The sequence below is a fragment of the Algoriphagus persicinus genome, from assembly GCF_035156415.1.
GTDB classification, from domain to species: domain Bacteria; phylum Bacteroidota; class Bacteroidia; order Cytophagales; family Cyclobacteriaceae; genus Algoriphagus; species Algoriphagus persicinus.
This window is the reverse complement of the sequence record NZ_JAYEEY010000001.1, coordinates 173,014-230,684: the sequence shown is the minus strand read 5'-3', so window position 1 is coordinate 230,684 and position 57,671 is coordinate 173,014. Positions and strand designations below refer to the sequence as shown.

57 protein-coding genes, 1 pseudogene and 1 riboswitch (2 of these 59 only partly in view) are annotated in these 57,671 nt (G+C 40.9%); of the genes and pseudogenes, 23 read left to right on the top strand and 35 right to left on the bottom strand.

Features of this window, described 5'->3' with window-relative positions; genetic code table 11:
* Both U3A58_RS01025 and U3A58_RS01020 read right to left on the bottom strand, forming a co-directional pair.
* Positions 1–1,789, bottom strand: the 5' portion of a protein-coding gene (locus U3A58_RS01025; protein WP_323821509.1) for a DUF3857 domain-containing protein. 140 nt of this gene lie to the left of the window's left edge; 1,789 of the gene's 1,929 nt are visible here — the first part of the coding sequence; the start codon lies at positions 1,787–1,789; its stop codon lies off the left edge, out of view.
* Entirely contained in the window at positions 1,782–3,671 is a 1,890-nt protein-coding gene (locus tag U3A58_RS01020; RefSeq protein WP_323821508.1) for a transglutaminase-like domain-containing protein, read from the bottom strand. The genes U3A58_RS01025 and U3A58_RS01020 overlap by 8 nt, the downstream gene beginning before the upstream one ends.
* Positions 3,672–3,830: 159 nt before the next feature.
* On the opposite strand from U3A58_RS01020, the gene U3A58_RS01015 reads away from it, so the two are divergent.
* On the top strand, positions 3,831–4,295 hold the full coding sequence (locus tag U3A58_RS01015; RefSeq protein WP_323821507.1) for a MaoC family dehydratase: 465 nt from the start codon (positions 3,831–3,833) through the stop codon (positions 4,293–4,295).
* Positions 4,296–4,344: 49 nt separating this feature from the next.
* Here the strand turns inward: U3A58_RS01015 and U3A58_RS01010 are convergent, their stop codons facing one another.
* The 4 genes from U3A58_RS01010 to U3A58_RS00995 form a co-directional block, all read right to left on the bottom strand.
* On the bottom strand, positions 4,345–6,777 hold the full coding sequence (locus tag U3A58_RS01010) for a TonB-dependent receptor domain-containing protein (RefSeq protein ID WP_323821506.1): 2,433 nt from the start codon (positions 6,775–6,777) through the stop codon (positions 4,345–4,347).
* A 205-nt stretch (positions 6,778–6,982) separates the two neighbouring features.
* Complete coding sequence (locus tag U3A58_RS01005; RefSeq protein ID WP_323821505.1) at positions 6,983–7,594, bottom strand: superoxide dismutase; 612 nt, start codon at positions 7,592–7,594, stop codon at positions 6,983–6,985.
* Positions 7,595–7,698: 104 nt separating this feature from the next.
* Positions 7,699–8,142 (bottom strand): nucleoside deaminase, encoded by a 444-nt coding sequence (locus U3A58_RS01000; RefSeq protein ID WP_323821640.1) that lies wholly within the window; start codon positions 8,140–8,142, stop codon positions 7,699–7,701.
* 12 nt (positions 8,143–8,154) lie between these two features.
* On the bottom strand, positions 8,155–9,285 hold the full coding sequence (locus tag U3A58_RS00995) for a hypothetical protein (RefSeq protein WP_323821639.1): 1,131 nt from the start codon (positions 9,283–9,285) through the stop codon (positions 8,155–8,157).
* A gap of 232 nt (positions 9,286–9,517) precedes the next feature.
* Between U3A58_RS00995 and U3A58_RS00990 the strand changes: the two genes are divergently transcribed.
* Complete coding sequence (locus U3A58_RS00990; protein ID WP_323821504.1) at positions 9,518–10,627, top strand: Na/Pi symporter; 1,110 nt, start codon at positions 9,518–9,520, stop codon at positions 10,625–10,627.
* Here the strand turns inward: U3A58_RS00990 and deoC are convergent.
* Together deoC and U3A58_RS00980 are read right to left on the bottom strand one after the other, a co-directional pair.
* Positions 10,609–11,283, bottom strand: coding sequence for a deoxyribose-phosphate aldolase (gene deoC, locus U3A58_RS00985; protein WP_323821503.1), 675 nt, complete (start codon positions 11,281–11,283; stop codon positions 10,609–10,611). The genes U3A58_RS00990 and deoC overlap by 19 nt on opposite strands.
* Entirely contained in the window at positions 11,276–12,484 is a 1,209-nt protein-coding gene (locus U3A58_RS00980) for an NAD(P)-dependent oxidoreductase (RefSeq protein ID WP_323821502.1), read from the bottom strand. The genes deoC and U3A58_RS00980 overlap by 8 nt, the downstream gene beginning before the upstream one ends.
* A 36-nt stretch (positions 12,485–12,520) precedes the next feature.
* Here U3A58_RS00980 and U3A58_RS00975 point away from each other — a divergent pair, with 36 nt between their 5' ends.
* Entirely contained in the window at positions 12,521–13,102 is a 582-nt protein-coding gene (locus U3A58_RS00975; RefSeq protein WP_323821501.1) for a methyltransferase family protein, read from the top strand.
* A 65-nt stretch (positions 13,103–13,167) separates the two neighbouring features.
* Here the strand turns inward: U3A58_RS00975 and U3A58_RS00970 are convergent, their stop codons facing one another.
* The 3 genes from U3A58_RS00970 to U3A58_RS00960 form a co-directional block, all read right to left on the bottom strand.
* Positions 13,168–13,770, bottom strand: coding sequence for a trimeric intracellular cation channel family protein (locus tag U3A58_RS00970; RefSeq protein WP_323821500.1), 603 nt, complete (start codon positions 13,768–13,770; stop codon positions 13,168–13,170).
* A gap of 130 nt (positions 13,771–13,900) precedes the next feature.
* A complete protein-coding gene (locus tag U3A58_RS00965) occupies positions 13,901–14,515 on the bottom strand; it encodes a class I SAM-dependent methyltransferase (RefSeq protein ID WP_323821499.1) in 615 nt (204 codons plus the stop codon).
* A complete protein-coding gene (locus tag U3A58_RS00960) occupies positions 14,502–15,404 on the bottom strand; it encodes a patatin-like phospholipase family protein (protein ID WP_323821498.1) in 903 nt (300 codons plus the stop codon). The genes U3A58_RS00965 and U3A58_RS00960 overlap by 14 nt, the downstream gene beginning before the upstream one ends.
* A 60-nt stretch (positions 15,405–15,464) precedes the next feature.
* On the opposite strand from U3A58_RS00960, the pseudogene U3A58_RS00955 reads away from it, so the two are divergent.
* From U3A58_RS00955 to U3A58_RS00925, 7 genes and pseudogenes are all read left to right on the top strand, one after another.
* Positions 15,465–15,887: pseudogene (locus U3A58_RS00955) on the top strand (VOC family protein).
* A complete protein-coding gene (locus U3A58_RS00950) occupies positions 15,862–16,953 on the top strand; it encodes an aminotransferase class I/II-fold pyridoxal phosphate-dependent enzyme (protein ID WP_323821497.1) in 1,092 nt (363 codons plus the stop codon). The pseudogene U3A58_RS00955 and the gene U3A58_RS00950 overlap by 26 nt, the downstream one beginning before the upstream one ends.
* The gene (locus U3A58_RS00945) at positions 16,953–18,227 is read left to right on the top strand and encodes a serine hydrolase (protein WP_323821496.1); all 1,275 of its coding nucleotides are present in this window, start codon (positions 16,953–16,955) and stop codon (positions 18,225–18,227) included. The genes U3A58_RS00950 and U3A58_RS00945 overlap by 1 nt, the downstream gene beginning before the upstream one ends.
* A gap of 2 nt (positions 18,228–18,229) precedes the next feature.
* The gene (locus U3A58_RS00940; protein WP_323821495.1) at positions 18,230–18,475 is read left to right on the top strand and encodes a hypothetical protein; all 246 of its coding nucleotides are present in this window, start codon (positions 18,230–18,232) and stop codon (positions 18,473–18,475) included.
* A gap of 343 nt (positions 18,476–18,818) precedes the next feature.
* Entirely contained in the window at positions 18,819–18,944 is a 126-nt protein-coding gene (locus tag U3A58_RS00935; protein WP_323821494.1) for a hypothetical protein, read from the top strand.
* A complete protein-coding gene (locus U3A58_RS00930; RefSeq protein ID WP_323821493.1) occupies positions 18,941–19,873 on the top strand; it encodes a polysaccharide deacetylase family protein in 933 nt (310 codons plus the stop codon). The genes U3A58_RS00935 and U3A58_RS00930 overlap by 4 nt, the downstream gene beginning before the upstream one ends.
* 23 nt (positions 19,874–19,896) lie before the next feature.
* Positions 19,897–21,294, top strand: coding sequence for a hypothetical protein (locus U3A58_RS00925; protein WP_323821492.1), 1,398 nt, complete (start codon positions 19,897–19,899; stop codon positions 21,292–21,294).
* Here the strand turns inward: U3A58_RS00925 and U3A58_RS00920 are convergent.
* The 5 genes from U3A58_RS00920 to U3A58_RS00900 all read right to left on the bottom strand — a co-directional run bounded on the left by U3A58_RS00920 (position 21,291) and on the right by U3A58_RS00900 (position 26,266).
* A complete protein-coding gene (locus tag U3A58_RS00920) occupies positions 21,291–23,501 on the bottom strand; it encodes a DUF5916 domain-containing protein (RefSeq protein WP_323821491.1) in 2,211 nt (736 codons plus the stop codon). The two genes, U3A58_RS00925 and U3A58_RS00920, sit on opposite strands and share 4 nt — an antisense overlap.
* Before the next feature lie 97 nt (positions 23,502–23,598).
* Complete coding sequence (locus U3A58_RS00915; RefSeq protein WP_323821490.1) at positions 23,599–24,030, bottom strand: secondary thiamine-phosphate synthase enzyme YjbQ; 432 nt, start codon at positions 24,028–24,030, stop codon at positions 23,599–23,601.
* 45 nt (positions 24,031–24,075) lie between these two features.
* Positions 24,076–24,486: a hypothetical protein gene (locus U3A58_RS00910; RefSeq protein WP_323821489.1), complete on the bottom strand. Its 411-nt coding sequence runs from the start codon at positions 24,484–24,486 to the stop codon at positions 24,076–24,078.
* Positions 24,487–24,929: 443 nt separating this feature from the next.
* Positions 24,930–25,352 (bottom strand): hypothetical protein, encoded by a 423-nt coding sequence (locus U3A58_RS00905; protein WP_323821488.1) that lies wholly within the window; start codon positions 25,350–25,352, stop codon positions 24,930–24,932.
* Positions 25,353–25,420: 68 nt separating this feature from the next.
* Positions 25,421–26,266: a fumarylacetoacetate hydrolase family protein gene (locus U3A58_RS00900; protein WP_323821487.1), complete on the bottom strand. Its 846-nt coding sequence runs from the start codon at positions 26,264–26,266 to the stop codon at positions 25,421–25,423.
* Between the two features lie 159 nt (positions 26,267–26,425).
* Positions 26,426–26,522, top strand: a riboswitch (TPP riboswitch).
* A 136-nt stretch (positions 26,523–26,658) separates the two neighbouring features.
* On the opposite strand from U3A58_RS00900, the gene U3A58_RS00895 reads away from it, so the two are divergent.
* From U3A58_RS00895 to U3A58_RS00875, 5 genes are read left to right on the top strand one after another with little or no spacing between them, the layout of a single operon-like run.
* Positions 26,659–29,046, top strand: a complete 2,388-nt coding sequence (locus U3A58_RS00895) for a TonB-dependent receptor (RefSeq protein WP_323821486.1) — start codon at positions 26,659–26,661, stop codon at positions 29,044–29,046.
* A gap of 38 nt (positions 29,047–29,084) precedes the next feature.
* Positions 29,085–29,807, top strand: coding sequence for a class I SAM-dependent methyltransferase (locus tag U3A58_RS00890; RefSeq protein WP_323821485.1), 723 nt, complete (start codon positions 29,085–29,087; stop codon positions 29,805–29,807).
* On the top strand, positions 29,807–30,859 hold the full coding sequence (locus U3A58_RS00885; RefSeq protein ID WP_323821484.1) for an AIR synthase family protein: 1,053 nt from the start codon (positions 29,807–29,809) through the stop codon (positions 30,857–30,859). The genes U3A58_RS00890 and U3A58_RS00885 overlap by 1 nt, the downstream gene beginning before the upstream one ends.
* Positions 30,856–31,500 carry a thiamine phosphate synthase gene (locus U3A58_RS00880; RefSeq protein ID WP_323821483.1) on the top strand — a complete coding sequence of 215 codons (645 nt, stop codon included), beginning with the start codon at positions 30,856–30,858 and terminating at the stop codon, positions 31,498–31,500. The genes U3A58_RS00885 and U3A58_RS00880 overlap by 4 nt, the downstream gene beginning before the upstream one ends.
* Positions 31,497–31,781, top strand: coding sequence for a Trm112 family protein (locus U3A58_RS00875; RefSeq protein WP_323821482.1), 285 nt, complete (start codon positions 31,497–31,499; stop codon positions 31,779–31,781). The genes U3A58_RS00880 and U3A58_RS00875 overlap by 4 nt, the downstream gene beginning before the upstream one ends.
* On the opposite strand, the gene U3A58_RS00870 is transcribed toward U3A58_RS00875, so the two are convergent.
* The 8 genes from U3A58_RS00870 to U3A58_RS00835 all read right to left on the bottom strand — a co-directional run bounded on the left by U3A58_RS00870 (position 31,767) and on the right by U3A58_RS00835 (position 39,987).
* Entirely contained in the window at positions 31,767–32,252 is a 486-nt protein-coding gene (locus U3A58_RS00870; protein WP_323821481.1) for a hypothetical protein, read from the bottom strand. The two genes, U3A58_RS00875 and U3A58_RS00870, sit on opposite strands and share 15 nt — an antisense overlap.
* A gap of 44 nt (positions 32,253–32,296) precedes the next feature.
* The gene (locus tag U3A58_RS00865; protein ID WP_323821480.1) at positions 32,297–32,914 is read right to left on the bottom strand and encodes a YceI family protein; all 618 of its coding nucleotides are present in this window, start codon (positions 32,912–32,914) and stop codon (positions 32,297–32,299) included.
* Positions 32,907–33,527, bottom strand: a complete 621-nt coding sequence (locus U3A58_RS00860) for a dioxygenase family protein (protein WP_323821479.1) — start codon at positions 33,525–33,527, stop codon at positions 32,907–32,909. The genes U3A58_RS00865 and U3A58_RS00860 overlap by 8 nt, the downstream gene beginning before the upstream one ends.
* 77 nt (positions 33,528–33,604) lie before the next feature.
* The gene (locus U3A58_RS00855) at positions 33,605–34,426 is read right to left on the bottom strand and encodes a LytR/AlgR family response regulator transcription factor (protein WP_323821478.1); all 822 of its coding nucleotides are present in this window, start codon (positions 34,424–34,426) and stop codon (positions 33,605–33,607) included.
* Positions 34,427–34,488: 62 nt separating this feature from the next.
* Entirely contained in the window at positions 34,489–35,556 is a 1,068-nt protein-coding gene (locus U3A58_RS00850) for a Fic family protein (protein WP_323821477.1), read from the bottom strand.
* Positions 35,557–35,736: 180 nt separating this feature from the next.
* The gene (locus U3A58_RS00845) at positions 35,737–36,150 is read right to left on the bottom strand and encodes a 3-hydroxyacyl-ACP dehydratase FabZ family protein (protein WP_323821476.1); all 414 of its coding nucleotides are present in this window, start codon (positions 36,148–36,150) and stop codon (positions 35,737–35,739) included.
* 50 nt (positions 36,151–36,200) lie between these two features.
* Positions 36,201–37,319 carry an amidohydrolase family protein gene (locus U3A58_RS00840; protein ID WP_323821475.1) on the bottom strand — a complete coding sequence of 373 codons (1,119 nt, stop codon included), beginning with the start codon at positions 37,317–37,319 and terminating at the stop codon, positions 36,201–36,203.
* Positions 37,320–37,431: 112 nt separating this feature from the next.
* Positions 37,432–39,987 carry a M14 family zinc carboxypeptidase gene (locus U3A58_RS00835; protein ID WP_323821474.1) on the bottom strand — a complete coding sequence of 852 codons (2,556 nt, stop codon included), beginning with the start codon at positions 39,985–39,987 and terminating at the stop codon, positions 37,432–37,434.
* A 94-nt stretch (positions 39,988–40,081) separates the two neighbouring features.
* On the opposite strand from U3A58_RS00835, the gene U3A58_RS00830 reads away from it, so the two are divergent.
* Genes U3A58_RS00830 through U3A58_RS00820 form a run of 3 tightly spaced genes read left to right on the top strand, consistent with a single transcriptional unit; the run spans position 40,082 to position 40,765 of the window.
* Positions 40,082–40,360 carry a PLD nuclease N-terminal domain-containing protein gene (locus tag U3A58_RS00830; RefSeq protein WP_323821473.1) on the top strand — a complete coding sequence of 93 codons (279 nt, stop codon included), beginning with the start codon at positions 40,082–40,084 and terminating at the stop codon, positions 40,358–40,360.
* Positions 40,357–40,590: a PLD nuclease N-terminal domain-containing protein gene (locus tag U3A58_RS00825; RefSeq protein WP_323821472.1), complete on the top strand. Its 234-nt coding sequence runs from the start codon at positions 40,357–40,359 to the stop codon at positions 40,588–40,590. The genes U3A58_RS00830 and U3A58_RS00825 overlap by 4 nt, the downstream gene beginning before the upstream one ends.
* 1 nt (position 40,591) lies before the next feature.
* Entirely contained in the window at positions 40,592–40,765 is a 174-nt protein-coding gene (locus U3A58_RS00820) for a PLDc N-terminal domain-containing protein (protein ID WP_323821471.1), read from the top strand.
* 28 nt (positions 40,766–40,793) lie between these two features.
* Here U3A58_RS00820 and U3A58_RS00815 read toward each other — a convergent pair whose 3' ends face one another.
* Positions 40,794–41,681: a TIGR01777 family oxidoreductase gene (locus tag U3A58_RS00815; RefSeq protein WP_323821470.1), complete on the bottom strand. Its 888-nt coding sequence runs from the start codon at positions 41,679–41,681 to the stop codon at positions 40,794–40,796.
* A gap of 256 nt (positions 41,682–41,937) precedes the next feature.
* Here U3A58_RS00815 and U3A58_RS00810 point away from each other — a divergent pair, with 256 nt between their 5' ends.
* The 3 genes from U3A58_RS00810 (at position 41,938) to U3A58_RS00800 (ending at position 45,935) form a co-directional block, all read left to right on the top strand.
* Positions 41,938–43,203 carry a voltage-gated chloride channel family protein gene (locus U3A58_RS00810; RefSeq protein WP_323821469.1) on the top strand — a complete coding sequence of 422 codons (1,266 nt, stop codon included), beginning with the start codon at positions 41,938–41,940 and terminating at the stop codon, positions 43,201–43,203.
* Between the two features lie 27 nt (positions 43,204–43,230).
* Positions 43,231–45,045: a TrkH family potassium uptake protein gene (locus U3A58_RS00805; protein ID WP_323821468.1), complete on the top strand. Its 1,815-nt coding sequence runs from the start codon at positions 43,231–43,233 to the stop codon at positions 45,043–45,045.
* A gap of 200 nt (positions 45,046–45,245) precedes the next feature.
* Positions 45,246–45,935, top strand: coding sequence for a potassium channel family protein (locus U3A58_RS00800; protein ID WP_323821467.1), 690 nt, complete (start codon positions 45,246–45,248; stop codon positions 45,933–45,935).
* Here U3A58_RS00800 and U3A58_RS00795 read toward each other — a convergent pair.
* From U3A58_RS00795 to U3A58_RS00780, 4 genes are all read right to left on the bottom strand, one after another.
* Positions 45,932–46,741: an ion transporter gene (locus U3A58_RS00795; RefSeq protein WP_323821466.1), complete on the bottom strand. Its 810-nt coding sequence runs from the start codon at positions 46,739–46,741 to the stop codon at positions 45,932–45,934. The genes U3A58_RS00800 and U3A58_RS00795 overlap by 4 nt on opposite strands.
* A 155-nt stretch (positions 46,742–46,896) precedes the next feature.
* A complete protein-coding gene (locus U3A58_RS00790) occupies positions 46,897–49,359 on the bottom strand; it encodes a bifunctional UDP-N-acetylmuramoyl-tripeptide:D-alanyl-D-alanine ligase/alanine racemase (protein WP_323821465.1) in 2,463 nt (820 codons plus the stop codon).
* The gene (locus tag U3A58_RS00785) at positions 49,343–50,425 is read right to left on the bottom strand and encodes a lysylphosphatidylglycerol synthase transmembrane domain-containing protein (RefSeq protein WP_323821464.1); all 1,083 of its coding nucleotides are present in this window, start codon (positions 50,423–50,425) and stop codon (positions 49,343–49,345) included. The genes U3A58_RS00790 and U3A58_RS00785 overlap by 17 nt, the downstream gene beginning before the upstream one ends.
* A gap of 3 nt (positions 50,426–50,428) precedes the next feature.
* Positions 50,429–51,178 (bottom strand): segregation and condensation protein A, encoded by a 750-nt coding sequence (locus tag U3A58_RS00780; RefSeq protein ID WP_323821463.1) that lies wholly within the window; start codon positions 51,176–51,178, stop codon positions 50,429–50,431.
* A gap of 177 nt (positions 51,179–51,355) precedes the next feature.
* Here U3A58_RS00780 and dxs point away from each other — a divergent pair, with 177 nt between their 5' ends.
* Positions 51,356–53,275, top strand: a complete 1,920-nt coding sequence (dxs, locus tag U3A58_RS00775; protein ID WP_323821462.1) for a 1-deoxy-D-xylulose-5-phosphate synthase — start codon at positions 51,356–51,358, stop codon at positions 53,273–53,275.
* A gap of 1 nt (position 53,276) precedes the next feature.
* Positions 53,277–54,047: an alpha/beta fold hydrolase gene (locus U3A58_RS00770; RefSeq protein ID WP_323821461.1), complete on the top strand. Its 771-nt coding sequence runs from the start codon at positions 53,277–53,279 to the stop codon at positions 54,045–54,047.
* Positions 54,048–54,174: 127 nt separating this feature from the next.
* On the opposite strand, the gene U3A58_RS00765 is transcribed toward U3A58_RS00770, so the two are convergent.
* The 6 genes from U3A58_RS00765 to U3A58_RS00740 all read right to left on the bottom strand — a co-directional run.
* Positions 54,175–54,423: a HEPN domain-containing protein gene (locus U3A58_RS00765; protein ID WP_323821460.1), complete on the bottom strand. Its 249-nt coding sequence runs from the start codon at positions 54,421–54,423 to the stop codon at positions 54,175–54,177.
* Complete coding sequence (locus U3A58_RS00760) at positions 54,420–54,740, bottom strand: nucleotidyltransferase domain-containing protein (RefSeq protein WP_323821459.1); 321 nt, start codon at positions 54,738–54,740, stop codon at positions 54,420–54,422. Before U3A58_RS00760 ends, U3A58_RS00765 begins: the two co-directional genes overlap by 4 nt.
* A 39-nt stretch (positions 54,741–54,779) precedes the next feature.
* Complete coding sequence (locus U3A58_RS00755) at positions 54,780–55,262, bottom strand: GAF domain-containing protein (RefSeq protein WP_323821458.1); 483 nt, start codon at positions 55,260–55,262, stop codon at positions 54,780–54,782.
* A complete protein-coding gene (gene ribD, locus U3A58_RS00750; RefSeq protein WP_323821457.1) occupies positions 55,255–56,259 on the bottom strand; it encodes a bifunctional diaminohydroxyphosphoribosylaminopyrimidine deaminase/5-amino-6-(5-phosphoribosylamino)uracil reductase RibD in 1,005 nt (334 codons plus the stop codon). The genes U3A58_RS00755 and ribD overlap by 8 nt, the downstream gene beginning before the upstream one ends.
* A 20-nt stretch (positions 56,260–56,279) precedes the next feature.
* A complete protein-coding gene (locus tag U3A58_RS00745) occupies positions 56,280–57,077 on the bottom strand; it encodes a DUF4382 domain-containing protein (protein ID WP_323821456.1) in 798 nt (265 codons plus the stop codon).
* Between the two features lie 165 nt (positions 57,078–57,242).
* Positions 57,243–57,671, bottom strand: the 3' portion of a protein-coding gene (locus U3A58_RS00740; RefSeq protein WP_323821455.1) for a DUF4382 domain-containing protein. It continues 396 nt past the right edge of the window; the window shows 429 of its 825 coding nt (coding positions 397–825); its start codon lies off the right edge, out of view — the gene reads right to left on this strand; its stop codon occupies positions 57,243–57,245.

The following is a 57,671-nucleotide window of genomic DNA, read 5'->3' as shown; positions in this document are numbered from 1 at the left end:
TATTATCCATCATGGTCGGTGAGTACATAAAAGTTACATAACCGCCATCAATGGTAAAACTTTCCTGAAGTGGATAATCATCGATTTCATATCCCTCTGGGATTAGAACATTGGTATTGTAGGTCTCCGAAAAAGCATATTCAAAATCAACTGGAAACATGCGAAATTCCTCTGAAAATGGGTTTTCTGAAAACGAAGAGAACCTCATCGGCCTAAATAAAATCATATCACTATTCGCCGACTCAGGATAAGTTACCTCGTAATTTACTGTGTAGAAGTTTTTCTCTTGCAGCGCATCATCGATTTTGAAGTTACTGATTTCAGTGTGATCTTCTTCTTTGAATAATTTATCCAATGATTCACTTTTCCTCCTTTTGGTATCCACCACATGTGCCATTTCTAGCCCTTTGTAAAAATAATTCCTGTAGGAGCTTTGCCTCCATAGCTCGCCTGAATCATTCACACTCACCTGACTAAAATAGACGGTATTGGAATTGTGTCGGATATCAATTGGGATAAGCTTGCTCTTTTCCTTTTGCAAAAAAAGTCCACCGGCAACGTGCTTGTCGAGATCGACATATCCAAAGGGAGCCATCAAGTCTGTGAGGTCTAAGAATTGTAGAGACCCATCAAGCTCAGTCAGCAGAAGAACTTCGTCAAATTGGTTAAGGAAAGGATACTGAACTAACTCACTTCTTCCATAGCCTTTGCTCCCTATCAGCACTGGATCGCATTTTATTCCCATGGACTTGAGGATTCCCATAAGTGTCAGCATCAATTCCACCGGTGTCCCTACTTTGCTTTTTAGCAGCTGATTTAGGGTTTGCTTTGGATAAATCCAGTCTTCCCCTTTTATCACATAATTATCCCTAAGGAAATAATATGCCTTTTCTGCTTTCTCTTTTTGGGAAGCTCCAGACAAATCAATGGTTAAGGCTTCCTTTTCTATTGGATTACTCCGGTAAAATCCTTTCTCTGTATAATAGGAGATCATATCATCCCCCAGCTCCTCCCAGGTGTTCATAACTTTTTCCCACTCTACACCCGCAGTAGATGAACGAACTTGGTATTGGGTTAGCTGAAACTCTATCCGATCCACATAATCGCGGTAGTTTTTCATGAAAGGCTCCTCTTTGAGAGAATACTGATTTCTCAACGTCCAACTATAGGTTCCATTGGAATCCGCCTTTTCTACCTTAGCCGCATAGTTAATTCCCTGGCCTATTGTCCGGTATTGCAAATAGGGCGTCATAGTAATCTGATATTTGCTAAAAAGTGTAGGAATGTTGTTTTGAAACGTCCAACCATCGATGAATGTGATATTCTTATCGGTCTTCTTGTATGTGTATTCTATAATTGATCCCACCTGTATGCTGGGAAATGAAATACGAACTTCTTGATAGCCATCACGCACTGCGACATCAAAAATGCCTTCTTTCTCTACTTTTACCTCTTCCGCTTTCCCATCTTGGTAGTTTACTGTTTGGGCTTTCAACCCGCTGATTTCTTCATATCGCTTATCACCAACGTAATACCGAATACGAACATCTCCATATTGCTTTCCTGCTTCAGCCAATATTTTCATCCGAACGAAATAAGTGGTCTCAAAAACATTCCCAAAAAACTTTGATTCTCCCTGAGTCATCAACAGCACTGCTGGTGCATCTGGCTCGAAAGGAACCTCACTGAGATTAATTTCCATTTGATTCGCTTGCCCCAGCTTAGCTGTTTGGGAAAACACCGAAAAGGAAAGAAACAAAAGGGCGAGCATAAGGAAAGTACTATTCATAGGTACTTGCGGTGGTTGATTTAGTGAAATAGTAAGTCTTGGTACACGAAGCGTTAATGCGTTTCAGAAGTTCTGATCTCTCATTCTTACTCATTTCTTCGTCCAACTTGATTTGGATCTCTCTAGTGACCATGAGGTTTCTACCATCCAGTACTGTTTTTAAAGAAATCTCCACTCCCTGTTCTGTGAAAATCATTTCCTCACTAGCATTTTCAAGCTGAAGGGCCACTGGGAATTCTATTTGGTACTCATCACGTTGATTTAACGAATTGTTCTCCAACATTTCTAAAGTTATTTTTCCGAGAAAAGGTTTTAGCAGGGTACGTTTGGCAGTGTTTTGAACAAACTTCTGGAGAAATCCATTGTAGGCAACCTCGGCTTTTAGGAGAGAATCTACATGACCTACCTCCAATTCAAACGCTTTGATGATTAAACCAGAGACTGGAGAGTTGCTATTGAAAAAGTCACGCTGCTGACGCGTGTCCCAATACTTTTTGACATCAAGTAAATCTTCTGCAAAATTGCCCTGTGCATTGATTTTGGTGGCAATAGTCGCATTTCCCTGAGAATCAATTTTAACCTCATTTGTACTATGTATGGTATTCCATTCCGTCGAAGTGTATGCAGGAGTCTTGGTAAGGTAGCCACCCTGTTCATTGGTAACCAACACATATCTATTCTTAGTAAACTCTCCTAGAAAGCCAGGAGGAAGGGAATTGGATGTACATTCCAGCCAAACCGGGCTTTTTCCATCTTCCAAAGGCACCTGCAAGATCACATGGTTAAATTGATTTGATGGCAGGTCTGCCTCTATTTTCCTTGAATTTCTCCCTGCGTGCACCAGCGTATAATTTGAAGCTATCCCCACTGATTCCAGCATGGCCTTCATAAGATTAGTCAATCCTTTGCAATCACCATAAGAATACTTCACCACCTCAGCAGCAGGCATTGTCTGCCATCCCCCTATTCCTAACTGAATACTCACGTAGCGGTAGTTTTTCTGAAGGTACTCGTAGAGAATCACTATTTTTTCATAGTCCGTCTCCGCAGTGGCAACCATGGCTTTAATATCTGCTACAAAGTCTTCCGCAAGCACATTTCTACCACTATTTAGCCGATATTGCCATGAAGCCAAGCCCGACCAATCTTCCATTTTTCCTTCATACTCCCCGACTTGAAATGCAACTGGAGCAAGTAGTAATCTATGATCATCCTCGGCTTTCATGTCTGGTGTTTGAATTGGCAAACCTTCTTCTGTCCAAGTAATCTGCATTTTCCCATCAACCATTTTCTCCTCTCGGGTTCCCTTCAAATTCAACTCCTTGTACCTGAGGCCTAGTTCAATAGGATATATGACCGTGAGTACAGACTTATTTAACTTTTGATTGTATTGCGGCAGAGGTGTCCAAGGCCTATAATAAAAATTGTTTTTCTGCTTAGTCTCAATCTTGATAGTAACTTGGATTGGGAATTTGCCACTTCTTATTTCATAATATTTGTGTCGGTTATCATCGAAAATATTGGAGCTAGAATGGATTGATGCATCTGACATATTACGAATTCTTGCTTTTTCAATGGTCTTCCCGGTAAGGGGGTCTACTATTTCTAGCTCAAAGTTTAAGATCTCATTAAACTTATCGTAGAAAATTGAGGTGTAAGCATGAGAAAGACCTTCCGCTGAGAGTATGAGGATCTTTTGCTCTATTTTACTTATCACTTCATAGGAATCAGTTATCTCTAGCTTCGTGTGTTCTGAAATAATGGAATAAACAGGGGGTAAATCCTTCTTTGAGATAGAGTCTGGTGGAAATTGAAAACCAAAAAATAAATGGGCTGCTAAAAGCAATGCAAGCATATAAATATCAAGAATAAATGGCTGCAAAGTATCTAGTTTTTTGATAAAACTAAAGCCCCATTAAAAAAAATTTTGATCTAAAATGCTCCTGTTTTCAAGTTTAAATTTCTCAGACCTGTGCAACTATTTCCCTTGTAATTTTCGTCAAATCTTCCCTAATTTGGTTTGTTACCAAATAAATAACGAATGCCTCCAGTAATCATCGGTAGTTTTGAAGAGTTTGAGCAGCACCATGGACAGAGCCTAGGTACATCCGAATATTTCCAGATCACTCAGGAACAGATTAATATTTTCGCCGAGGCTACCCATGATCATCAGTGGATTCACACAGATCCTACACGTGCAAAAGCAGAAGGAGCATTTGGAAATACCATCGCACACGGCTACCTCACGCTGAGTATCGTGCCGCACCTCTGGGAGCAAATAGTGGATGTAAGAAATCTGAAAATGATGATCAACTACGGTATCGAATCGCTGAGATTTGCAAATCCTGTGCTGGTGAATAGTGAAGTACGCTTGGTCGCCAAGCTTAAAAATGTAGCGAATCTCAGAGGAACTGTCAAAGCTGAAGTAGAGGTAACACTAGAAATCAAAGATCAAAAAAAACCGGCCTTCACCGGTGTTCTGATCTTCCTATATCACTTTCAGTAATACAAATCACAAGCACCCCCTCCTAAATAATTAGAGGAGGCGCTTGTGCTTAATCCAATCGATTTCGCTCTTCAGAGCTTCCTGAATTACTTTTTACCCGGAAGCTTTCTCCTTTGGAGAAGTTGTATTTCAGTGTAAACCTTACACCCTGATTGCTACGGTACTGTCGGAAATTGGTATCTATTGCCGCAAAGTCAATGTTCGCCTTTATCACCTGAGTACGGAATAAATCTGTTCCATTCACGGACAACGTGATTTTGTCTTTCATGATAGATTTGGTGACACCGGCATCCACCCAGCCAAATCCGGCTATCTCTCCTTGTCCCCAAATCTGCGGACCGATGTATATCCCCATTACTTCCACCTTAAATCCCAACGGTAAGGTTAAGTTGTGCTGAGACCGAACCATAAAAGAGGTGTTTGAATTATCAAGAAAATCATCCCCAATTAGCGTTTTATTTCGGTTGTAATTCACCTGAACCATATTAGAAGTAGCCCACCACTCTTTGATATCTACTGGGATGATCCCTCTGAAGTTTGCATTACGGGTTTTGTCAAAATTATCCGAATAGGTAGTCGTAGTTCGATCTTCTTCATTTTGTACGAATACTTGCATAAAGGCATCTTCAGTCTCGCTGTAGCCCAATGTGAATTGGTAAACTCCCTTCACGACTTGATTCATCTCGAAATTGTTTGAATACTGAGGCTTCAGGTTCGGATTACCGGTCTCCATAGTCAGTGGATCGATGTAATAAACAAATGGATTCAACAATCGATAATTCGGTCTGGTGATCCTCCGGTTCACATTATAGACAATCTGGTAGTTATCACTGATCTTATGCTGCAAGAAAGCACTTGGAAATAGATTGAAATACTTTTGCTTGTTCACCTGATTAAGCGTTACAGAATTGCCCGTGATGTCTGAATGCTCTCCTCTAAGACCTACCTGATAGGAAAGTTTCTCAGAGAATTTCCCCTTATATGAGAGGTAAGCTGCAAGGACATTTTCATTATAGATAAAACTGTTACTACTAGGGTCTGGTACAAAAGGTCCTTCCTCTTGAGATTTGCTCAGATTAAGATTATTATCCGACTTCACCCAGCTGCCTTTCACTCCCGTCTCAATGGTATTTCCTTTTCCTACTGGTTTTACAAAGTCAACTTTTGCAGTGAAAATATTATAATACATATCGTTCAGCGTTAAGATTTTACTATCCATCCCATCTGAGGTATTTACTCCTACCCACTGCATATTTGTCAGTAAAGACTCACTGTCGGAATTCATCCGAGTGAAGTCTAAGTCTGAGCTGATCTTTGTTCCCAAGGTATCCAGCTTGGCATCGTAATGAAGGTTGGCAAAGATTCGATTTCCTGTTCCTTTTGCATCATTTTTGGAATCCAAATAGCTGACCTCTGATACTCCTGGAGTGATAATATCTGTCAAAGACTTGTTATCATTTTTATCATGAAAGTCCGATGCCTGTACATTTATTGCAATGTTCTGCTTCTCGTTAATCTCGTAATTGGCCGCTCCGTTAAAGAACAAGTTTTTATTTCTCGTAGTGATCCTTGATTCTTGGCTGAAATTTGAAATCCCTTCGAGTAAATCGAAATTTCTGTTAATTTCCAAATCATTGAAATTACCGTAGTGATTATAGTTCAAATTAGCATTGGTACTCCACTTTCCTTTTTTCACATTCAAAGACACCCCTGTGTTGGGCATCCATTGTCCATTATACAAGGCTCCCGCTTGGATATTTCCAAACATCCCATCCACGGTATTTTTCTTAAGCTTAATGTTAATTACGCCGGCAGAACCCTCCGCATCAAATCTCGCTGATGGATTATTGATCACTTCGATGCTTTTGATATTATCTGCTGGCATCGCACGAAGAAAGTTGGCAAGATCTGTGGCACTCATGTAAGTCATTCGATCATTGATCATGACGGTGACCCCAGTGCGCCCATTCAGGTTGATTATTCCATCCTGATCCACATAGATTCCAGGCGATCTACCAATTACGTCAAGGGCTGTGGAGCCTTCTGCCATTACGGTCCCTTCCACGTTTATTGTAGTCTTATCAGGTTCGATGATGATCTCTGGCCGCGATGATTTCACTGTTACCTCATCCAACCCCGTCATTTCGTCTTGGATAGGCACTGCTCCGAAATCTTTCTTCAATCCTGGGGCGAGTTCAAAAACAGCTGATTCAAAAGAAGTGAATCCGATGGAAGAAATGACTAATTTGACTTTGGCAGTCTTAGTGGATTCTACAAGGAAATACCCATTTTCATCAGATACAGCTCCGTCCACTAGATTACCACTAGTGGCATCTATCAATGCCACATTTGCGTAAGGCACCGGCTGCTCATGTTGGTCTGTAATTGTACCGGTAATCTGGCTGACATCCTTGGCCGCTAGATTACTTACCCCCAGTAGGTAGGTCAAAAGTGTTAAAAAAAGCAAGTTGGTAGTTTTCATTTCAATAGTACTTTGTATGTCTGTATGAACCCCCTATTGAAAATGAAATGCCAAGGCTTTAAAATCCGCTCAAATTAGCTTTAAAAACTGTTTTTAGGAACATACAAAAAAATGTCTGTATCGAAACCGTACACTAATATTTCACCTTTGAACAAAAAAAATCCCTGAACAGCTGTCCAGGGATCCTATATTATACTAAAGAAGCTTACTTTTTCAAAGCTGCTATGTAATTCGCATTTGCTTGTTCCCAATTGATCACATTCCAGAAAGCTGCAATGTAGCTAGGACGCATATTCTGATAATTCAAGTAATAGGCATGCTCCCATACATCCAGTCCGATGATTGGCGTTCCTTTGATTTCAGATACATCCATAAGTGGATTGTCCTGATTTGCTGTAGACACAACTTCAAGCTTATCTGCTGCTGTGATAATCAACCAAGCCCATCCTGAACCGAACCTTGTAGCTGCTGCCTTGTTGAAAACTTCTTTGAACGCGTCAAAGTTACCAAACTTAGCATTGATTGCATTAGCCAACTCACCAGTGGGAGCTCCGCCACCAGTGGGAGACATGATCTTCCAGAAAAGGCTGTGGTTATAATGTCCACCACCGTTATTTCTTACTGCTATATTAGATCCTGCTACTTTAAGCAGCTCTTCGAGAGATTTGCTTTCTAGGTCAGTTCCTGCAATTGCGTTGTTAAGGTTAGTTACATATCCGTTGTGGTGCTTGCCATGGTGTATTTCCATAGTTTTAGCATCAATGTGTGGTTCCAAAGCCGTGGTGGCATAGGGTAAAGATGGAAGTTCGAAAGCCATATTGTTTATATTTTAAGGTTAAAAGATTGATTAAAAATCCTATGAATAATATGCTTTAGCAACCAAGGCAAGGTGAAAAAGGTTCTCAAGGAATCAATTTCCTTTCATTTTCTAAGTTTTTTGAAAAATTCCAATAGGAACTGTTCGGATTCTAGCGCAAGATTTCCCGAAAAGACCTTAGTCTTAGGATGCAAAATCCCCGGATTGCTTTGCAAATATCCTCTTTTGGGATCAGATGCTGCATAATGGATTTCGCCGATCTGGGACCAAAAAAGTGCTCCCCCGCACATCACACAGGGCTCCAAAGTCACGTAAAGCCTACATTCATTTAAATATTTTGCCCCCATGTAATTAGCGGCAGAAGTGATTGCAAGCATTTCAGCATGAGCAGTTACATCATTGAGCTTCTCTGTCTGATTATACGCCTTAGCAATGATTCTATTTTTGGATACTATCACAGCACCTACAGGAATCTCCCCCTCTTCAAAAGCAATTTTTGCTTGCTTCAGGGCTTCTTTCATGAAGTACTCGTGGCTGTAAAGTTCTATTTCCAAAACGGCCTAGAAAAAGTCTAAGATTTCGTTTCTCACGCCATCATTGATGATGAATGCAAGAATCAGGGATACCACTAATCCAATGAAAGCTTTCGATACATCGTTTCTGGCCATTTTAAACGCTCTGAAGAGCCAGGCATTTCTCTTTTCCGCCTTCGCATGCTTGCCGAGCGCAATCGCTATTTCTCTTCCTCCTAGTAAGCCTATAAATACCCAAGTAGTACTCATCGGTACATTGCTATAAAGCTTAAAGTAGAACAGGATAATCGCATACACAAAATCAACTATCGTAGCTGCTCTCACATCTGTCACGCTTGTCTTCTCATTGACGATGCCTTGGATTTTGTCTCCTTTCATATAGAAAAGGAAGCCCAGCCCGATAAACACAAAACCCGCATAAACACAGAATTCTACCGCTCCCAACTGTCTGGGAAGAAACACTGCTATATTTGCGGCATCCTGCATGATCCATACTGCCCAAAGTGTCCCTGAAGTAATCCACTGCAAATAGATCCAATAGGGAGCAGGCTTTCCTTTAAGGTAATTCCTGACAAAACGCTCAAGAACAAACCATACTGCAATTGCAATAGAAAAAGCCAATAAGTAGCCCACAAAGCTCTTAAACATGACATCCACGATGGTTCCTGCTTTATATGTGAATACATTGAGTAGGAGAAAAGTAGTAGAGACCGGCATCCTCAGCCTAGTCATAATAAGCAAGACAATAGGAGCAGCAAGCTGAAGGAAAACAAAGCTCGTAGGTGCTTTGTCCAATCCCGGGACGCTCAAGCGTTCATAACTCACATCACCATTATAAGTAAACCAGCTGTAGGTGACTGTACCCACAAAAATCAACCCCATAAAAAGCCATAACCAATACCACTTCTTGTTGTGATTAGATGCGATAAATGTTCCGATGGTCTGGATACTATCATTTGCAATTGCAGAATACGCAGCCAATGCAAACCCAAACCACATTGCGGCGTAGGTGTATGGAGTAATTACTGCAGCGATTGAAATTAGAACACAGATGACTATAAGAAAAGATTTCTCCTTCTTAGTAAAATCGAACAATGAATAGGCTCCCTTGGATAGCTTATCCTGGTTAATGTTTTGGTCTATTTTTTTCTTGGCCATCATTTGGCTTTTGGTCGGTCGCGCAAAATTAAAGAAGATATACTTCTAACCATATTATCAAATTGTTAAGTATGAACAATCCCGCTTCAAAAAGATAGTTTCGCCTTGTTTTTCGCAAAAAAATTTCAACTTTTGCCCAATATTTTATCGAAAATTTGGATACTAGGATCATTATCTCCTACCTAATAAATCCTTAATTCTCAGGTATTATAATAACTTCTCAATCTAGTAGATGGAAAGCCTAGAGCTGGAAAAAGACAACATAAATAAGACTAAAAGCTATCTGATGATGCTTTTGGCACTACTGCTATTCATCTTTGCTATTGATTTACTCACCGTGGCCATGAGTCACCTGAACAGCAATGTAGCAGAAAGTATTTTGATGGCTACAAGAAACCCCTTTGTCAGTCTTTTCATTGGGTTACTAATGACTGCGCTTATTCAGAGTAGTTCCACTGTGACTGCCAGTGTAGTAGCTGTGGTTGCCTCTGGAAATCTTAGCCTAGAACAAGCAGTACCCATGGTAATGGGAGCTAATATCGGAACCACCTTAACCTCTACGCTAGTTTCTCTTTCCTATATTATGAATAAGAAACAATTCAAGCGCGCACTCTCTGCGGGAATGCTACATGATATTTTTAACATCTTTACAGTTATAGTTTTATTACCATTGGAAGTCTATTTTGGCTTTTTATCAAAGATTGCTATCAACATTGCGCACCTGTTCATACCAGACGAGACCTATTCTGGCCATATAGTTTACAATAAAGTCTTTACCAGACCGATCACCGAATGGATCAGTACCACGATAGACATCCCTTTTTTGACAATGATTCTATCGATTTTCCTGGTTTTTGCAGCAATCAAAATTTTGTCAACCTCAGTTTATAAAGCCTTCGTGATCAATAGCTTTCATGATATCAATAAGCTGATATTCAAAAATACCTACATGTCCTTTATTTATGGTGTTTTTTTTACTGCCGCCGTACAATCAAGCACTGTGACCACCTCGCTGGTAGTTCCATTAGTGGCTAATAAAAGAGTGTCAGTAAAGAAGTCCTTTCCTTTCATCATTGGAGCCAATATTGGGACCACGATCACAGCAGCGATTGCTGCGATATACAAAACCGAGGCGGCTATTGCCTTAGCGATTGTCCACTTCCTATTCAACTTTATAGGAGCATTGATTTTCCTGCCTTTTCCTACCTTGAGAAATATCCCCGTGTCATTAGCTTTATATATGGGCAGTAAATCAGTCAAAAGTAAATTCTTGGGTTTTGCCTATATTCTTTTGACCTTCTTTATCATTCCATTTTTACTGATTTATTTCAGTAAGGAATGAGTATTTCTCCAAGAATCCATTAAATATTTAGCTGAGCTCGTACCAATTCTATCAGCTCCCGCCTTGATCAGTTCCAGCGCAAAGTCAAATGTTTTAATCCCTCCACTTGCTTTGATCCCTACAGAAGAAGATAAATTCTCCCGCATCAATTTGATGTCTTCTACTTTGGCACCAGCAGAGGAATAGCCAGTGGACGTTTTCACATAATCCACCCCTGCATCCTGACAAATCAAACATGCTTCAATGATTTGCCCAGCATTCAAATTGGCTGTTTCAATAATGACTTTAAGGATTCGCGCTTCTTCATGACAAATCTTCGCTATCTGAGCGATTTCAATCTTTGGCCAGTTCATTCCAGAATGGTAAGCCGTTTGAGACCAGACTAAGTCCAATTCGTCTGCGCCCTGTCGTATAGCTTCCTTAGTTTCAAACACCTTGGTAGCCGTGTCTGCATAACCAAAGGGAAATCCGATCACCGTCACCACTTGCACATTCTCCTCGCCTAAGTCTCTTCTTACTTTTTTCAGCCAAAACGGTGGGACGCATACGCCGACAAATTGTTCCTCGATAGCATCTCTAACGAGTACATCCACTTCATCGCCAGTCATTGTAGGCCTTAAAAGCGTGGATTCTAAAAATCGATTTAGGTTATTCATGCTCATTTACGAAATCTGCCAGGTATATAAACTCAATAGTCAGGTCACCGTCCCGAGCTATAGTCGCTCGCTCCAGGATTCCTGAGTTTTCTTCCAAAAGGGCTGGAATTACCCATTTTGTCAATTGAATCCCAAATTCAAGACTTGCTTCTCGGGGTAGCTCACAAGGCAAATTATCAATTGCCATCACTGAAATACTAGTCTGGCTGCCGAAAGCCGGTAATATCTCCCCTGTCTGCCTATCCACATCATAAACAGGATCTGTGATCGTGCTCGAAGTAATCGTTGTGGGGATAGATCCACCTACATCGCAACTCACATCAGCAATCACCGAAAGCTGAAAATCCTCCTCCGCAATAGCCTTCAAGTCAAACAAACGAGGGGACCCAGGATCCCAATAAGCTCCAGAAATCAACAGTTCTCCAGCTTCCGCAAACTTCTGAAAGTGACTCTCATACCGATCAGGAAAAGCGTGGAATTCTTCTTTATCAAACCCTCCATCTGATTTCCTTCTATTGTACTCCGCAGAAGTCAACTTCACATAGACAGGCTCATCGAAATAAAGGTGCAAAAAATCATGGACAGAGACTTCGCGAATCTTCAGGGATTTCAAGACCTCCATTGCTCCATTTCCCACACGACCCGAGCCGGTTAAAATTATTTTAACCGGTGGCAACTGAACTTTAGATAGCTCGCTATGGAGCGCATTAAGATCAGCGCATTCTTTCGCACGCTTTATTTCAAAAAGATCCGTCTTCTTCCCGTAGGTCCAAAAGGCATTGTAGGCGCCTATTATTCCTGCCCATCTTCCAAAAGCTACCACCCGATTCCCCTCCTCATCCTTAAGTACTTCATAGTCAATAAGCCGGATGTTTTTCTCCAAAACCGCCTTCAGTAGCTTTCTATTATACTTCTGTTTTTTGATAGTATGAGAAAAGAAAAAATAAGTCTTGTCCTCAATCAGTCGATCCACCGGAACCTCTTTCACTCCGAAAAGCACATCACAATCAGAAACATCATCTATTACTTCGATTCCAGCATCGAGAAATTCTTGGTCAGAATAGGATCGAAATGGGCTGGATTGTACCTGAATTGTCAGCTTCCCTTCATAGTCTGCCTGAATAGCTTTCAGCTGCTCTGGTGTAAAAGGAACTCGTTTGTCAGGAGGGTTTTTTCCTTCGCGGATTATTCCGATTTTCATAAAAATTATAGTTACACCAAAATTTAATATACCCTGATGAATTATGTGCTGCTAGCTCTGAGCTGGGTTATTTTCTATACACTTCATTCTTTTCTTGCTGCATCCAAGTTAAAAAGAATTCTGCAGGGAAAATTGGGAAATGCTTACAAATGGTATCGCATAGGATATACCTTGTTTTCGTCTCTACTTTTCTTAGGCATAATGATCCAGGCATTGTTAATCCCTAAGAGCATTTTGATTCCAAAAGGTGATTTGACGGACTATCTGGGCTATATGTTTGCAGGGTTTGGGACCATCATAGCTACAAAATCAAGCAAAAACTATTCATTAAAGCGATTTCTGGGATTTGATCCTTCAGCAAAAGAGAATGATGATACCTTAGTTACCACTGGCCTGTACTCAAAGATTCGACATCCACTTTACGCTGGATTAATTTTGATTTTCCTTGGATATTTTCTCTTTTCAGGAACAGTCGCCTCAGCCATTCATTTCGGTGGTTTACTGCTTTATTTGCCTTTTGGGATATATTTTGAGGAAAAAAATCTAGTGGAAAAATTTGGCGAAGCTTACCAAAAATATAAGTCAGAAGTTCCGTCAATTATCCCGAAGCTATGGTAAGAATTAACTGAAGTTGGTTTACTTCAATGAGAATTGAGTCTTGAATTAGTCCATTGAAAATCCCGCTAGTCCAACCTTGGTAAGCTCAATTTATACTTCATAGAAAGCATTCGGATCGCAATAATCACCGCGACGGAAATCAATAAATTAACATCGCGTGGGATTTCGAAAGAATTGATAATCAAATAAACTATCGCGCCTGCTAGACAGGCAGAAGCATAGACCTCCTTTCTAAATAGAATAGGAATTTGATTCGTCAAAGTATCCCGAATTACTCCACCCATCACTGCAGAGAACATCCCCATAATTGCCGCAATCTCAGGCCTCATGCCTAAGCTAAGTGCTTTTTCCACTCCAAGTACAGTGAAAAATGCAATCCCAAGCGTGTCAAAGAGGAAGAATGTTTTGCGAAGCTTGCTTAGGTAATTTGGAAAAAAAAATGCTGCAAGAATTCCCGCGAGAATTGTATAAAGAAACATTACATCATCGATCCAAACGAGCGGATAACTATCCAACAAAATATCTCTAAGCGTACCACCGCCAATGGCAGTAATAAAGCCTGTAAACCCAGCACCAAACAAATCATGCTCCAGCTCTCGGATAGCCAATGCCCCCGAGATCGCAAAAACAAAAGTTCCAACCAGTTCTAATCCGTATTGTAAATCCATCTAAGAATTCTTATTGTCCATTTCGATAAACACTTTATCGCCGATCTTGTCTCTCTACAAACATCACAATTTATTTTTGAATCTGATGCAGGATAGTGACTTCGGCTTAGCATCTACCCACTTGGCGCTTTCATTCCTTCTTCATCACAAAAACTCCCATTGCGCGCTGTCCATGCACCAAGACAGACTTAGGAAGCTCAAGAAATTTCAAGCCTATTTCTTCCATTCTATCCAAATGATGCTGAGTGAGTACAAATCTTTCTGATCCGTCAGGAAGCTGAAACCTTCCTCCGCAGAGAACCTGACTTTTTTCTATTATCCCTCCAAAAGCTGTAGCCATACGAAACCATAAAGTTCCTCCGGGTTTTAAGACACGAAGCATCTCATTGACCATCTGCCAGAAATTGGCTTCATCCTTCGCAAAATGAAGTACAGCGGAACAAATAACAGCATCAAATGCCTCTTGATGAAATGGGATTTCTTCCAATCCGGCAACTTGAAACCTATGTGAATCATAACTCTTATCCAGACTTTTTGCTATGAATCTACAGTACTGAATAGCCGTTTCATTCTGATCAACACCGTATAGCTGGAATCCCTCCTTGATGAAATAGACAGCATTTCTTCCTTCCCCACAGCCTGCGTCAAGGATTTTCATTTCTGTCGAAAACCTACCTTTCAGAACCTGATCTAACAGATAGATGTCGATATTGCCAAGAAGTTTATTCAGTTCAGCTATTTTCATCCTCCCATTTATCTAAGGCTTGACATGCTTTTTCCCTACCTATTGCAATTAATTCTTCCGCCCGGTGAAATTCCAGTGTACCAGCTTGATTTCTTGCTATTTGTATAGAAACTTCTACAGGATATTTTTCAATTAATAAGGCTGAAAATCTATCCTGAAGCAAGTCAAATGAGCGTGTCATAAGGCTAATAGAACTAAGTAAAGCAGGCTTTTCCTCCTTTACTTGCTCCGGGAAGTACTGACGCATTTTATTACGGTAGTCTGCTACCCAAGCCGGCATAGACATGAAGCTCTTTCCCGCTGCATCTTTTTTTGGAGGTATCACCAGTTCTGAATCCCCAGCATTTAATCCCACTACTACGATCATATTTTCGCCTGTCTGTTGCAATAGAGAAAGAGGAACAGGATTTAGCACGCCACCATCGATCAACTCATGGCGATGAAAGCGGGCAGGCTGAAAAACAGTGGGAATACTACCAGAAGCCCGAATAGCAGCATACAAGCTGCCTTCCCGAAAAATCACTTCCTTTCCGCTGAGATAATCTACCGCATTGCAATAAAAGGGGATCCCAAGATCTTCAATTTGACAATCCTTAATCACCTTTTTCAACGCGTTATAGACTTTTTCACCCTTAATAAATCCCCGACTCGAAAACGTAAAATCCATTAGGGAAAAAACATCCAGCCTATCCAAATGGCAAATCCAATCCTTGAATTCCTCCATTTTCCCGGCAGCATACATGCCGCCTACCAGTGCTCCCGCCGAACAGCCGGCGATCTCAGCAATATGATAGCCCCTATTTTCAAGCTCTTCGATCACTCCTACGTGCGCTAATCCCCGTGCTCCACCGCTGCTCAAAACCAATGATACCGATTTACTTTTCTTCATAAGAATTAGGGAATAAACAACTAAATTGAAGTCGAAAAACCCTCAACGAAAGTACACATTATGAGCCAATTTAAACCCTTTCATCTGGCTTTCCCCGTAAGCGATACAGCAGAGACCCGGGCATTTTATGGAGATCTTCTTGGATGTGAGATCGGTAGAAGCACAGACAAATGGATTGATTTTAACTTCTTCGATCACCAGCTTTCCGCGCATATCAAGCCGGAGGAATTAGCTTTGGCTCACACCAATACAGTGGATGGAAAAAATGTGCCAGTACGTCATTTCGGAGCTATTTTACCTTGGAAAGAATGGCACGAACTAGCAGATAAACTGAAAGCTCATGAGATAGAATTTGTGATATAACCTTATATCCGCTTCAAAGGAGAAGTAGGGGAGCAGGCAACCATGTTCTTTTTGGATCCTTGCGGCAATGCGCTGGAATTCAAATCGTTTCAGGATGAATCGCAGATTTTCGCCAAATAACTACGCCGCCTTGAAAAATCACTACCTAAATACGGGAATCGGTCGAATGATCGAAATAGAAGGAAAAGAATACCTCTACTTTAGTGGGACATCCTATTTGGGTATCGCTCAGGATATGGATTTTCTGGATATTTTGGCTAATAATCTATTTGAGTTTGGAGCCAATCACGGTCAAAGCCGAATCAATAATATTCGGTTAAATGTATTTGACGATTTTGAGGAATCATTCGCATTATCTGCAGGAGCGCCTGCGGCAGCAGTTCTCAGTTCAGGATATCTGGCCGGAATTGCAGCTTGGCAATCTTTATATTCCAGTTCAGATCAAACCTGGATAGCGCCAGATGCGCACTCCGCCATAATCCCGGATCAACACACAGCTCCAGTTCAATTTAATTTTATACAATGGAAAAAATGGTGCCTTAAACAGTCTGAAGAGCTTCCCCCTCAGAAAATCCTGCTAATAGGTAATGCGGTGGATCCGTTCCTCTGTGATATACATGATTATAGCTGGGTAAAGGAACTAGCACAAAAACACGAAGTGAGTCTATTGATAGATGACAGTCATGCCTTCGGAACTTTTGGAAATAGCATTTATGGCACCTATCAATCCATGGCTGATCCTTCTATCAATTTACTTGTGACAGGATCTCTAGGTAAAGGCCTAGGATTGCCGGCAGGTATAATTTTGGGTGAAGATTCTCAAATCAACAAAATTAAAGCAACGCCCCTTTTCGGAGGTGCATCTCCGAGTTCTCCAGCTCATTTGCAAAGCTTTTTGGAAATGGAAGATTTGTATTTGAACAAAAAAAGCTGGCTGGAGGATGCCTGTGGTATTTTCGCTCAAGAAACTGCATCCATCTCTCAGATTCACGGAAGTAAATACTTTCCGGCATTTGCCTATTCCGATCCCACTTGGTCAAGAGAATTCGAGAAAGCTGGAATAATCACCTCCTCATTCCCTTATCCTATGGAGGATAGTCCCTCTGTCAATAGAATTGTGATTTCATCCTATCATGAGTTAGGAGATCTTATGTATATCAATGAAATAATTCGAGGTTTGGTTTGATGAAGAGGTATTTAGCTCCATTAGTACTGATAACACTTGTAATATCTTGTTCACCGGCAGATAAAGTTCCTTTTAAAGACGGGCTGGAGGATTATCCAGTCCTTAGGAAAGTCCTCGATAATGTGGATAAGTATCAGGTGCAGCTTATCTACACAAAGATCGAACGCAATGAGCACGGGAATCCTCTAATGACGGAATATACAGTCAATCACGAAGATGAGCACTACTTTTATCCAGCTTCAACAGTCAAATTACCGGTTGCTATTCTCGCTTTAGAATGGCTGGATGAGCAAAATATTGAGGGTTTAACTGAGGAAACGACCATGCTGGTTGACTCAGTTCGTCCTTCACAAACCCCTGCTTTCGTGGATCATACAGCGAAAGATTCTCTGCCTAGCATTGCACATTACATCAAAAAAATCCTGCTGGTCTCAGATAATGATGCCTATAATCGCTTGTATGAATTACTTGGACAAGATTACATCAATAAAAAACTAGGAGAAAAAGGACTAGAACATACTATCATCAACCACAGGCTCAGCTATTCCGCTAGTGCAGATGAGAATAGAGTTACCAATCCAATTCGTTTCTTGGATTCAACTGGAAAAGTGATTCTGCAAATTCCCGAGCGCGTCACTAAAACTATCTATTCCAATGTGAATAACCCAATAATTGGAAAAGCCTTTTACGCTGTAGATTCTCTAATTCTGCATGGAATGGATTTTACATATAAAAACAAATTTGCTCTTTCAGATCTGGATGGAGTGGTGAAAAGGATCGTATTTCCCTCTGCATTCCTAGAATCAGAGCGGTTTTCTATCACAGAAGATCAAAGAGAATTTTTCTTGGAATACATGAGCATGGTACCTGCAGAAAGTGATTTTCCCAAATACCATAAATCAGCTTATTGGGACACTTATTCCAAGTTCTATTTAGATGGAAATGACAAAAGTGATTTGCCAGCAAACATCCGCATTTTCAATAAAACTGGACAAGCCTACGGTCACTTGCTCGATGCGAGCTATTATGTGGATTTTGATAAGGGAATCGAGTTTTTTGTTTCAGCCTTGATCTATGTTAACGAGAACGAAACACTAAATGATGATCAATATGAATACGATAAAATAGGCTTTCCCTTCTTTGCCGAATTAGGTAACTATCTCTACCAATTGGAATCTGAGCGCAAAAAGATGATTCCAGCAGATTTGAAAAAGTTTAAATTTGATTATCTGGAAAATTCTAATCGATCAATCCTGCCGAAGCTCAACCAGTAAATATGAATCAAAACAGCACGCCATTTATTTACCGCTCATTATTTAACTTTTGGTTGGTTTTTATACTTCCTGCCGGGATTATTACCATTATTCTAACTCATATAATTGCTGATGGCTCACTTAGCTTGGACATTTTCAAGCTGCCCTCTACCTATGCGAAATTTGTGATATTTCAAGTACTATTTGGTGTCTGGATGTACTTCAGGGAGTATAAACCCAAATCAAATAAATTCAGAAAGGACTCCTGATTGGAGGTAGAAAAAACAAATTCAAGTTTAACTATGAAAAACCACCGAGCCAAGACTCCAGTTGCAAAAAAGAAAATACCATTCATTTACCGCTCATTTTTCAATTTTTGGGTGGCCATTATCCTTCCTATTACTCTATTTGCCTTGCTTATTTCGAAGCTTTATTACAATAACACAATAAACTTTGAACCTCTTAGGGCGCCATCCACCTGGCTTTATTTTGCCATGCTTCAAGTATTTACAATTTTTTTCGGCTACCTCTGGATTTATAGAACCAAATCGAAAGAGTATAAGAGTTGAGAATGCACTGGATTTTTTACCTTAGACCAAACAACAACCCAAGATGAAATCGAGCATATCGTCGGCGACACACAGAGGAATGATTATCAACTTTGCGAGATTCTCCCGATCCGCCGCGGCGGACGGGACAGGCTATGTGGCCTACAAAAATCAAATTATAATTATATGAAAACCTTCCGCTACTTCCTTTTCCTTTTGGCCTTTTTGCCAACGGATACTTTTTCCCAAAACCTAGCTGAAAAGCTCGGATATCCCAGCGATGCCAAACTTCTAATCATTCACGGGGATGATGTAGGCGTGTCACATTCTCAGACCAAGGCTACTTTTGATGCGATGAAAGAAGGCCTGGTAAACTCCACTAGCATGATGGTGCCCACGGGATGGTCTGCTGAAGTAGGTGAAATGGCGAAGGAAATGCCCGATGCAGATATAGGAATTCATATTACGCTGACCAATGAATGGCTGAACTTCAACTGGGGTCCAGAAGCTGGAAGAACAGCTGTTCCTGGATTGGCAAATGAAAACGGTCATATGTACCCAGATTGTGCACAAGTGACTGCAAACGCAAGTCCTGAGGAAGTAGAGAAGGAAATTCGTGCACAGATCAAAGCCGCTAATCAAATGGGAATCAGACCTACCCACTTAGATTCTCACATGGGCTGCATTTTTTATGGACGTCCAGAATATCTCAAATCCTATTTGAAAATTGCCCAGGAACTGAACATCCCTGCTATGATTAACCAGCAAATGGTAGATGGAATCATTAAGCCAAATGCTTCATTATTTGAAGGAATAAATGTGGATATGTTTCCCGTGGTCGATCAGCTCTTTATGGCTGAGCCAAAAGATTATGAAGCAGGAATGGAGGCTTATTATACAAATTCGCTCAATAATCTAACGTCAGGATTGAATGTGATTTTAGTCCACTTGGCATTTGACGATGCCGAAATGAATGCTGTGACTGCCGGACATGACACCTATCATGCTCCTTGGAGACAGGCTGATTATGATTTCTTCACCAGTGAAAAAGCCAGAGAACTATTGAAAAAGAATAAGGTGAAATTAGTGACTTGGAGAGAGGTCGGCAAAACAATGTAGTTTTGCAGGCAAATTCAGCTTCTATGAACTATTCTTTACTCGCAATTCCAGTAGTCCTTTTCATCTCTTTTTCATGCCAAGGTTCTCATTCCGAGGAAACGTTGCTTTTTGATAGTTTGGAAAAATTGCCTTCGGTATCAGTAAATGATGCATCCACCTTCTCAATGGGTAATGAGAATATCTTGATCAGAGGAAAGCAACAGGAAATTACGTTGGAAAGTATTCAGCTATTGAGTGGTTTTACCGCAGCATTGAAAATAGAAGATGAGACTGTTTGTCTGGAAAACCCAACTTCATTTACTAAATATCCTTTTGCTGCAAAGCAATTTTATCAACTTGAAAATCAAGGTTTGGAAGTAAATCAGCTCCAAATTATCAGTAATGATAAGCTCGGAGTCACGCTACTTTACTCCATCAAGAATGTGGATAACTCCTCAAAAAGCATTCGTTTTCAGTTTCAGCCGAGCACCGATCTCAAGCCTAGTGTGTTGATGGACAGCACCCATGGAAGCAATGCGCTTGACCAAATTAGTTACGATGAAGTAACAGGAGTCTTCACTGCTAAGGATGAGGCAAACGAATGGTATGCGGTCTGGGGATCGAACACTGAGTTTTCATTGAGCCCGAATAATTCAGATTGTATGCCTAATGTTGCGGATTTGGGGGCCAGTGCAGGATTTGAAGTTGCGGTGGAGTTAGCCGCAAATGAAGAAAAAGTGATCCCAGTTTTTATCGCTGGTTCTGATCAAGGGGAATTCACCGCTATGGAGACATTGATTGATCTTCGTGCGGGTCTTTATTCGGATTGGGATACCAATTTCGCATTGATAGACTCCCTTCAAAAAACGGCGAAGATTTCGATTCCAAATCTAGAACTTCAAGCAGCGTATGATTGGAGCAAATATAAAATTGGTTTATTCGAGTTTAATGAAGCTGGAGAAGCACAAGGCTCTGCTTTCAATCCAGAGGAGCTTCATTCAATTCTAGATGAGCTGAGCAAGGATTTTATCTCTCAACTCGATGCAGACCTGTTTTTATTTGATGAATCTAAGCCTAGGCATATAGCTCCAGGATGGGAATTGATCCAACCTTCAACATTGATTTTGATGGGAATTCATGGGGATGCAGAAAATAGAGTGACCTACATTCGCCCAAATTTGCCAGCAGATTGGAAAGAAGCTTCTATAGACAATCTCTGGGTCGAGGACAATAAAATCAGTATTTCTATCACTTCTAAAGAAGATCAGATGACTGTAGAAGTCACACAAACTCAAAAGAAAGCTGGTTTGTCTATTGAGCTTCCTGTGGAATTTTCCAAAGTGAAAGTGCTAGGAAAGGAAGTAAGCACAGATACAAAAGATGGCTATCGCAGGATTTTGATGACTGGCGATCACGTGAAGGTTGAGGCCGAAAAGAATTAGAGATTCAACCAATAATTCAATTTGAAAACCAAAGACCGCTGTTTTGGAAGGAAGCTTTCCGGGAAATAGTTATCCGTATAAACCAGGAAAAAATCCGATACAGGAGCAAATCTCCACTGCAATCGAGTATTGATATTCAAGTTCTCTATTTGATTATTGTATTGGATAAAAGTTGTCCAAAATAGTTTTTTAGTAAACGTCAGATCAATTCGAGGTCCAACCAAAATTAGATCTGCATCATTTTGTGGCTCAGGAAGTCGAATGCGAGCATAATTAAAGTTCATGGAGATATTAGCCTTATAGCCTAGTCTAAGTCCCATCTCACTGATTATAGTTTGAAAATTACCAGTGTAATATTGCCCTGCCTCAGCCGTCAGTTTAATTAAAAATGCATTTCTAGGATTACTGTTATATTCTATCTCAACTGTATTATTGGTGTATTCCGTTCCCGCCTTTAACCTTTCGCCTCCTGTTCTAGTTGGATCAAAGTCTCGGAACAAATACACATATTTATTTTTTTGAGAGACGGTAATTGTTGAGAAGGAATTGAACTGAATATTATAACTTAAGCCGATTTCTCGATCAGTTTTGCCATTAGTTTCATTCCATAACAATTCATATTCCAACTTAGGCCCATGCCTATTAATCAACCTAGAGTTTGGGTAAAATAAATAGGATACTTCTGGATTGATTCGCTTGTAATCTGCCCTAGGCAGGAATCCTACTTCAGGATTAAAGTCTTTTCCTATATCTCGATAACTAAAACTCCACGACCAATGGATATCATTGAAACTCAAAAACCCATTCGTTGAATAAGGTTTCTCCGTGTCTTTAGATTCAAAAGTTCGATGATAAAAAAGATTTCCCATCCATTTTCCATCTGCTGAATTAAGGTTATAATCAACACCTACCAAACGATTGTATTCTTCTGGATTAAAAAGAGATTGATTTTCATCCAACGCTAGAGCCTCTTTATCAACAAAGATGACACCGATATTAGATCGGGCAAACAGCTTCTTTTGGATAGCCACTACGGAGAAATTTTTACCCGAAATCCCCGCTTCATCATCTGTGGCCGTTTGCATATTCATTATGCCCAAACGCCAGTCATCATTTATTTTACCACTCAATCTAGCTCCATAAATAATCTTACTTTGCACATTTTGGCCAGTAGCAGAATCAATGTCTACTCCAATTCTTCTTGAGAAAAAAGGTCTTGAACGTCGTGATCCAAAGCTGTCAAATAGGTCGCCATTTTCTAGGAAGAACTGCCTACGCTCGGGAAAGAAAATCTCAAATCGATCCAAATTAGTCACTTGTTGATCTACCTCCACCTGAGAAAAGTCAGGGTTGAATGTCAAATCCAAGTTCATAGCTGGCCCGATGCCAATTTTAGCATCTCCACCGACAGCCGGAGTAAACTTTTCACTCGTATTTTCGAGGTAATTTTCAGAGGTTTTACCAGCTATATAGGGAATCAATGAAATATTCGCTGAAGTTTTTCGAATTGGCTCCTCAAAAATCAACTTTCTATTAAACGCTGTGGAAATCATTGAAAAGTTTCTTGGAATAGGCGACCAAGTACTTCTTTCTCCTAAATGACTATCTATCCTATAAAAGTTTACATTCCAGCTTTGAGCGCCGTCCTTAAATCTAATCGTCGACAAAGGGATTATTACCTCCACCTGCCAATGGGTATCAAAGATTTTGGCCTCTGTGTACCATTTATTGTCCCAAGCTAAATTCAAGTCCTCAGATCTGGATCCCCCATTTGCCAATAACCCTTCTCGCTGTACACCATAAGGATTAACCCCAAATTGAAAGGCATTGGTCATATCGTTGAATGTGTCAAATACAAAGGTGATTCCATCATTTTGCTGTCCTCGGTAATCACGTCGCAATGAAGTAGAGACATATGCTCTTGGTTCATTATTCTCCATTATTGCTGCTATGTAGAGATTGTTGTCATCAAATGCGATTTTGACACGGGTGCGCACCACAGACAGGGAAGTGTCGGAAGGAAAATATTGCATAAAATCCGTATTCCAACCCGCTTCATTTTGCCAAATTTCTTCATTCAGTTCACCGTCTAGTTCAATTGGACTATTCAATTTAAACGCAAAGGCATTTGAGCTTTGCTCTGATTGAGAAAAAGCCACATTAGATCCACAAAGAAAAAAGGTAAAAAAGAGAATATAGTTCCGCATAGTATAGCGATAGCCTACAAAAGTATCGCAGAACAGCCAGCATAGAACTTTTATTATATCAATGGTAAACTATCCTCGCTCAAGGATCACTAACGTTTCAGATGAGTTCGCCAAAAGCCGTGAGAATCAAGCTTCTACTTCCCCCACTTCTCCTAAATTCACACAAATAAATTCCCTGCCAAATCCCCATGCTGAGTTTTCCACTAGAGATTGGGATTTGAAGGCTTGTATCAAAAAAACTGGCCTTAATGTGCGCTGGCATATCATCCGGGCCTTCATAGGTGTGGATAAACCGTGGATAAGATTCTGGAATTAACTCGTTTATGAAAGTCTGGAAGTCCTTTCTGACGGTAGGATCTGCATTTTCATTGATCGTGAGAGCAGCAGAAGTATGCTGGATGAAAACCTGCAAAAAGCCAGTTTTAATCCGCGCTATCTCAGGTATCACATCTTCTACTTTTTCAGTGATCAGATGATACCCGGCTGGATAGGAAGGTAAGCGAAGTTTATGTTGGAAAAATTGAGTCATTTACAAAAATAGGATTCATCCAAACAGAACAAACCCTGTTTCTTACTATTGCTTGTCAAAATACAACTTGGAACCATTGCATACATCCCAAGTCCCCGTGAGTTGACCCTTACTGTTGAGAAAATATTCCTCCTGTTCTTCATCACAGCTATGAATCAGATGAGCATCTGATTTTTCGTATTGAAAGAGAAACTTCCTCAATCCATCCTCGAATCGCTCTCTATAGGTTCCACCGATTCTTTGTTTTCCAATAGATTTCCTAAAGGTACCATCCGTAGAAAGCGTATAAACATAAGCAGAATCCCGAATGCTGACATAACTCGGGTTTGATACCCCTCCTTGTTGATAGCCAGCAATCACCCACTTCTGATCCTCTTTCCCCACGCCTGGAAAGTCATTAAAATCACATGATAATGCTAAAACAACTAAAATTAGGAAGGAAATAAGATTTTTCATCAAATCAATAGGTTACTGCTCAGAATAACATTTTGAAATTCAATTACTCTGCCAATAACCTCGATGAAAAATACTGTCAGCGCTTTTTAACTTCTTTTGCAAAAAGATTGTATTCCAAAGCCTTTTCCATCCAAAATTCACCGTATTAATCCCACTCAAATCCCTCAGAATCCATGTAAACAAATCTCTTCATCGGTATGCCTGAAAATTCCATCGCTTGGCAACCTGTCCGTTTCATACTCAGATATTTAGCTAATTCCCCAACTCGTGCCATCAACCGGTCTCTTCAGGAATTATTATCCCGACTGAGGCCTATGCACATTTTAACATCTACCATGAAAAACATTCCTCCCATCATTTTTTTGGAAGTAAAGGCAACACCCCGCCTCTTAAAACTAGTTGCCAATCGCTCAGCTAAGTACTCATCAAAGGCCATGGAATGATTATTTCACAAGTGTAAGATATATCGAAGGTCCACCACATGCTGCACTACCACCAACCAACAGGCCATTTTCATCAATAGACATTCCCTCCACATTGGCTGAACAGCCACTTGATAATCTAGGTTCAGGGAAAAACAAGGTATAAATAGCCCTTTTACCCCCTACTTCAAAAATCAATTCTTCTTTTTTAAAAGTCCCCGATATTGTCTCAATACCCACAGTTTTGAGAAAGCTGCCATCCTTTTTGAATAAATAGGTGTAGCTGGAATCTGTTACAGACTGAAAATCTGAGTCTCCTGCTTGCCCCTCGCTTTGCCATCCCGAAATCTTCCAAGTTTGAGGAAATTCATCGGTAGGATCTTGACTTTCTTGGCATGCAAAAGCAATAAGGACTATCACTAGAATAAATATAGAGCGTCTCATAAGGGAAGGAATTACTAACTAGTGGAACAACAAATTAAAGACGAAGCAAATTCACAAATTGCTACAAATCAGATCTTTTCAATGAAGTTTTCTAGCACCCCAATCTCATCAATACCAATCCTCACTTTATCTCCGGCTTCCAAAGTAAAATCATCCGGTACGATTCCCGTTCCTGTCATCAAAAAACATCCAATAGGAAAGGTATTCGCCCGGAAAAGCCAATCTGCCAATTCCTGAGGCTTTCGCTTAAGTTGCGTCAGGGCAGTTTCACCCACAAAAGCTAAAACATCATCTCTGAAAATCTCCAATCGTATGTTTGCGGTTTCTTCGATAGCATTATCTGTAAGAAAAAGACAAGGGCCAATAGCGGCACAACCTGCATAAACTTTTGCCTGTGGCAAATAAAGTGGATTTTCTCCCTCAATACTTCTACTGCTCATATCATTGCCACAGGTATAGCCTTGGATTTTTCCGGAGGGGGAAATCACCAAAGTCAATTCCGGCTCAGGCACGTCCCAAGTAGAATCTTGTCGGATATTGACGGCAGTTCCAGGAGCAGAAACACGACTGGCGGTAGCTTTGAAAAATAACTCAGGCCGATCAGCATTATATACTTTATCGTAAAAATCTGCTCCACCTGCATCTTGGGATTCTTCCATTCTGGCAGTTCGGCTGCGGTAGTAAGTTACTCCGGCAGCCCAGATTTCTTGATTTCCCATCGGTGCTAAAACTCCCTTTTCAATTAATTCTTGCATTTCCTCAGTAGAAATTGCCTTCCAAGATTTGGATTCAGCACCGAGATAATCCTTGAGGTTTTCATGTGCCAGCAAAGCATCCCAGTTTAATTCTGGTCCTAAAAATGCTTGATTCTCATGATGCAAAAGTGTGCCTGAAGGCAGTTTGTAAATTTTCATAGGTTAGTAGGGTTTGAGTAGAAATTTAGGAAAAAGAATTGAGAGAAGGGTAAAAGAATTGATACGAAAGACTTCATTCAGTCTGACAAAGTGAAATTTGACAATTGTATTTTTCTAATCCACAGATTTGCGAAGCAACTTTTCCCCATTACCTTTGCCATAGATCATAGGGGGTGCCTTAACAAAACGGGCTGAGATCATACCCATACGACCTGATCCGGGTAATGCCGGCGAAGGGAAATGAACAAGCGTAGCAACAAACAAAATCAAATCTCCGAAGAGGTACCCTTCCGGATTTTCGATTTTAGCAATGCTACAGGGTAAACAACAACGGGGAGCTTCCCTAGAGCTTTCTCATGTTTCACTCAATCTCCCGAAAGGGAATTTTACACATGAAAAAAGTAATACTTGGCTTGGCTTTTTGCCTTGCCTCCATTTCAAGCTGGGCACAACAGAGCCTTAGCGGAAAAGTGCTGGATGCCTCATCCGGCGAAGCTTTAGTAGGAGCCTCAGTGTGGGCAGAAAATCAGGGAAAAGGCAGCGTCACAGATGAAATTGGCCTTTTCACCATCAACAAATTACAAACAGGAAAAGTAGAGATTCGGGTTTCTTACATCGGTTACACTACTGTCAAGCAGGCGTTAGAATTGCCCTATTCTGGTGAACTGACCATAAGATTAAAGGCAACCGACCTGATGACGGAGGAATTCATCGTGTCAGCGACCCGTGCTTCTCAAAGCACACCGACCACTTTCCAGGAGATCAGCAAAGAATATCTTGCAAAGCGGAATCTTGGTCAGGATATTCCTCTACTCTTGAACTTCACTCCTTCCGTGGTGACCTTTTCTGACGCAGGAGCCGGAATTGGCTACACTGGAATGCGGATCAGAGGTTCGGATCAAAGCAGAATCAACGTAACTGTAAATGGTATTCCTATGAACGACGCTGAATCACACGGTGTTTATTGGGTGAATATGCCCGATTTTGCCTCCTCTGTGGATAACCTTCAGATCCAGCGCGGAGTGGGAACTTCTACCAACGGAGCTGCCACTTTTGGCGCCAGCCTCAACTTCCAGACGGACACTAGAAATGACGATGCCTATGTGCAAATTGATAATTCAGTCGGTTCATTTAACTCATTCAAACATACAGTCAAAGTTGGGTCTGGGCTTCTCAACAACCGATTTGCTGTAGATGCCAGACTTTCTAAAATTACTTCAGATGGTTTTGTGGATCGGGCAAGCTCAGATCTGAGTTCTTATTTTGTCTCAGCAGGGTATTTTGGAGAAAATCATGTGTTGAAACTGAATGTATTTTCCGGGAAAGAAAAAACCTACCAAAGCTGGTATGGGCTACCAGAATCTAAGCTGGAAGACGACCGCTCTTTCAACTATTACACCTACAAAAACGAAACGGATAATTATCAGCAAGATCATTATCAACTGATCTATGCTGGTAAAATTGGTAGTAATTGGAAGGCAAATGCTGCGCTACACTATACCTACGGTCGTGGGTACTACGAGCAGTATCGGAATGATGATGCTTTTGCAAACTATCGCTTTCCTAATGTAATCATAGGAGATTCAGTCATTACTCATACAGATATTATCAGAAGGCTGTGGTTGGATAATGACTTCTACGGAGGAGTAGCTTCACTTAATTACATCTCTGATGATGGCAAATGGGATGCAGTGCTTGGAGGAGGTGCAAATCGCTATGATGGAGATCATTTTGGCGAAATAATCTGGGCGAGAATCGCAGGAAATACCGAGATCCGCGATAGATACTATGATAATAATGCTGTAAAAGATGACCGTAATATCTACCTGAAAGCCACACGGGAACTTACCGCTGGTCTAAGTCTTTATGGAGATTTACAACTACGATCCATTGATTATTCATTTGTAGGTATAAATGATGATGGAAGAATAGTGATTGGAGAGGAAAAATATAACTTCTTTAATCCAAAAGTTGGGGTCAGCTACGAGAAGTTCGGCCGCACTTGGTATGCGAGCTATGCAGTGGCAAACAGAGAACCGAAAAGATCTGATTTCACGGACAATCCATTCAAAGAAATCCCAAAACCAGAGCGATTAAATAACATAGAAGCAGGTATTCGGGCCAAAAGTGGGCGTTTCTCCTACAATGCGAATTTCTACCTCATGGACTACAAAGACCAATTGATCCCCACAGGGCAAATCAATAATGTAGGAGCTTACATTCGTGAAAACGTAGCAGATTCTTACCGTGCAGGAATTGAGTTGGATGCCGCATTTCAACTTTCGAAATCATGGACTTTGGGAGCAAACCTGGCTCTCAGCCAAAACAAAATCAAAGAATTCACCGAATACGTGGATGACTACAGCACGGCAGAATTCACTCAAGAAACGTTCACTTACACAGATACAGATATTGCGCTTTCGCCAAATGCAGTGGCCTCGGCGATGATAGAATATACGCCTATAAAAAATCTTTCCCTAAACTGGCTGAGCAAGTATGTGAGCAAGCAGTATCTGGATAATTCAGGTCTTGACGCACGCTCGCTGGATGCTTTCTTTACGAATGATATCCGCATCAGCTATTCCGTACAGCCACGATTCTTCAAAAGCGTGGAGTTAAATCTTCTGGTTAACAATATTTTCAATGAGATGTACGAGCCAAATGGCTACACATTCAGCTATTTCCTTCCGGGAGAAAGCGATAGAGAATTGGTGACGGAGAATTACTACTACCCAATGGCTGGCACGAACTTTATGCTGGGACTGAGCTTGAAGTTTTAAGAGATATTCATAGTTAAAATCAACATTGACGACTGACCATGCAACTCGAAAAACAGAACTTCGAATTACTGCCCAAAGCACAGCAAAACTGGCAAAACCGCCCCGAATGGTTTTTTAATCGTGCCCATACAGATACCTACGAACTTTGGTACGAAGGTCGCTATAAGCGTGCTGAAGTCTGGCAAAAGAAAGTCATGGAGCAGCTGGTTTCCAAAGATGGAAGGATTAAAACATTGCTGGAATTTGGCTGTGGCACGACGCGATTCACGCGTTGGTGGAAGGAAATAGGCATCAAAGCTACCGGAGGAGATATTTCTCCTCTGATGCTTTCCCAGGCAATCAATCTTTTCGACGGAGATTTAGTCATGGCTGATTCGCATCACATGCCTTTCAAGGATCATACCTTCGATTCCCTTGCGTTCATCACGACCTTTGAATACTATAAGGATCCGGTGAAAGTGATCCGGGAATCAGCCCGTGTGGCAAAATATGGGATCGCTATGGGAATGATGAATCGCAATTCCCCCAAAGTGCTGAGGCGAAGGGTTCAGCAAGTTTTTGGCAAGAATCCATTCTACGTCACAGCGACATTCTACACTCCTGCTATGCTCATCAAGATCATTGAAGAAGCACTGCAAGGGAGGCAATATACCATCGAGTGGTCTTGCACGGGACTACCGAAGTGGTTTCCAGTCCAGCAATGGAGCGTTCCCTATGGCGATTTTTTCGGCTTGTATGTCAAATTCAATGACGTGGACTGATGGCGGATCTCGGCAAAATCAACCATGAAGGTTATCAAAAATTACTTAGCGGTAGACTTGGTGCTGTACGCAAAGAAGTGAAGCAAGGCCCAGGCTTCGGTGTGGATGTGTCCATTACTTCATTGACGGGTGGCTTGGCTATGGCTGCCACGAGCGATCCTTTAACACTAATTCCATCCCTAGGATTGCAGGAATCAGCCTGGCTCAGTGTGCATCTGATGGCCAATGATATGGCTACGACTGGCTTTGCTCCGCAGTATGGGCAGTTTGTACTAAATCTGCCTGATTCTCTAAGCAATGAAGATTTTAGTACCTATTGGGGATTTATTGATTGCTATTGCAAAGAAATAGGAGTAGCAATTACCGGTGGTCATACGGGATTTGTTCAAGGGCAAAATTCGACTTTTGCTGGGGGAGGCACCTTGATTACTATCGCACCAGAGTCAGAAATAATCTGCGCTACTGGAGCTCAGGAAGGAGATGTGGTTTTGGTCACAAAAACCTGTGCGCTCACGGCTACGGCTATTTTAGGGATGAGCTTTCCAGATACAATTAAAACCAAATTGGGTGGAGAGATCTATCTTGCCGCATGTGAGCAATTTTATCAAACTTCCTCACTTGCCGATGGGCTGATTGCTGCTGGAGAATCTGAGAAATTCCCAGAAATCAATGCAATGCATGATGTGACTGAAGGTGGAGTGGTGGGAGCAATCTTCGAAATGATGGTCGCCTCAGGCAAAGGTGCGCTGATTGAGAATGAATTGATTCCGATAGGAGAACCTGCCTCAGCGATTTCAGGATTATTTCAGCTTGACCCACGCTATTGTGTAGGAGCAGGAGCTATGATCATTTCCTGCAACCCTGAACAGTCAGACCAGCTGATCACCCGCATGGCAAAATCGAACATTGCATGCACGGCGGTCGGAAAAGTAAAACCCAATGATTTTGGGATAATGTTGGAAACAGCTGGGAACACATCTCCGCTAGTTTATCAGGAAACTGATCCTTACTGGAAAGCATATTTCAAAGCTTTAAATGCTGGCTGGAAATGAAAAAGCAACCAAAAATATTGGCTGGGCTTTACCTTGTGATTGATCCGAGCAAAGCTGAAAAAGGGCTTCTTGACGCATTGCAAAAAGCCCTGGAAGCTAAGCCTTGTGCCGTTCAGATCTGGGATAATTTCTTAGAAAATGCTTCAGTGTCTGCGCTGATTTGTAAAATCAAAAAGCTATGTGACACTGCGGGTGTTCCGCTTCTGATCAACAATCATCCAGAATGGGTTGAACTTTTTGATTTGGATGGAGTACACTTTGACCAATTTGATGAGCTTTCACAGCGCTGCGTGACAATTTTTCATGAATTGGGAAAATTAGTGGGGATCACCACCAATAATGATTTAGAAGTGATCCGGAATGCTGTCGAAGCTGGAGTAGATTATCTTTCTTTTTGCTCCATATTTCCTTCCGACACGAGCACAAGCTGTGAGTTGGTGGATTTTGATTCGGTACGGCAGACGAGAGTAATGACAGATATTCCGATTTTTCTGGCTGGCGGGATCAATTCTGAAAATATGGATCAGCTTCGGACTTTAGACTTTGACGGAGTCGCCATAGTTTCTGGAGTGATGAGCTCTCCAGACCCAGCGGAAGCCGTTCTGAAATACCAACAATCACTTATTAAACTGAAAAAATGAAATTAGAAACTATCGAGAAATTGTGCTGTCCCTTTGATAAACAGGATCTTAAGTTAAAAACAATTTTGACAGATGACCAAGAGAATATCATCGAGGGCTGGCTGACCTGCGGTACATGCATGAGACTTTACCCGATTATAAAAGGCATTCCTATCATGAATCCTGACGAATATAGAGAAGGGCATTTGGAGCAGCCTGTACTTGATCGCTGGCAAAATCAGCTAGCGGGAAAAGAAATTAAGGATTTTAGATTGCTGGATAAGGTTTCAGACAATACCTAAGCCGGATTTGAGAGTTTGTAACGCTTTAACCGCATCTTTTTCTTTAGGAAAATCAAGCGCCAAAAACTTGGTTCCGTTAGCTAGCAAAACACATTTGTAAATTGTGATCTCTCTCGAAAGTGTGGGACTAATTCCATTTGGAGTATTTGTCCTTCGAAAACTATGAAGGATTAATTCCGCAAGCTCGATTTTAGGAAGCTCTTGCCATTCTCCAAATTTGATCCAAAAGATACTTTGGTATTCTTTGAAATTATTGCCTTCAAAATCAATGATAGTCCCGGTAAAGGTGGATAAACTCAAAAGCCCCAGCAAAAATGAAATCCCAACAATCATGTACAAAGTAAGGGGATCCGTCTTATTGTCAATTAGATATGATGTGACCCATATGATCAATGCGATTGAAATTAGTAAAACACCTATCAGGTGAAAGCCACTCCAGTGCGACTGATTCTTGTGGATGAAATGAGGCAATTAGATTTTTGTATGATTTACTTTTCAATTTAGCAAACTATGCCTTAATCATATGCTATTTCTATCTTAAGTTCGATTACCCGATCCACTAATGTCCGATCTATCCAGCTTCCGCTATAGGCAATATCCCAATCAAAACGATCTATTTCCAATGTTGCCGTATATCCATTCTCATACTCCGTAATAGCCAATGAAACGGTATTTGTGATTCCTTTTATCTTCAGCTCTCCGTTTATGCCTATTTCTCCATTTCTATTTTTTTTGATTTCAACGATTTTGAAGGTTGAAAAAGGATATTTGTCCACATAAAAAAAGTCGGCACTTTTAAGATGATTCGTGAGATTTTGGATTGGTATTGGATCAGTGGCAGGAATATCAGTGACAGTTATACTATTCATATCCACGAATAATTCTCCTCCTGCTAGCTGCTTGTTATCTATCAAAACATACCCCTCATGAATTGCAATTTCTCCCTCATGCTTCCCCAAGCCCATCATCTTGGTACCTTTCCAAAATATTTTTGACTTGAAAAGATCAATTTCAAGTGTGTCTGCCTCCTGATTAGAAATCGGGTCACCTATTGATGCAAACGTTTTAGAATCTGAGCTATCTATACAACCAATCATTAAAAATCCGATAATGGAGGCAAGCAACTCATTCATAATTTGGAATATTCAAGCCTAAGATAATATTTCGGTGAATGGTCAAAATTCCATTCTCTAACATAGGTGTCATCACACCCGAACCGCCTCTGTTATCAAGGTTCTCTTTTCTTTCCTTTGTCAAAAGTGGATCATCTGCGAATACAAAATCATCCAGATAGTACGCTGTTTTTCCAGACTCTTTTATAGTGATATGAATATGCTCAGGCTCATCTCTGCTGGAATAGGCGCCGGGTCGGAAGGTGTAAAAAGTATAGTTTCCTTCATCATCCGTTTTCACCCAGCCTCGAATAAAGCCATGGCGTTTTGCCCATCCTTTTTCATTACCTTGGGTTTGATAGATGCCTTCCAGATTTGTGTGATAGATGTAGATTATCACATCAGAAGTAGGGGTTTTACCATCTCTTTGAAACACCCGGCCAGTGATTTTTAGCTTGGGTTCGTTTTCAGAAAAGAGCGGTAAGGTATCCACCGCATTCAATTTCTTGTCTCCCAATTCAAATATTGCTTCGCAACCCTCACAAGGGCCGCCCACAACTTTATCAGAAGGAATCGTTTGTGCATTGCAGGAAAAAGACCACAAGAGCAGTAGAGAAATAAGGGGTTTTTGCATCGCTATATTTTTTCCAAAAGATTGGAAAAGATTCTATGTGGAAAAAACTGACTAGGCTAACCTGAGGAAAAAGTAGGTCAAGACGATTGCAGGGACGAAAATCTCTCTTTGAAGTTATCCACATAATTCCTACTTAGGCGCAGTTCCCTGGAATTGGACAGCTGAATATCGTAATCACCGTTTAATCTGGATTTATAGGAAATCACTTTATTGAGATTCACAATTGTAGATTTATGGATTCTAGCAAACTTGTCTGGATCCAACTGATCCAAGACTGATTTAAGTGTGGAAGAATGAAGTAATTTTTTACCTATTGTATGAATCGCGATATAAGGGGCTTCGGCGCTGATGTAGAAAACGTCCGAAGTTTTAATCGCTGTTTTTGTCCTTCCAGAACCTACTAATATCTGATTCAGGTATTTTGACTTGCCCACTTCTTTTATGATGCTTTTGTTTTTCCGCAGAAGTACCAACGAAATCACCGAATAGATCAACAGATATTTGTACAAATCCGCTGAAATAGTATAGTTTAAATTCCTGAAAAAAGCGAAGGTATGCCTATAAAAAAGGTCAGAAACTACATGAACTAAACCCGCAAAGATCAAGATGTGAAAAATGGAAGCGAACACAACAAACAAGAGCCTTTTCAAGAATAGAACCCGAATCCGGACAAGGGGAGAAACCTTATTAAAAAGACCATTAACGATTAGAGAAACTGGCAAAATCAGAATCCAAAACATATTGAAAAGGAAAGATTCTGATGCGTAAAATGAGTAAGCATTATACTGTGAATGCAGGTAATCCTGAAAAATCGTAACCAGCAATACCAGAACCAACACGGCCAAATATTTCAATGTCGCCTTGATTCGGAGTTTCTTTTGCTGAAAAATAGGAGTCATGGATCCACTAATTTACTTCGTATAGCTTATCTCTCTGTCTACATAGACCTCTGCTATTTAATTTAAGGTCTAACCGAAAGCAAAGCAAACAACTTCTCATTTACATAGTAATTCCCTGTACCGAGTTTCTCTTTGCGCAGCACACCGTCTTCTGCCAGTTTATTCAGATAGTTAGCAGCGGTGATTCTCGATACACCCAAGTCCCGGACGATAAACTCAATTTTGGTATAAGGATGCTTGAATAAATTATTCAATAGTTCCTGAGAATAGAACTTGTAGTTATTGCGCAGTTGATTTTTCATTTCCGCCATTAGTACTTTTAGATTTTCTATCAAAACTATCGTCTCACGGGCTATCTCTTCCACTCCCTGGATCATATAAGATAGCCAACTTTCCCAATCTCCATTTTCACGGACACTCTGAAGCAATCTGTAATAATCTGTTTTATTTCGGATAATATGGCTACTGAGGTATAGAATAGGGAGGTTTTGCAAGCCGCACAAAATCAGATACAAAATATTTATAATCCTTCCCGTCCGCCCATTCCCGTCATAGAATGGATGAATACTCTCAAACTGAAAGTGGATCATAGCCATCTTCACCAGAGGATCATAGTCGCTCAACTCTGGCTGGTTGATAAATTTTTCGAGATTCGACATCAACTTAAGAATTTCATCGGCATTTTGGGGAGGGAGGTAGACAGTCTCTCCAGTCTGTGCATTTTTCAAAGCTGTACCCGGAAGTTTGCGAAAGCCCGCATTATTTCCCTCCAGCGTCTCCTGAATCTGCAGAATAATCTGATTGGTCAATAAGCGTTGGGTATCAACCAGCTCAAAGCCCCGTTTCATAGCCGCCACATAATTCTGCACTTCCTTAATTGCTGGAGATATTGATTCAAATTCCAAATCTGACTTAAACAACTCATCGTGAGTGGTAATAATATTCTCCACTGCCGAGCTATCCTTCGCTTCCTGAAATGCCAAAGTATTCAGCAATATCTCATGATTGGGAATGGAATAGACCAACCCCTTGAGCTCCGCCAATGCCGCATGTGCGGCAGGAAGTTGTTTGAGAATTGTTCTTGTCTCCAATTCATCTTCGTATGGTAAAGGAATAAGGCTCCAAATCATATGTAAAGATTTTTAGATTTTCTTTACATAGATACAGCTAAATGTAAAGAAAAGCTATAGTTTCTTTACATAGTCTAGTGTATATGTAAAGATTTTAGATTTTTCCTTACATATACGGCTCGGTATGTAAAGCAACTTTACATTTGGTATGAAAAGAAATAGGGGAATAGAAGGTGATAATCAGCTTAATTTGGCGCAGATCCAGGAAGCTTCCGCCACAGGTTTATTCAATGCATAAACGACTCCTTCTTGTTTGATCAATCGATCACTAATCCGGATATTTTTCACCACATATTTGACTTTTATCTCATAAGAGACTCCGCTTAAAAATCTAACTTTATCCAAACTCACCAGTCCAAAAAATCCATCAGCTAGACCGAGCAATTTAATTCCAGCGCCTCCACATTGGGCCATCGATTCTATCAAAATCATTCCTGGAATAAATCCTGAATCAGGAAAACTGCCCAATAGCATTTGATCCTTGGTCTTGCTAAATGTCTTAATACCAATTATTTCCTCACGTGAAGCACTAAGGATTTCATCTACAAAAAGAAAAGGATAACGGTGCGGAATTAAGGACTCAATAGCATTCATAGCAATATCATTCTAACTGAAGATACTTTTTTCCTGATTTATTTTTTGACCTACTTCGGAAAAATACTCTCATCCATTCCCGGCACGATCCTCAACGCATTTTTGTAATACAATTTCTTCAGTACCTCATCAGATAGCCCTAGACCATACATAGCCCAATAGGCGTGGTATTTTTTGTAGTAGGGAAAATATTCGTCTTCAGTCTCTAACACCCTGAAATAGGTGTAATACTCCTCTTTATTGTAAGCATCCTTTCCGAATAAAACCCGGTCCTGATATTTCTCAAAAAACTCTTTAGCGCGTCTTGGTTGCCGTCCAAACTCAGCAATCACGGCGCCGATCCCAAAGTTTACATTCGGATATTTTTCCAGATGTGCAGAAGCTGCATCCAGATCATTGGCCATCCAGCCCATATGTGCATTGATAAAAGTTGTCTCAGGATGCTTTGCAAAAACATCATGTTGTTCAGCCATTATCTGCTCAAAAGGTGCCGGATTATCCGCTCCACGCTGACGGTTTGGATGAGTTTTCAGCTCCAGCCATCGTTCATTAGTTGCATCCATTGCTTGCCAAAACTGTGCTGGATCAGCAGAATGGATAAGCACAGGAATTCCCAGTTCACCGGCTTTTGCCCAGACAGGATCCAGATCCGGGTGATTTACCGGAACTCTATTTCCATTCACATCTGTCACATTCAGCCCGAGACTCTTATATATTTTCAATCCACTGGCTCCTGCTGCTACATCTTCTTCTAATTCTTTTACTGCAATCCTCGCCCAATTTTCATCACCAAAACCAGCTAAATTGAGATTAGTGAAAACCATGAATCTGCCTGGAGCATAGGTGTTGAATTCCTTCAGCATGCCTTTGATATACTCTTGCTGCGTATTGCTATCTCCACGACCGAAACCTCTTCCACTCAGGTTTACCAACACGCCCATATTGAGTTGGTCCATTTCGGAGATTAGCTGGTCGATTTTTTCTTCGTTGATTCCGCCCTGATGTGAGTGAATATCCACAAATGGAAATTTTGCCCGCGTGACTGGATTCTCAGGTACTTTCAAGGTAGAAGGAGGATTATATTCTTCAAAACTCAAGTCCTGAGCCAGCGCTGCATTTCCAAAAAATAAGAGTGATGATACAAGTAAAAATTTTGTGGTATTATTCATAGACTAGCTTTTAGAGTTATTTAGGCTTGCTTACGCAAAATATTATAAAAGAGTTAAGTATTCTGAAAATAGAAAATCACGAGTGAATACCCGGAATTTTAGAATTGTATAATTATCTAGTAGTTCCACTTTGGATAACCTGCCCAAAGAAGATCGCATTCATATAGATTTTATTAGTCCCAAACCAGAATGCGCGGAAGTTCATATTATCTGCAAAAGCGACTATACGCCCTCTTCCAACACCAGAAACCTGAATCACAGAACCATTCTGAATTCCTGGAAGATTTGATGGGTGAAGATATCCGGAGGCCAATGGCTTATCGGTATAAACCAAGGGATTCGCATACGGATTTTCTGATGGTTCGAGGAATAAGTTATCATTTCTGAACGTATGGATATCTGAATTGACGTAACCGTAGCCGATTGGATGCGTCAGGTCAAGAGTTGCATTAAAAATTGCTCCTCCGGTCACTTTAGCTCCCCTTTCGTTTTCATAATCTGCATAGGTTTTTTGAAGAGTAGAATCTGATTCCGCTCTATCACGGAATGTGAAATTTCCTACTTCATTCTGAGTAAGAAATTGGATTGCACCTCCTTTTGCCAGTAGTGTTCCACCATCCGAAATCCAAGACTTAAGCGTGGCTGCACCTGACTTTCCCAAACTACTATATCTGCCATCCGGCATTAAGATAACATTGTACCTGTCCAATGTATTCCCTCCCACTTTATCCATAGAAAGTAAGGTAATGGGCATTTCAAAGCGCTGATCCAGCAAATGCCAGATTTCACCCGCCTCATAACTATCTACTCCCCCTTCTACTAAAAGTGCGATTTCCGGCTTGTCTAAAGGCACTATATTTGGCGAACCAATATTCAATCCCTCAGTGTATCCAGTGGTCAATCCATAAATATCCACTGTTGACTCCTTGGCTATATCTGATAGCTTATTGAAAAAAGCTTGGTCATCCAATCCGCTTTCGCCTTTATCAATCAACAAACTGCCTCTACCGTATTTTTTACCATCGGCTGTGCTGAATTCTCCTGTAGCTACTCGCACCTGTAAATCAGCTTCCATCAATTTATAGGCGGCTTTTGGAGCATAATAATCCGTCCACTCCATTGCATACTGATATGCGCCTACTTCACCGATTACTTTTCCTGGAGCCAACCCGATAGAGCTTTTTGTGATTTCGTTCACACTCGCTAAATTCAAAATCTGACTATTCAGCGCCATGTAATCTAGATTGAAAGCCATGGGATAAGTCCAGGCAGAAATGTCATAAAACAAGCTGTCTTTAAATGTATTTCTTGTTTCAAACATTGCCTTGATCAATCTATATTGAGGCTGATCTGCCGGCACGATATACGAATTCTCTCTTTCAAATTCCTTCCCATTCACGGTGATGTCATCGTTAAGACTAAACACTTTGATGTCATGCTGCAGGATCAAATCAGCTAAATGATAGCTTCTCGCATCGTCTTGCTTACTGCCAAAAATGTATGCCTTATTCGTATCTGCATCTACTTCTTTTTGAATGTCTTGGTAAAAATCATTCATATACTGATTCAACTCCTGACGCATTTCTTTAGCAGCTTGAAAGGAAGAGAGATTAGCTGTGAATTGGTTTCTAATGGTAAAAGGGAAGCTTAACATGCCATTTACACTTTCTTGTAAGTGGCCTCGGGAGCTGGCCTGCTCAAACAAAATACCTATTGAGCCCTGCACATCTGGATAGGTAGAGCCTTTTCCATAATAATAATCATCGTAACTCTCCTGATTGAAATATAAGGAACCAATTTGATCCAGTGCTTTCGCATGATAGCTGCCAATCTTCTTCGTCAACTCAAAATTCTTTTCTGGCGTGAGTGGGTGCATTCTTGCCGGTACTCCTGGTTGGAAAAAAAAGGTGCTATTTGTCCCCATCTCATGAAAATCCAAATGAATATTCGGAAGCCATTCCTGGAAAACCCGAACACGGTTTCTGGATTCTGGATGTTGAACAGGAAGCCAGTCTCTATTAAGGTCAAACCAATAGTGGTTCGTTCTACCTCTTGGCCAAGCCTCGCTAAACTCCACATTATTCGGGTCCCCGTTCATATTATAGGACTTATGTGTATTTACCCATGACGCAAATCGATTGAGCCCATCTGGATTGATAGCTGGATCCAGCAGCAAAACCATGGTGTCCAGGTCCCCGGCGATTTCCTTTGCAGCAGCAAAATGATACGCCGCCAGCAGAGAAGCATTAGCACCACTTGGCTCATTTCCATGAACAGAATAGCCCATAAACATCACAACGGGCATAGTTGCAATATCCGGTGATGTATCGGCATCTCTGAGTTTTTTCCTATCGGATTTAATCTGATCTATCTTCGCAAGATTGGACGGAGAAGTAATTGTCAATAAAACTTGGGGTCTTTTTTCATAGGTTCTACCTGTTTCTTCGAAAGTCACTCGATCTGACGCTTCAGCCACAGCCTTCATATACATCACAAGCTGGTCATGACTTACATGCCATTCACCTACTTCATATCCTAAAATTTCCTTAGGTGTCGGGATAGACTCGTCATAGGTATATCCCTTTGGGAGATAATAGTTTAGATCGACCTGTGCGTACGTACAAAGCGCAAGAAAAGACAAAAGCAGCAAAAGCAGACTTTTTTTCATAGAGATTGGAGGTTTAACTTTTAGCTAAATTCACACATTGATTCCTTAAAAAAAGCTATTTTGGTTCAATGGTTAAAATAATTGAAGAAAACACATGGATTTAATAGCTCCTGGAGACGGAATACTTTACTGGCAATTAACAACTTTAGCGGTGGGCTTCGGCTATTTTTGCTTTATGATTTACGCATTGGTTGATTTGATTCGTTCAGATTTCAGAGAGCAACATATGAAACTGATCTGGGCACTAATGATTTTATTCATTCCAATAATTGGCACTTTTTTGTATCTCAGTATGAATAGAAGGACTAAAAATAATTTTAGAAAATTCACCCCAGACTTCTCCTCACATCAAACTTCAAAACACATCAAATGACACTTTGTTTTATTCAAAATATGGGCGGCGGCGCAATTATGATTTTCCTACTATTTGGTCTGCTCTACACCATATTGTGGATTTACTGCCTGGTTGATATACTTCGCTCGGAATTCAAAGACCCGAATATGAAAATAATCTGGATCGTGATTCTACTCTTTGCACAGGGAATTGGGCCGATTGTCTATCTGACGATGGGAAAAAGCACCAAAACCACTAACTATTCTTGATATGTTCGGACTTGGAATTATAGGATTAGCTATTTATGCGTTCACCATTTATGATGTGATCATGAGCAACTTCGCCAATCAGAACGACAAACTGATCTGGATAATCATCGTAGTTTTGGTTCCACTTATCGGGGCTGTCCTTTGGTTTTTGATCGGTAGGGGGAAGAGGATTTAAGGGACTCTCATATTTGTTGGGGACTTATTTATTTATAAATATGCTTTAGTGCAGGCTCCAAATCAGGACACTCAAAGTCAAATCCTGCCTTTTGGATTTTTTGAGAAGAAGCTCTATTACCTCCCAAGACCATAGCTGCCATTTCCCCAAGCACTAACTTGAGCACAAAACCCGGTACTCCGATTCCCACATAAGGTTTCCCCTTAGCTTTTGCTGCAGCATGAGTCAGTTGTTGATTGGTAGCAGGATTTGGCCCCACCGCATTGAATACACCCTGCAACGTCGTCTTTTCCAAAGCAAACACAAACATCCTGGCCAGATCATCAATTGCAATCCAGCTCATCCATTGATCACCATTCCCCAATGGTGTAGCTATAGGTGGCTTCATCATTTCTCCAAGGGCTCCCCCTTTGTCATCTAACACAATGCCTATTCTCAGCATCACCGTGCGAAGGTGCAGTTCCTCCATTCTCTTCACTTCATTTTCCCAAGCCACCACTACCTTGGCTAGAAAATCGGAACCGAATTTCTGGTTTTCGTCCATTAGAGAAGTGCCCGTATCGAAACCATAGTAACCAACCGCAGAGGCAGAGATAAAAGCATTAGGCTTTGCAGTAGCTTTCTCCACGGCATCATAGAGCAGTCTGGTACTCTGAATACGGGAATCTAATATAAGTTTCTTGCGCTCCGCTGTCCACCGCTTCTCTGCTACTCCAGCACCTGCTAGGTGAAGGATAGCATCTGCCCATTCCATCGCTTCGGAATCTATAGTTTGTTTTTCTATATCCCACAGAAAAGATTTTTGTTTTTGCTGAGATCTACTGAGCCAAGCCACTGCATATCCCTTCAATTCCAGTAGCTGGGTGATTTTGTGGCCAATAAGACCTGAACCTCCGGAAATAAGAATATTTTTCATGTGTTTATAATTTGTTTTTAAGGGGCCACATAGCCTGTCCCGTCCGCCGCGGCGGATCGGGAGAATCTCGCAGTACGGATAATAATCCCTCTGTGTGACGCTTGAGTCATGCTCGATTTCATAGCTGGTGATTTATATTTAGATAACCCTAGAACATCCAAATAAGTTGGCGAGCTCTGGCAGATATAAGGTTACGTATGCTTCATTAAATTCAATATCTATTCCTAATTTGGCCTAACTATTTGTAAAACCTAGTTTGAACAGCGCTTCTATTTTTCGTTACATCCTTCTCTGGATCGTTTTAGGCCTCTTGGTTGGACTGCTATCGGGTACTGCATCCGCTGTTTTCCTTATCTCGTTGAATTGGGCTACGAATTATCGAGAGTCGCACCTTTGGATCATCTCTTTACTGCCCATTGCAGGTTTCGTGATCGGCTGGAGTTACTACCGCTATGGTGAAAATTCGGTGAAGGGAAACAATCTCTTACTCGATGAACTTTACAAAACTGAAAAGCCAATTCCACTCAGAATGACTCCTTTGGTGCTTTTTGGGACGATTTTGACACATTTATTCGGTGGCTCTGCTGGAAGGGAAGGTACTGCTGTGCAGATGGGAGGTTCCCTTGCGGATCAGCTCACCAAGTATTTTAAACTTAATCCAGGAAATCGCAGAATCATCTTGATCGCGGGAGTTTCAGGTGGATTTGCTTCCATTTTCGGAACGCCACTGGCAGGAGCACTATTTGCATTAGAGTGGATGCTACATCGAGAAATTCGCTGGAAATCGCTGTTTCCAGCCTTCTGGACAGCCTTGGTAGCAAATTGGGTTTGCTCATCACTTTTCGGTGTAGGACATACCCATTATTTCGTCGATCTGGTTCCTCCACATACTTTGGTCAACTTACTTTGGATCATTCCTGCAGGCATTGCTTTTGGATTATCAGGGAGATTATTTGCCCAAAGCACTCATTTTTTTTCTCATCAATTTCATAAGTACATCACTTATCCCCCACTTCGTCCGGTCATAGGCGGACTGTTGATTGTGGCATTTGTATATATTTCGGACAGTACGACCTACCTTGGTCTAGGCGTTCCGAGAATTGTAGAGGCATTCGAAACACCCCTTCCTTGGTACGATTGGTTAGCAAAGACGGGCTTAACCAGCTTTACGCTGGGCGCTGGATTCAAAGGTGGAGAAGTGACTCCGTTATTCTTCACTGGAGCAACGCTGGGCAACGCACTCGCTTCTTGGATTCCACTACCGCTGGCACTTATGGCAGGAATGGGTTTTGTAGGCGTCTTTTCAGGTGCTACCAATACACCAATAGCATGTACTGTGATGGGTATGGAGCTGTTCGGGTACGAATCAGGGATATTTTTGGGTATTGCTTGTCTGATCGCGTATCTTTTCAGCGGAAAATCCAGTATTTATTCTTCCCAAAATCTTGATAAGAAATTCCATCTGTACCCTGCTGAAGGGATTTTTACCTTTTCCCGAGATAAGTCTCACACGAATGATTGATATTTCTCTAACGCCTATTGCTCAAGCATGAAACTCAAGCTGAAAATCTTTTCCAACCCTGATCGAAACATCCTTTTTTTGAAAAAGGTGATAAGGGTTCAAGAAAAAGTAGTTCAGATCAACACTATTCTTGCATTTGGAATATTACTTTTTCACCTGGGTTATTCCATTGATCCTCAGGATCAGGTCGCTACTTCTTCACTCTTTAGCCTCTCACTGATTCTAATCGGATTAGGATATTTTGTTAGAGTATTAGTAGTAGAAAAATCAATATTTTCTGCACGAGTGATGCTAGAATTACTCCTTTCACTTGTTTTGATTGTCACGGCCTTAGTTCGTTGGAATGTGCTAGGATATGAAATAAGCCAACTTATTTTAGAGTTTACTGCGAGTTATCATCTTATCAATGGCTTAGTGATTGTTCTGTTCTTTATAGAACTCAGCAAGTTCAGCCTTACTATAAATGAACTCAAACTCAGTCCCTCACTGGTATTTATTCTGTCTTTTGTCGTGCTTATCCTGGTAGGGGCAGGACTTCTGAGTTTGCCCGAAGCCACTACTCATGATATAGGTTTTATAGATGCTCTTTTTACCTCAACCTCAGCAGTGTGCGTTACTGGTCTGATCGTGTTGGATACTGCCAAGGATTTCACCTTTTTCGGTCAGGTGGTCATTATGATTTTGTTCCAAATTGGCGGACTTGGAATCATGGTTTTCACGAGTTTCTTTGGTTTCTTTTTTAAGGGAAGTTATTCCATAGAAAACAGACTTTTCATCCGGGATTATATCAATGAAAACAATGTAAATGAGATTTATACGACCTTATTTAAGATCATTTCTTTTACCGTGCTAGTAGAAGGTCTATGTGCTTTTATGATCTATCATTTCACTGATCCCGCAGCATTTTCTGGGAGTGGTGATCATGTATTCTTTTCACTTTTCCACGCTATTTCTGGTTTTTGCAATGCGGGTTTTTCTACACTGAGCAATGGACTGTATCAAGAGGGTTTCCGGGAATCTTACAACATGCATTTAGTAATAGCCTTCGCCATAGTGCTGGGAGGAATCGGCTTTCCTGTGGTATTAAACTACTATTCATATCTCAAGCATGTGATGGTGGGAAGTATGAAAAGTGTCTTAGGTATAGAAAAATATCGTCATACTTCACGGATTTCCAGCGTCAATACAAGGTTAGTGGTCTATACTACAGCAATTCTATTGGGAGTAGGAATGGTAGTATATGCGATATCGGAGCAAGATGCTACCCTGAAGGGGCTAAGCACTTATGGTAAATTTGTCACCTCCGTTTTTGGCGCAGTGACTCCCAGAACAGCCGGATTCAACACGGTCGATATGCGTGAATTAACTGTTCCGACGGTATTAATCTACCTTTTTCTGATGTGGGTAGGAGCATCTCCCGGATCTACAGGAGGAGGACTAAAAACAAGTACTTTCGCTGTGGCTATGCTTAATACATTTAGTATTGCTTCGGGAAAGACCAGAGTGGAAGTTTTCAGAAGACAAATCTCTAATGAAACACTCAAGAAAGCTTTTGCAGTAATTTCACTTTCTGTGCTAGTAATGGGGTTTGGCGTATTTCTGCTCATGATTTTCGACCCTGAGCTTGCTTTAATGGACGTGGCTTTTGAGGTGTTCAGTGCCTTTTCCACCGTAGGGCTCTCGCTGGGGATTACTTCACAATTAAGTACAGGCAGCAAATTAGTTTTGATGGCTATAATGCTCATAGGAAGAGTCGGTACACTGACTATTTTAATTGCTGTCGTCCGAAAAATCGGTGAGCAGCGATACAAATATCCTGAAGAAACCGTCTTTATAACTTAATTTAAAACATATGAAATCGAGCATGATTGAAGCGACACACAGTGGGATGATTATCCGTAATGCGAGATTCCATCCCGTTTCCTTCGTCACGGGACAGGTTATGACCTTTAAAAAATAATTATAATCACATGAAATGAGCATGATTGAGAGATATCAGCCGTGCTAATTCGATGAGATCATTTTAAATCAGCTAGATATTTATGAAATATATAATCGTAGGCATAGGCAATTTTGGAGGCTATCTGGCGAAACGCCTGACGAATCTTGGACACGAAGTGATCGGTGTGGATTCCAATGAAAGCAAAATAGAAATGATCAAAGATAGCATCACACATTCCATCGTAATGGATGCAACAGATCAAGCTGCCGTTAAAAATCTACCTCTTAAAGACACCGATGTGGTTATTATAGCAATCGGTGAAGATATAGGCGCTTCGATCATGAGTACGGCTATTTTCAAGCAGCTAAAATCCAAGCGAATCATCGGTCGCGCTATTAATGACCTTCATGAAACGGTGCTCCAAGCTATTGGGATAGATGAAATCATACATCCCGAAGAAGAAACGGCCGACAGACTGGCTAAAAGATTACAGATGAAGGGAGTGCTGGATTCACTGGAAATTTCTGACGAATACAACATCGTAGAGGTGAAAGTCCCAAAACGCTACGTGGAAATGACGGTGGCAGAAGCTGACATTCGAAAAGAATATTTTTTAAATATCCTCACTGTCATAAAAATAGAGCAAAAAAAGAATCTTCTGGGAATTAATACACCACACAAAAATGTGATTGGGGTGGTCACTCCTAATTATACCTTTGAACCAGAAGATATTTTACTGCTTTTCGGAAAAATAAAAAACATACATGAATTCTTGCAGTTAGGAGATTAGTTTAGCTTTTCCCCGCAAAATTTACAAAACTCGTCCCATTCGTCCAGATCTGAATGTTTACATGAGGGACAAGCAATCTGCTTGTTTTTTTCCAAACTCCTTTTCTGTGCAGCCATCTCGGAAGACACTATCCCCGTGGGCACGGCTATAATAGCATAACCAAGAAGCATGATAATTGAAGCCACGAATTGACCTATAGTGGTCTGAGGGGTAATATCCCCAAAACCTACTGTAGTCAAAGTCACGATAGCCCAATACATGCCCACAGGAATACTGGCAAATCCGTTCTCCGGACCCTCTATAATAAACATCAAAGTACCCATGATGAGAACTATAGTCAAGACAAAGCCAATGAATATCATGATCTTGTGAGCACTCGCTTTTAGGGATTTGGTCAGATATTCTGCTTCTGCGATATACCGCCCAAGTTTCAAAATCCGGATCACCCGTAACAATCTCAATGCTCTGACAACAGTGAGTAGCTGAGAATTCACAATTAGAATACTCAGATAAGCGGGCAAAATTGCCAACAGGTCTACCATCCCAAAGAAGCTGAATATATATCCTTTTGGATTGCGCGAGAGCCATATCCTCAACGCGTATTCTATCGTGAACAGGATAGTAAATAACCATTCCAGTAAAAGAAACAATTTTCCGTGCTGTAAGTGAAGACTTGCCACTGAATCCAAGATTGCCACCAGAATACTCCCCAAAATCAGGAATAGCAGTACGATATCGAATGTCTTGGAAGCCCAATCGTCTGACTCAAATACAATATGAGCTAATCGATTTTTAGTGATTTTCATGTGATCATAATTGTTTTTCAAAGGCCATAACCTGTCCCGTGACGAAGGAAACGGGATGGAATCTCGCATGGTAGATAATCATCCCAGTGTGTGACGCCTGCGACATGCTCGATTTCATAAAGAAATTTAGAAAAATTTAACAGCCAAAACCAACCCTAGTCCAAGTAATAAACCCGCTTCACACGAGTACTGATATTCGTCAGCAATTCATAGGGAATGGTTCCTATTTGATCAGCTAATTCTTTCAACGATATTTTTTCTCCATAGACAATCGCCTCATCCCCTGCCTTCACATTCATCCCGCTGACATCCACCATGCACATATCCATGCAGACATTTCCAATGACGTATGCCTTCTGGCCGTTGATCAACACATAGCCCTTACCATTGCTGAATCTGCGATCATAGCCATCAGCATAACCGATGGCGAGTGTGGCAATTTTGCCGCCGGAAGCCAAAACACCTTTCCGTGAATAACCTATCGTCTCGCCCGGATCAAGCTCTTTGATCTGCGAAATAGTGGTTCTCAGTGTGCTGATCGCCCGGAGAGCCAACTCATGCCTGCCAGTCACTTCCACGCCATACAGCCCAATACCAAGTCTCACCATATCAAATTGAAATTCCGGAAAAGCAACTATACCGGCAGAATTAAGTGCATGAATTAGAGGTTTATAGGGAATAATAGCGAGAATTTCATTTTTCATTTCTTCGAAATTCCTCATCTGTTCCATAGAAAATTCACGATGAATCTCCTCATCTGCCCCTACCAAATGGGTATAAATTGAAGCAATTTCCAAGTGTGGTTTTGATTGAATTAACTCTTTTAGAATACCCAGTTGCTTTCTCTCAAAACCCAATCTGTGCATCCCTGTGTCCAAATCAAGGTGTATTTTCATCTGTTTCTTATGAATAGAACACCAAGTAGCGAGGCTCTCAAAAAACTCCGGACTGAAAACTACAGGCTCTAGGTCAAACTCGCTGCATAGTCCAAAGGATTCCTGCATGGTATTCAATACCAAAATTGGGAGTCTGATTCCTTGCTTGCGCAAAGCAACCCCCTCATCCGAAAAAGCAACGCCCAAATAATCCGCGCCCATCATCTGAATTTGATTGGCTATTTCCACCGCTCCTCCACCATAGGCAAAAGCCTTCACCATCACCATTACTTTGGTTTTGGGTGAAATAAGCATTTTGTAAAAATTATAATTGTGCGTGAGCGCATTGAGATTGATTTCTAGTGTGGTGCCATGTAGTCGCTGCTGAAGTCGATTTACTACTTCCTCAAAACCAAAAACACGCGCTCCAGTGACTAGAATCAGATCATTCTGAAAAGATTCGGGATCTAGGCTGGACAAAAGCTCTGATGTAGAACTAAAGCCTCTGAAAGATTCAGGAAACACTTTCGCCAAACAGTAAATCTCCTTGCCTACACCAATTAGTTGATCAAACTGGTATTTCTTAATCAACTCAGCAACTTCTCCATAAATTATCTCTGGGGATCCTTGCTGCAACAAATCCGACAAAATCAGGATTTTTCGTCTCTTAGCCCGCTGCTGCTGCATAAAGTCCAGCGCAACCTTCAATCCTGCCAAGTCATTATTATAAGTATCATCGATGAGCAACGAGTCATTGATGCCGGGCTTTAGCGTAAGACGCATATCCACTGACTTCAACTGCGCAATTCCTTCCTCGATTGACGATGCACTTTGCCCCAAAGTCATTGCGGCTACGATCACATGTGTAATGTTTTCTAATGAAGCCACATCAGTGAATGGCACCTGAAAAGTATGGGTGCTGAGATCCGATTTCATCAAGATCAGCCGAGCTCCAGGTGTTTTTACTTTCACCGACCTGGTAAATTCTGCTCCTGATCGATCTGACCATCCCACTAATTTTTCCACAGAAAAACGTGCTTCAATTTGCTTAGAAACCTCTTTTTGATCTGTACAGTAAACCAAAAAGCTAGCATCCTCAAAAAGTGAAAGTTTCTCTTCTAGCTTAGATTCCAAGCTCCCAAAGCCTTCTTGATGTGCAGTTCCGAGATTGGTGAATATTCCTAGATCTGGCTCGATCATCTCTTGCAATGCCGACATTTCTCCCGCTTTGGAAATACCTGCTTCAAGAATTGCTACTTGATGGTAGGGCTCGATTCCGAAGATTGAAAGGGGAACTCCAACTTGGGAATTGTAGCTCTTAGGACTTTTCGCCACGGCATATTTTTGTCCTAAAATCTGTCCTAGCCATTCTTTAACTATTGTTTTTCCATTACTACCGGTTATGCTTACCACAGGCTTTGTAAAAAGCTTTCTCTGATATTTGGCTAAAAGCTGCAAAGCTCTACGTGTATCCGAAACTTGGATAAAACTAACTTCGGGATAGGATAAGCCTTCAAAATCGAGATGTACCAAAAATGTTTTAACACCCAAGGCCACTAGTTGAGCTATAAAATCAACACCGTCAGCTTTGGCGCCTCTTAATGCTATAAATAGCGTTTTGTCAGGATGAAGAATTTGTCTTGAATCAATGGCTATTTGAGAAACCCACAAGTCATCATTTCCATTGACTAGGCTTCCTTTTGTGATTTCAGCGATTTGCTTTTGACTAATTTCCTGAAACATCCTGCTCCGGATTTATTTTTTTTTTCTTAAAAAACACCTGCTTTACCCATCGAGGAAGGAAAAAGGCTCCTAAAATCAAATATGGATAGTAGGATAGAAGTCTCCACAAAATGCTAGTAACGAACGTATAGTTGGTCAAGAACTCAGTAAAGAATTGGCCAAAGAAAAACTCCGCTGTCCCGCTGCTACCGGGAGTCGGCGAGATCATCATCACAATCCACATGATCACTTGACGGGCAAACACAATGACATGCTCGTATGCTGCCAAAGGCACAAATGCGGAAATAAGCGCATTAAGCATTAAATATCTTGAGCTCCAAATAAAGATCGTGACTAAGGTGATGGGCACCCAATAATTCCATCTTTTTCCAGAAAGCTCCTTAGATGCTTCAATGATTTGGTTGCCATATTCTTGCGCATCGTGCTTCCACTTTCTCAGCCATTTGATGGAAAAAACCTTAATCAGTACCCATTTAAAGACTCTTGGCCTATAAAACAAAGCCGCTGCCATTATTAGACTGTAAGACGCATAAAGCGAATACGAAATCCAGAAAATGGCCTCCAAGCTATTTTCTAGTTGCATCTCAAGTACTTTGCTCTCTGGAAATATATTCCCTTTGGCTAAAAAGAGGATAATGGGAGCACCAATCACAAAAAATAGATTGTCCAAAATCGCCGTCACCATTACGTATGCTACCGCTCTTCCAAGTTTGATTCCTTCCTTATTCAGGATAAAAATCGCTACGGCTGTCCCACCAACAACTGAGGGCGTCACAGCAGAAGCAAATTCCCAAAGGATGATGACATAAATCGACCGCTTCCAGGTCAAATGCCTGTCTGTAATTTCTCTTATTCTATATACGTAGCCTACATCTCGAAATAAAATGACCACAATTGCCAGAATAACCCAAGGCATAGAGGCATCAAAAACCCCGCTTAGAGAGTCCTTATTTACCGATGGGTCTAAGTAAAACATGCCGAACACAATGGCCAAACCAATAATTACCGGTACCCAAATTTTATTCGGATTCAGCGTTTGAAAGATCTTTTTGTTATCCAATTTCATACGTTAGACAGCAACAATTGGCTCAGTCTTTTCCACCCAAAAGTTATTGAAACCATCTCCCATGATGATGGTAACTAATGAAAGTTGTAGTAATTCTAAAATGGCTAGAAAGGTATAAATCACAAAAATCTTGTCGGGTTTGTAGCTGATGAACTCAGCGAATGGTACTTTTTTCTTAAAGCTGACTTTCTCCAAGACAAAGTCTTTTTGCTGGGAAATAGTATATGGATACTGGATTACGGTGTGTTTTGTTTCATCCTCACGTGATGCCATTTTGGCCATGGTTCGCTGGAAGACCTTCAGCAATTTGTACAAATCCATGTCTTGCATTTCTGCATCCACCTCATCCACCTTGCTAAGGGTTTTCAGCTCTGACGCGATATTACCGCGCTTTTGCTTAGACATCTCTTTTCCCTCCATGGAGGAAAGGACTTCAATAACAGATTTGTACTTTTTGTATTCCAGTAGATTCCTTATCAATTCCTCACGAGGATCTATTTCTTCTCCTTCCTCATTCAGCTCTGGTCTGGGCAAAAGCATCCGAGATTTGATCCTCATGAGCGTAGCTGCAAAAAGGATAAAATCACTGGCCACTTCCATTTCCATTTGCTCCATCTGATGTACATAATCCAGGAAGTCGTTGGTAATCTTGGAAATAGGAATGTCATAAATATCCAGTTCATCACGCTCGATGAAGAAAAGCATTAGGTCAAAAGGACCTTCGAAGAGTGGTAATTTGATTTCGAAACTCAAAGGATATTTAAATTATTGGTTAATTTTGCCACCTTGTTGTCAAAGATATTCAATTAAGCTAAATTAATTGGAAAGGCTGGAGAAAGAGGCAATCGCCTTTAAACCAAATTAACTTGATTGGAAAAACAAAGAAGCACATTTATTGTTATTCTAATCTGAACACATTATCGCTGAAAAATGCTGATTGAACCTGGAGAATTATTAGCCCAAATAAACAGTCCCGCAGACCTTAAGAAATTTCCTAAGGAAAAACTGGTTCAAATCTGTGATGAACTTCGCCAGTACATTATTGATAACGTGTCCGTTTATGGGGGTCATTTCAGTGCCAATCTTGGGGTAGTAGAGCTTACAGTTGCCCTACATTATGTCCTCAATACTCCCGAAGATCAGTTAGTTTGGGATGTAGGACATCAGGCATATGGTCATAAAATCCTTACAGAAAGAAGGCCGCGTTTTCACACCAACCGTCTTTACGGTGGGCTTTCTGGATTCCCAAAAAGAAAAGAAAGCGAGTACGATACATTTGGTGTAGGACACTCCAGCACATCTATTTCCGCAGCATTGGGAATGGCTGTAGCTTCTCAATACAAAGGTCTGACTAAAAAACAGCACGTCGCTGTGATCGGTGATGGGTCGATGACTGGTGGAATGGCTTTCGAAGCAATGAATCATGCCGGGGTAAGTAACACCAACTTATTGATCATCCTGAATGATAATTGCATGGCCATTGACCCAAATGTGGGTGCGCTTAAAGATTACTTAACAGACATCACTACTTCCAAAACCTACAATAAAGCAAAAGATGAAGTTTGGAAGATTTTAGGCAAACTAAGCAAGTTTGGAAGCAGCGCTCAGGATGTAATATCCAAAGTAGAAGGAGGAATTAAATCTGCCTTACTCAATCAAAGTAATCTTTTCGAATCATTAAACCTCAGATACTTCGGTCCGGTAGATGGCCATGATGTAAATCATCTGGCAGAAGTGCTGAAGGATCTGAAAGATATTCCAGGGCCAAAAATTCTTCATTGCGTTACGATGAAAGGGAAAGGATATGGTCCTGCAGAAAAAGGAAATCAAACAACTTGGCATGCGCCAGGGGCATTTGATAAAGTAACCGGAGAAATATACAAAACAACACCAAGTACCCCTCAAGCACCAAAATATCAGGATGTTTTTGGACATACCTTAGTGGAACTCGCAGAACTAAATGATAAAATCATGGGAGTGACTCCAGCGATGCCCTCCGGTTCATCTATGAATATTATGATGAAAGCGATGCCTAATCGGGCATTTGACGTAGGAATCGCCGAGCAACATGCAGTTACTTTTTCGGCTGGGTTGGCTACACAGGGATTAGTTCCTTTCTGTAATATTTATTCTACTTTCATACAGCGTGCATACGATCAGGTGTTGCATGACGTATGCCTGCAAAACCTTCCAGTAGTGTTTTGTTTGGATCGAGCTGGCTTTGCTGGTGCCGACGGACCTACACACCATGGCGCTTATGATATTGCTTTCTTCAGATGCATTCCTAATCTGGTCGTTTCGGCTCCGATGAACGAGGAAGAACTTCGAAACATGATGTATTCTGCCTCCATTCATAATGGCCCATACTCGATCCGGTACCCTAGAGGTAAAGGTGTGATGCCAGAGTGGAAAATGCCTTTTGAGATGATTCCTGTCGGACAAGGAAGAATCCTAAAAGAAGGTGAAGAGATCGCAATTTTAACGATTGGACACATTGGCAATTATGCCGTAGATGCCTGCGAAAAACTTGAAAAAGAGGGATTAAACCCTGCCCATTACGATATGCGATTTGTGAAGCCACTGGATGAGGAGCTACTTCATGAGATTTTTGGCAAATTCAAAAAGGTAATTACAGTAGAAGATGGTTGCTTGATGGGAGGGTTTGGCTCGGCTGTGATCGAATGGATGATGGATCACGGCTATCAGGCTCAAGTGAAGCGTCTGGGTATTCCTGACGAAATCATTGAGCATGGCGAGCAACATGAATTACATAGAGAATGCGGCTTTGATCCAGAAGGAATTGCTGCCACAGTGAGAAGCCTTACAGGGGTTTCAAAAACTATATTGTAATATGTCTCCAATATATTTTTTCGAAAAAGGCCAAGGGCAACCTGTTGTCCTTATTCATGGTTTCTGTGAAATCGGGGAAATGTGGAGAGGTTTTGCCGATTCTTTATCTAAGGACTTCAGGGTAATTTGCCCAAACCTACCCGGATGTGACAAATCCCCGATTCAATCAGATACCATTCAACTAGAGGAAGTCGCAGTACTTTTGGAAGAATGGATGGAAGAAAACGATATTCAAGATCCTATAGTCATCGGTCATTCACTGGGAGGATATGTGACTTTGGCACTGCTGGAATTGTTGGGAAATAAACTCAAAGCCGTTGGCCTTTTTCATTCCACAGCCTTTGCAGATGATGAGGTGAAAAAAGCGATGCGGGACAGAACGGTCATTTTTCTAAAAAAGCACGGGGTAGATACCTTTGTGACTTCATTTGTACCTCCGCTAATTCCCGAGCAGAAAAGAGATGATTTTCAAATTGAAATTGCTGAGGCTATAGCTCAAGGAAAGTATTCCACATTGAATGGTTTAATTGCCTATTCCAGAGCTATGCGGGATAGAAAGGATCGTTTTGAGGTATTGAGGAATTATTCTGGACCGAAGCTGATGATAGCAGGCACTTTGGACGGAGCTATAAAGATCGATGCCAGCCGAGCCCATAAACACGCAGTCACTGACTATTATGAGCTGGAAGGAGTCGGCCATTTGGGTATGATTGAGCGAAAAGAGGAAAGTATAGAGATTTTGAGGGAATTTTGTGGGAAGGTTATACTATGATCTTCTCGACTTCAGAGATTAGAATTTTTACTTTTTCTATGTAAGGAAACACAGTCTCTCTATCAAAATCAAATAAATCATCATAGTCTCCTTTTTGTCTCCAAGTAAAAAGCTGCGAATAAATTCTTCAAAATTCCTTATCAATTATACCTGTCTTGATGAATAGTACAGAAAATTTGGACTTAACACCATTATGTGTGTGTGAGTCTTGATTTTTTATAATAATCAATGCTGAAACTGCATAGAATGCAGCATAGTAAAGTCTATTGATTGCTGAATTCCATTTGTTGTTTTCAGCCAAAATTACAGCATCTTCAAAGGTTTCGTGAGCACGGGCCAATCGGTATTTTACAAGATCATTTTTAGAATTTCTCATTTAATACGAACAGCATCTTTGGAAATTTTCTCAAAAAGGAGAGTGGATCTCCTGGTTTTATTCCAGTCACTTTTCGAATATATAATCGGTGATATAATTGCTCCCGTTTGAAGTTCTAATTCATAGAAATCATCCATGATTGCTATTTCCTTTGACAAAGGGACATAATCGGAGTCCAATAACATTAAAATATCCCAGTCAGATGATTCGATAGCAGAGTCATTAGTTTGCGAACCAAAGAGATATAACTCTGAATTAGGATATCTCGAAGAAGCCATTTCCAAAATTCCTTTTACTATTTCCTCTTTATCAGACATATACAAAAATACTATAAAATTCTGGATGCCTTTCTCTTACTATATCTTCTGTTCAAAGACCCTCATCAATTTCTCCAAATACTCCTGATCCACCGCGTCAAAATAATCAAGCTGATCGGAATCAATATCTAATACCATAGCAACTACCCCTCCTTTGAACACTGGGACTACTATCTCAGATTTGGAAGCTGAGCTGCAGGCAATATGGCCAGGAAACGCATCCACATCTGGAACAAGAATAGTCTTTCCTTCTTGCCAGGCAGTTCCACAAACACCCTTACCCATGGAAATCCTTGTGCAGGCAATAGGCCCTTGAAATGGCCCTAAGACTAACTGATTTTCTTTAGTTAAATAAAATCCTACCCAAAAAAAATCAAATGCTTCCTTTAGCGCAGCAGAGATATTTGCAAGGTTTGCGTAAAGGTCGGGTTCGCCAGTGATCAGAGCTTCGATCTGTGGTAAAATCGCTTCGTATTTTTCGACTTTCGTTGCCGACTCAGGAATGTAAAGACTTTCAGACATGATAATAAATTCTTAAGGTATCTTCCAAGATTTCTATGGTCTCAGATACTGGGGCAGGGGGGATAGGAGCTGCTATCCCACTGCCAAATTTGTTACTGCTTGTAAACACGCGCGCTTCGTCCCAAAGTTCGGATGCCAAAAATTTATTCAATAAATACCTTCCTCCTTCAATAAGTACACTTTGAATATTCCGCTGATGGAGATCTTCCAAAATATCCTTTACCTGAAACCCTGAATTCAACTTAACAAACTCCAGTGTTCCTCTCACTTCAGCTTTCTGTGTATTGTAGCAAATCGTGGGAACCGCTTCATCAAAAAGTTTAAGGGTATTTGGTAGCTCCAGCTTACTGTCAATGACCACCCGCAGCGGGTTTTTACCAACCCAATCTCTAACATTCAGCGCTGGATCGTCGTATTTGGCGGTAGTTTTGCCAACCATGATCGCATCTTCTTCGGCTCGCCATTTGTGCACTAGCTGCCGACTAGCAGAATTGGTAATCCATTTGGAAGAGTAATCTTCCCTAGCCACAAAACCATCTTGAGTCTGTGCCCATTTCAAAATCACATATGGCCGCCTCTTTTCGATTTGAGTGAAAAAACGCTTGTTTTGAAACCGAGCTTCTTTCTCCAAAAGTCCTGTTTCCACTTCGATTCCACCTTCTTTAAGTATCTGAATTCCTTTGCCACCAACTAACGGATTGGAATCAAATGCAGCAATAACAACTTTCTTCACCTTCTTCCCTACCAAAAGATTAGCACAGGGTGGCGTTTTGCCAAAATGTGCACAAGGCTCCAACGTCACATAAACAGTAGACTTAACAAGTAATTCATGATTCTCTACAGAATTTATTGCATTGACTTCTGCATGCTCCTTGCCATAATCCTGATGATAGCCTTCGCCTATAATCTTACCTTGATACACGATCACACAGCCCACCATGGGGTTTGGGCTTACTTTTCCCCGACCTAATACAGCCAGATCAAGGGCACGTTGCATGTATCTACCAGCAGAAATCATCAAGGCTTCTTCTTAAGTGTAACCGGAATGAAAACAGTATCATTTCTCTCTACTACATCGACTGAAAAGGCTGTGTCTAGGTAGAGATCGTCCTTAGCATCAATGTAAATCTCATAAGATCCCGCAGGAACTCTGAAGTTGTACTTCCCAGAGGCATCTGTATGAGTCGAGAACGTATCCTTTTCGCCAGTTAAAATTAGGGCAGGGTAAAGGGTAAGAGGTTTTATAACACCACTTATTTTCCCTGTTCCAGTACCTTTGGTCAACGTGAACCTTGGATCCAACCCGTAAGTAAGGGGAGACTCAGAAACTTGCACGATAGATTTTTCTAGATCTAAATCCAACAGGATGTCGTATGATGTTCCTTGCTCAATATCAATCGATGTTGCCAAACTTATCTTGTTTTCAGATGGATCTGACAGCGCCAAATCAAACTTTTTTTCTTTCAAAAACATGGAATGATCGTTCCCCAAAATAATTGTCGCATTGATAATTTGTCCTATGGGCAGTTCACTTCTGCCCAAAAGTAACGCATTGCCAGCTACTAAATCACTGATTTTTATACGCTTGTCTCCGGATTTATATTCTAAGTAAAAGGTCTGACTTTCGGTCTCTCTTCCCTGCACCAAAACCTCAATATCCACTCCTTCAATTTCCACAAAAACAGAATCCCATTTGGCAGGACTATCTATCAAAATCAGATTTAAAAGTGCCTTTGGGCTAGAATCTGAACCTTCACATGCCGAGAAGAGTAGCATGCTGACTATAGGAATTAGATAAAAACAATGTTTTTTCACAGGGTAAATTTAGCCTAAATCTAGGGAATACAGTGATTCAAGCTATCCTTGATCAAAAAAATTAGAGTCTGTCTCATAAGTAGGGACAGACTCTAATTTGTACGGAATTTCAAATACTCATATCTCAGGCTGTTGATTTAAGTTTTGAGACAGCCTCTGTTTATCCTATTTCTGAGTCAATACTTCTGGATCAACAGTGGTAATCTTGCCGTCTTCTACTACAATCCCCTCTACTACACGAATATCGAATAATTCATTTGGGGTAAATGTCAAGGTATAAATACCATCATCAAGTCCTGTGATTTTATAGTTGCCGCTTGCATCAGCAAATGTGTTCATCGTTTCCTCTCCATGTTGAACTGTTACTTGGATTGGCAGTGCTTCGGTAGGTAATACTTGCCCCATGATACCAGCAGAAACTTCATCCAAATATGCTCTCAAGACAGGCTTGAGGATGATTTGTCCAGAATTACCTGCCTCCACAATAGACTTCGCTGCATCAAAATCGATGATCAAATTATACGACATGCCACCATGGATTTCCTCATCCACCTTTATTTTTAATCCGCTTTGTTGCGCACTTGGGGTTTTCAT

Excerpts from the sequence above, each read along its gene's own strand:
- U3A58_RS00945 (WP_323821496.1), top strand. The coding sequence starts at position 16,953 with ATGAAGAGGTATTTAGCTCCATTAGTACTGATAACACTTGTAATATCT.
- U3A58_RS00830 (WP_323821473.1), top strand. The coding sequence starts at position 40,082 with ATGGATTTAATAGCTCCTGGAGACGGAATACTTTACTGGCAATTAACA.
- U3A58_RS00770 (WP_323821461.1), top strand. The coding sequence starts at position 53,277 with ATGTCTCCAATATATTTTTTCGAAAAAGGCCAAGGGCAACCTGTTGTC.
- U3A58_RS00850 (WP_323821477.1), bottom strand. The coding sequence starts at position 35,556 with ATGATTTGGAGCCTTATTCCTTTACCATACGAAGATGAATTGGAGACA.
- U3A58_RS00925 (WP_323821492.1), top strand. The coding sequence starts at position 19,897 with ATGAACTATTCTTTACTCGCAATTCCAGTAGTCCTTTTCATCTCTTTT.
- U3A58_RS00980 (WP_323821502.1), bottom strand. The coding sequence starts at position 12,484 with ATGAAAATCGGAATAATCCGCGAAGGAAAAAACCCTCCTGACAAACGA.
- U3A58_RS00920 (WP_323821491.1), bottom strand. The coding sequence starts at position 23,501 with ATGCGGAACTATATTCTCTTTTTTACCTTTTTTCTTTGTGGATCTAAT.
- U3A58_RS00820 (WP_323821471.1), top strand. The coding sequence starts at position 40,592 with ATGTTCGGACTTGGAATTATAGGATTAGCTATTTATGCGTTCACCATT.
- U3A58_RS00845 (WP_323821476.1), bottom strand. The coding sequence starts at position 36,150 with ATGAATGCTATTGAGTCCTTAATTCCGCACCGTTATCCTTTTCTTTTT.
- U3A58_RS00970 (WP_323821500.1), bottom strand. The coding sequence starts at position 13,770 with ATGGATTTACAATACGGATTAGAACTGGTTGGAACTTTTGTTTTTGCG.
- U3A58_RS00935 (WP_323821494.1), top strand. The coding sequence starts at position 18,819 with ATGAAATCGAGCATATCGTCGGCGACACACAGAGGAATGATTATCAAC.
- U3A58_RS00815 (WP_323821470.1), bottom strand. The coding sequence starts at position 41,681 with ATGAAAAATATTCTTATTTCCGGAGGTTCAGGTCTTATTGGCCACAAA.
- ribD (WP_323821457.1), bottom strand. The coding sequence starts at position 56,259 with ATGCAACGTGCCCTTGATCTGGCTGTATTAGGTCGGGGAAAAGTAAGC.
- U3A58_RS00760 (WP_323821459.1), bottom strand. The coding sequence starts at position 54,740 with ATGTCTGATAAAGAGGAAATAGTAAAAGGAATTTTGGAAATGGCTTCT.
- deoC (WP_323821503.1), bottom strand. The coding sequence starts at position 11,283 with ATGAATAACCTAAATCGATTTTTAGAATCCACGCTTTTAAGGCCTACA.
- U3A58_RS00805 (WP_323821468.1), top strand. The coding sequence starts at position 43,231 with ATGAAACTCAAGCTGAAAATCTTTTCCAACCCTGATCGAAACATCCTT.
- U3A58_RS00950 (WP_323821497.1), top strand. The coding sequence starts at position 15,862 with ATGAATCGCAGATTTTCGCCAAATAACTACGCCGCCTTGAAAAATCAC.
- U3A58_RS00765 (WP_323821460.1), bottom strand. The coding sequence starts at position 54,423 with ATGAGAAATTCTAAAAATGATCTTGTAAAATACCGATTGGCCCGTGCT.
- U3A58_RS00915 (WP_323821490.1), bottom strand. The coding sequence starts at position 24,030 with ATGACTCAATTTTTCCAACATAAACTTCGCTTACCTTCCTATCCAGCC.
- U3A58_RS00960 (WP_323821498.1), bottom strand. The coding sequence starts at position 15,404 with ATGAAGAAAAGTAAATCGGTATCATTGGTTTTGAGCAGCGGTGGAGCA.
- U3A58_RS00995 (WP_323821639.1), bottom strand. The coding sequence starts at position 9,285 with ATGGCCAAGAAAAAAATAGACCAAAACATTAACCAGGATAAGCTATCC.
- U3A58_RS01005 (WP_323821505.1), bottom strand. The coding sequence starts at position 7,594 with ATGGCTTTCGAACTTCCATCTTTACCCTATGCCACCACGGCTTTGGAA.
- U3A58_RS00800 (WP_323821467.1), top strand. The coding sequence starts at position 45,246 with ATGAAATATATAATCGTAGGCATAGGCAATTTTGGAGGCTATCTGGCG.
- U3A58_RS00930 (WP_323821493.1), top strand. The coding sequence starts at position 18,941 with ATGAAAACCTTCCGCTACTTCCTTTTCCTTTTGGCCTTTTTGCCAACG.
- U3A58_RS00855 (WP_323821478.1), bottom strand. The coding sequence starts at position 34,426 with ATGACTCCTATTTTTCAGCAAAAGAAACTCCGAATCAAGGCGACATTG.
- U3A58_RS00965 (WP_323821499.1), bottom strand. The coding sequence starts at position 14,515 with ATGAAAATAGCTGAACTGAATAAACTTCTTGGCAATATCGACATCTAT.
- U3A58_RS00865 (WP_323821480.1), bottom strand. The coding sequence starts at position 32,914 with ATGAATGAGTTGCTTGCCTCCATTATCGGATTTTTAATGATTGGTTGT.
- U3A58_RS00755 (WP_323821458.1), bottom strand. The coding sequence starts at position 55,262 with ATGTCTGAAAGTCTTTACATTCCTGAGTCGGCAACGAAAGTCGAAAAA.
- dxs (WP_323821462.1), top strand. The coding sequence starts at position 51,356 with ATGCTGATTGAACCTGGAGAATTATTAGCCCAAATAAACAGTCCCGCA.
- U3A58_RS00835 (WP_323821474.1), bottom strand. The coding sequence starts at position 39,987 with ATGAAAAAAAGTCTGCTTTTGCTGCTTTTGTCTTTTCTTGCGCTTTGT.
- U3A58_RS00900 (WP_323821487.1), bottom strand. The coding sequence starts at position 26,266 with ATGAAAATTTACAAACTGCCTTCAGGCACACTTTTGCATCATGAGAAT.
- U3A58_RS01010 (WP_323821506.1), bottom strand. The coding sequence starts at position 6,777 with ATGAAAACTACCAACTTGCTTTTTTTAACACTTTTGACCTACCTACTG.
- U3A58_RS00890 (WP_323821485.1), top strand. The coding sequence starts at position 29,085 with ATGCAACTCGAAAAACAGAACTTCGAATTACTGCCCAAAGCACAGCAA.
- U3A58_RS00785 (WP_323821464.1), bottom strand. The coding sequence starts at position 50,425 with ATGAAATTGGATAACAAAAAGATCTTTCAAACGCTGAATCCGAATAAA.
- U3A58_RS00905 (WP_323821488.1), bottom strand. The coding sequence starts at position 25,352 with ATGAGACGCTCTATATTTATTCTAGTGATAGTCCTTATTGCTTTTGCA.
- U3A58_RS00975 (WP_323821501.1), top strand. The coding sequence starts at position 12,521 with ATGAATTATGTGCTGCTAGCTCTGAGCTGGGTTATTTTCTATACACTT.
- U3A58_RS00795 (WP_323821466.1), bottom strand. The coding sequence starts at position 46,741 with ATGAAAATCACTAAAAATCGATTAGCTCATATTGTATTTGAGTCAGAC.
- U3A58_RS00825 (WP_323821472.1), top strand. The coding sequence starts at position 40,357 with ATGACACTTTGTTTTATTCAAAATATGGGCGGCGGCGCAATTATGATT.
- U3A58_RS01015 (WP_323821507.1), top strand. The coding sequence starts at position 3,831 with ATGCCTCCAGTAATCATCGGTAGTTTTGAAGAGTTTGAGCAGCACCAT.
- U3A58_RS00875 (WP_323821482.1), top strand. The coding sequence starts at position 31,497 with ATGAAATTAGAAACTATCGAGAAATTGTGCTGTCCCTTTGATAAACAG.
- U3A58_RS00885 (WP_323821484.1), top strand. The coding sequence starts at position 29,807 with ATGGCGGATCTCGGCAAAATCAACCATGAAGGTTATCAAAAATTACTT.
- U3A58_RS00840 (WP_323821475.1), bottom strand. The coding sequence starts at position 37,319 with ATGAATAATACCACAAAATTTTTACTTGTATCATCACTCTTATTTTTT.
- U3A58_RS00940 (WP_323821495.1), top strand. The coding sequence starts at position 18,230 with ATGAATCAAAACAGCACGCCATTTATTTACCGCTCATTATTTAACTTT.
- U3A58_RS00790 (WP_323821465.1), bottom strand. The coding sequence starts at position 49,359 with ATGTTTCAGGAAATTAGTCAAAAGCAAATCGCTGAAATCACAAAAGGA.
- U3A58_RS00910 (WP_323821489.1), bottom strand. The coding sequence starts at position 24,486 with ATGAAAAATCTTATTTCCTTCCTAATTTTAGTTGTTTTAGCATTATCA.
- U3A58_RS00880 (WP_323821483.1), top strand. The coding sequence starts at position 30,856 with ATGAAAAAGCAACCAAAAATATTGGCTGGGCTTTACCTTGTGATTGAT.
- U3A58_RS00860 (WP_323821479.1), bottom strand. The coding sequence starts at position 33,527 with ATGCAAAAACCCCTTATTTCTCTACTGCTCTTGTGGTCTTTTTCCTGC.
- U3A58_RS00990 (WP_323821504.1), top strand. The coding sequence starts at position 9,518 with ATGGAAAGCCTAGAGCTGGAAAAAGACAACATAAATAAGACTAAAAGC.
- U3A58_RS00895 (WP_323821486.1), top strand. The coding sequence starts at position 26,659 with ATGAAAAAAGTAATACTTGGCTTGGCTTTTTGCCTTGCCTCCATTTCA.